Source organism: Cellulomonas soli, from assembly GCF_052036975.1.
Lineage (GTDB): Bacteria > Actinomycetota > Actinomycetes > Actinomycetales > Cellulomonadaceae > Cellulomonas > Cellulomonas soli_A.
Map to the genome: position 1 here is coordinate 56,760 of NZ_JBQIAR010000005.1, position 57,671 is coordinate 114,430.

Genomic DNA, 57,671 nt, shown 5'->3' on the forward strand with positions numbered 1-57,671 from the left:
GTCCTCGTCCGGATCTCGTCGGTCTGCACGGCTGCCTCCACGGGTCGCAGGTTCACCAGGGCTGAACAGGGCTCGCGCGCACGGGTGCGCCGCACGACCTCAGAAGAAGATCCCGCCGATGAGCGCACCGGTGACGATGGTCGTCACCGACAGCACCAGCATCGGCACGAAGAAGCTGTGGTCCAGCAGCTTCGTGCCCAGCTTCGTGGTGCCCGTCAGGTCGAAGTTCGCCGCAGCGATCTGCGTCCCGTTGGCGGGCAGCGTGTACACGCCACCGAGGGCGCCGGCCCACATGCCGGTCACCACACCCGGGGCCAGACCCACGGCCAGGCCGATCGGCACCATCGTCCGCGTCGCCGTCGACTGGCTCGTGGTCAGCGCCGCCACCAGGAACACCGCCACCGCGAACAGGAACCGCCAGTCGGTGACCCACGCCCCGACCGTGTCGATGATGAACGCCTCGTGCGCCGAGATGAACGTGGCCGTCAACCACGCGATCCCGAACAGCGCGATCGCCGAGATCATGCCGGCCTTGAACACCGACATGTCCGGGACGCTCTTCACGTCGGGGCGGCCGATCAGCAGGATCAGCACACCGATGACGAACATCACCATGACGATCGTCGTCGTCATGTCGATCGGCACCGCACCCTCACCGGAGTCGAACGACGGACGCAGGTCCGGGAACAGACCCAGCACCACGATCGCCAGCACCCCGAACAGGAACGCCAACGCCGAGTTGCGCCCCCGAGCGGTGTACGTCAGGTTCGCCGAGCTGTTCGAGGCGTCCGCAGCCGCCGCCTGCCGGGACACCAACGTCCCCGCCTCGATCCTGGCCGCGACCTCCGGGTCGTCGTCCAGCTCCTTGCCCATCCTGTTCGCGACCAGCGCCGTCACCACGATCCCCACCAGGCACGCCGGGATCGTGATCGCCAGGATCTGCGTCAGCCCCAGGTTGTACGGCTCGACGTCCGTCAACGTCAGCATCGCCGCCATCGCCGCCGACACCGGCGAGGCCGCCAGCGCGATGCCCGACTGCACGACCGTGACCGTCAACGGCCGCGAAGGACGGATCCCGTTCTTGTACGACACGTCGTAGATCACCGGCAGGAGGGGATAGATGATGTTGGAGGTCCCGGCCCCCACCGAGAACGCGAACGCCGTCAACGGGGCGATCAACGTGATCTGCTTCGGGTGCTTCTCGATCACCCGCGCCGCCACCGCGACCATCCAGTCGATGCCACCGGCCGCCTGCATCATCGCTGCCGAGGTCACCACGGCCAGGATGATCGCGATCGCCGCCGCCGGCGGCTCACCGGGAGCCTCACCGAAGACGAACACGAGCACGAACGTGCCCAGACCGCCCCACAGACCCACACCGACACCGCCGGCCCGGGTCCCCATGACGATCGCTCCCAGCACCACGAGCGCCTCGAGCACGAACCTCGCGTCCATCTCGGTCCCCTTCCCGTCCCGCTCGCCTGCCGGTCGATCACTGCCTGCGGATCACCGCCGACGGATCACTGCGTGCCGCACGCACCGCCGAGCGAGTCCACCAACGGCGCCCACGCCTCGACCACCGCCGTCATCGCCTCGTCCACCTGCTGCGCGACCTGCTCCGGCGACACCCCGGCCGAGACCGCCAGCGACTGCTCCACGGCGGTCACGGTCGACCGCAGCAACGACACCGCCGCGTCGTACCGCTGCTCCGAGACCGCCTGCAGCTGGTCCAGCTGCACCTGGACCTCACCGGCCGCCGACGCCACCTCGTCCGCGCTCGCGGTCGAGGGGTCCAGCTGCTGCAGGTCGGCCAAGGCATCGGCCACGTCCGCGTACTGCGTGCACGGGTCCTGCTCGGCGGGCGACGGGCCGCCGCAGGCGACCGCACCGCCCGAGCACGCAAGTGCGAGCAGCGCGACGCCGAGGCGTCGGACCCGTCGACCTCGGACTCGGGCACCTCCGGCTGCACCTGGCCGCAGCGCCGGCGTGCTCATCGCACATCCCGGGGATCGGGGTCCTGCGTCGCGATCACGACGAGCACCTGGGCTGCGAGCACCATGTCGTCGATCGCGATGTGCTCGGAGGTCGCGTGCTCGTCGACCATCCCGGTGGGCAGTGCGACGCACGGGATGCCCTTGGCGTTGAGCAGGTTGCCGTCGGTGCCGCCCCCCGACTTGCGCGGTGTGACCGGCAGTCCCACCGAGGCGATCGCCCGGGCGGCCTCCCGGTAGGGGCGGGCGTCCTCCTCGATCCGGTACGTCCGGTAGATCTCGTCCGCGACGACGTCCACGGTGGCACCGGTGGCGTCCGCCGCCTCCTGGCAGGCCCGCCGCATCGCGTCGAGCTGACGGTCCAGCTTGCCCTGGTCGTGGCTGCGCGCCATGCCCTCGAGCACCACCGTGTCGGGCACCACGTTGCGGGCCTCGCCGCCGTGCACCGTGCCGATGTTGGCCACCGTCTCGGAGTCGATGCGTCCCAGCGGCATGGCTGCGACCCCCTGCGCCGCAGCCCGCACCGCGCTGACGCCCTTCTCCGGCTCGACCCCCGCATGGGCCTTGCGACCGTGGAACGTGATCGTCAGGTACACCGACGTGGGCGACCAGTAGGTGATCGACCCCATCGCACCCGCGGTGTCCAGCACGAACCCGTGCGTGGCCTGCAGCCGGCTGACGTCCAGCGCGCGTGAGCCGACCAGACCGCTCTCCTCGCCGACCGTCACGAGCAGCTCGAGCGTCGGGTGCAGCACCCCCGGCGTCTGCCGCAGCACCGTCAGCAGCTCCAGGCAGCCCGCGATGCCCGACTTGTCGTCCGCCCCCAGGATGGTCGAACCGTCCGTGCGCACCACGCCGTCAGGTCCCACGACCGGGACGATGCCCCGGTCGGTGCCCGCGGTGTCCATGTGGGTGGCCACCAGGATCGTGCCCTCCCGTGTCCCGGGCAGCACCGCGACCAGGTTCCCGACCTGGTCCCGCGTGACCGTGCACCCCAGGTCGGCGAACCGCCGCTCGAGCAGCTCACCGACGGCCTCCTCGTGCCCGGTGGGGCTGTCCACCGCCACGAGCTCCAGGAACGTATGCAGCAGCCGTTCCCTGTCGACCGCACCGGCCAGGTCCATCCCCGTGCCCCCGCTCCGCCCGAGTGCCCCGCACGTCCGGGGCGGCGGGGTGTTCTTCGCACGCTCGCACCGCCGCGGTCGACCGGCATCACCCGGCGGCCGATTTCCCCTAGGGGAGGCGAGCGCCGCGCGGACTTCCCCTCGCCGACCGCCCACGCGGGGGATGCCCCGCCGCGTGTCCCGCGGGAGCCTGCGGGGGTGGACGCCGACCGAGCCACGCCACCGGGCGCCGCACGTGCCGGCTCGCACGGGCCGGCCCGCGGCTACCGTGTCGTGCTCCGCGGAGAGCTCGGCGACGCGTTCGCGCCGCTGTTCGACGGCATGCGTCTGCGCCGGCGAGCCGGCCTCACCGAGCTGGTCGGACCCTCGCTCGACCAGGCGCAGCTCGCCCGGGTCCTGGAACTGACGCAGGAGCTCGGCCTGGACCTGATCGAGGTCGCCGCCCTGGAACCATCCGCCGCGCACGACCCCCCACCGCACGACGGCGCGGACCCACCACGACCAGAGCAAGGCCCCCCGGGTGCCGGAGGTCCGCCCCCGGGCTAGCCTCGACGCAGAACGGGACACACCCGTCCCGCACCCTGCGCAGAGCGGCGTCCCATGGCCTCCTCAGCCACCAGGCGGCAGACGACCACGGATCGAGTCCCTCCCACGGCGGGCGAAAGGCACCCCGTGGCCGAAGGTCGACGTCTGCGTCCCACGGACACCCACGAGCACGCTGCCGCCACCGAACCGCCGGTGCTGGTCGCAACCAGGCTGCACCCGCCACGCGTACGCACCGGGTGGGTCGACCGCCCCGCACTGCACCAGCGGCTCGACGCCGGCCTCGACCGTGGCCTCACGCTCGTGGCAGCCCCGGCCGGGTTCGGCAAGACCACCCTCCTGGCCTCCTGGTACGCGCACCGCGCCGAGCAACGGCCGTTGGCCTGGCTGACGCTCGACCCCGCCGACAACGACCCCCTCGTGCTGTGGTCCTACCTGATCGAGGCGCTCGGACGGGTGTGCACCCGCATCGGGCGAACCGTCCCGGCACGCGTCGACGACCACCACGGCGTGGACCAGTCGCACCTGGGACGCCTGGTCAACGCCCTCGCCGACCAGCCCGGGCTCGGCCTGGTGCTCGACGACTTCCACCTGCTCACCGCCGGCCCCGCCCGCGACACCCTCACCTGGCTCGTCGAGCACGCACCACCCACGTTCCAGCTCGTCGTGGCAGCCCGGCGCGACCCCGACCTGCCCCTGGCCAGGCTGCGCGCCCACGACGAGCTGATCGAGCTGCGCGCCGACGACCTGCGGTTCACCGGCGACGAGGCAGAGGCACTGCTCAACCGGCACGAACACCTCGACCTGACCACCGCCGACATCGACCTGCTCGTCGAGCGCACGCAAGGGTGGCCCGCCGGACTGTGGCTCGCGGCCCTCTCCCTGCGACGCGTGCACGACCGGCACGGCTTCGTCGACCGCTTCGGCGCCTCCCACCGGCACGTGCTCGACTTCCTGGAGACCGAGGCCCTGCACGCCCACGACCCCGCCGACCAAGAGCTCATGATCCGCTGCAGCATCCTCGAGGAGCTCTCCGGGCCGCTGTGCGACGCCGTCCTGGGCACCACCGGATCCGACGAGCGCCTGCGCGAGCTCGCGCACCACAACCTCTTCCTGCTGCCGCACGAGGACGAGGGCGGCACCTACCGGTTCCACCCGCTGTTCGCCCAGCTGCTGCGCATGCACCTGCACCGCCGCGGACCCGAGGTCGCCCGAGCCCTGCACCGGCGGGCCTACGCCTGGCACCGCGCGAACGGGCCGACCCGCAGCGCCGTCGAGCACGCCATCGAGGCCGGGCTGTTCCCGCAAGCCGCCACGCTCGTGCTCGGATGCTGGGCCGAACAGGCCAACCTCGGCCGCTGCACCACGGTCCTGGGCTGGCTGGAGCGCTTCCCGCACGACCTGCTCGCCACCGACGTGCGACTCCTGCTCGTGCAGGCCTGGGCCTCCTCCCTCGCCGGACACCGCCCGCAGGCCCAGACCGCCCTGCAGGAGATCGACGCCCTGGGCGTCGACGGTCCCGGACCTCTGCCCGACGGCTTCGACTCCGCCGCCGCCAGCCTGGAGACCCTGCGCGCCGTCTTCGCCTGGGGCGACGTCCCGTCGATGGACACCCACGCCCGCCGGGCCGTGACACTGGTGCCGCCCGGATCACCGTGGCGCACCATGGCGTGCTGGGCCCGCGGCACCGCGCTCTACTACCGCGGAGCCCTCCAGGAGGCCGACACCTGGCTGGCCGAGGCCGTCGAGCACGGCGCCCAGGACGGCCAGTGGCTCGCGCTCACGGGAGCGTTGGGCTACCGCTCGCTGGTGGCCGGACTGACCGGGCGTCCCCGCGAGCAGGCCGATCTCGCGCGACGGGCCAGCGACGTCGCGCACACGCACGGGCTCGAACCGGTGGCAGCCACGGCCCTGCTCGCCACCGGTATCGCGCTCGCCGACGCCGCACGTCCGGCCGAGGCGCTCGCGGTGCTCGAACGTGCCGTGGCCGTGGCACGGTTCTGGGCGCAGCCGCTGCCTCTGGCGTGCGCCCTGCAGCAGCAGGCCGGCGTCCTGCGCGTGCTCGGCCGGGCCGCGCAGGCGCAGCAGGTGCTGGTGCAGGCCCGCACGGTCCTCGCGGACTGCCCCGACCCGGGAGTCCTCACGGCGTCGGGGTCCGCCTCGCTCCACCGAGCCCGTGCCCGGGTGCCGGTCGTGGCGGTGGCGGGCACGTCGTCGGGAGGGGCAGGGGAGGGACGCGCGCGCGCCACCGGTGCGAGCGGCGTGCCTGCGCCGCTCACACCGGGCGAGATGCGCGTGCTCGGTCATCTGGCCGGGCGTTCCTGCGAGGCGCAGATCGCCCGTGAGCTGTTCGTCACGCACGCCACGGTGCACAGCCACACCAAGGCGATCTACCGCAAGCTCGGGGTGAGCTCGCGTGCCCAGGCCGTCGCCACGGCGATCGGCCTGGGCCTGCTCCCCTGAGGCCCCGCTCCGGGCCCGGGTCGGGGGAGGGAACCTCACACGTCCTTCGTGGCCGCGTCCTTGACGGTCTTCGCGCTGGCCGGGTCGACGTGCTCCTTGGTGACCGTGGTCGCGTGCGGCAGTGCCTTCTCGACCTCGTCCGCCCACTGGATCTCGAACAGCGCCACGATGCCCGAGCTGTTCAGCGGCAGGACGTCCTCGACCTGCGCGGTGATCTCCGCCTTCGTGTGGTGCGAGAGCAACCCACCGACACCGAGGCCCGCACCGGCGCCCACCAGGGCCCCGGCCAGGATGCTCGGCGGGAAGATCAGCCCCACGACCGCGCCACCGACCGCACCCCAGGCCGAACCCTTGGCTGCCTGGTGCAGGTCGTCCTCGACGTGGATCTTGCCGTCGGTGCGACGGCTGACGAGGAGCAGCCCGTCGACCGTGATCAGGTCCTGCGACGCCAGCTCCTTGATCGCGTCCCAGTCCGTGCGGGCGGTGTCCGGGTCGGCGTAGGCGGCGACGTACAGGGCGACGATGGCGTCGTCGGTGGTGCTCATGGCGGTGACCTCCTGGTTGTCGGTTCCACCGCATCCTCACCGGCGTCGACCGCGCGATCATCACCTGCGCCCACAGTTCCCCTAGGGGAGCCGTGCCGGCGCGGCCTGCGCACGTGGCGGCTGCCTCAGCGCCCGGCGGGCGCCTCCTGCTCCGGGCCGAACCCGATCGCGAAGCCGCGCGCGTGCGCACGCCCCGCCGCGGGGTCCGCCTCGATCAGGTACGCCGAGCCGAACTCACGTTCCATCGACTGGTACTTGTCGATGGGGGCGGCGATCAGCAGCTGGAACCCGAACGACTTCAGCGCCCGGATGGCGCGTCGGGTCACGTCCGGGTCGGACTTCACGAAACCCTCGTCGACCATGACCGAACCGAACAGCGGCACCTCCTCGATGCCGCCGAGCTGGTAGCGCAGCGCGGCGCCGAGCGTGGCGGCGATGAGCTCCTGACCTTCCCCGCCGGAGGTCGCCCCGACGCCCTCGTAGACGCGGGCGCCGTCCTCACCGCGGCGGTGCTCCTCGGCGGAGATGCGCACGTGCCGCTTGACGTCCAGCACGTCGCGCTGCCACTCACGGTCCGCGGCGTCGGTCGAGTCGAGCCGGTCCACGAGCGCGGCGATGCGCCGGAACCGCCGTTCGAGCTCGTCGTCGTCCAGGTCGGTGCCGGCCGTGTGCTCGAGGATCGCGTCGATCTCGGCCTTGAACGCCCGCGAGGCGGGCGGCTCGACGTCACCGGTGACGATCTGCAGGTAGCCGTCGTGCCCGAACGGCACCGTGCGCAGCACCTCGTTGACGGGGCCGATGCGGTCGTCGATGACCAGGCGCTCGTCGCGCAGGGTCTGGATCAGGGACGTCAGCCCCATGGTGTTGATCGAGTGCATCAGCTGACGCCACTGTGCGAGCGCGGCGGGCAGGTCGTCGGCCTGCAGCCCGGCCAGCAGCTCCAGGTAGGCCGGGGCGGCGTCCACGTCGCGGGTCAGCGTGCCGGCCTCGTCGGGCCAGCTGCGCAGGAAGTCGGCCAGCAGGCCGCTGATCGCCGCACGGGCGGTGCCCCCGGCGCTGTCGGCGCTGGCGACCTGCGCCTCGATGGCTTGCTGCATCGCGGTGCGCAGGCGTGAGACCGACTCCAGGCCCGGGTCGGGGTCGCACCGGTGCGCCAGGGCGGTGAGCGTGGTGAGGCGGTCGCCGTCGGGGGTGGGCACCCGGTCGAGGCGTGCGCCCAGACGGTCCTCCTCGCTGACCCGCTGACCCCAGGCCTTCTCGGCCCGCGCGGCGGCCTCCCGGGCGGTACGGGCCTGGTGGTTGGCCTCGTCGCGCGCCTCGACGAGCGAGGCCAGCTCGTGCTCCAGGCTGTCGAGACCGTCGCCGGACGCGGCCGCCTCGCGGCGCGCCAGGGCAGCGGCGATCTGCGCGTCCACGGCCGTGGTGTCCACGTCGTCCCACGCGGCCGCCAGGATGCCGGCCCAGGCCTCACGGCGGGTGCGGGCGTGCTCCCGGGCCGCGTCGGCGTCGTCGCGGGCACGTTCCAGGTCGACCAGCTCGGCCTCGCGCGCCGAGAGCGCCTCGTGCAGCTCGCGCACCGTGTCGGCGTTGTCGAACCCGATGATCTTGTCGCGGCGGGCGTCGACGCGGTCGTCCTTCTCGTGCAGTCCGGCGCGGTGCTTGACCTGACCGTGCACGGTGACGGCCTCGCGCAGCACGGCCATCTCGGCGGCGTCCTGCACGCAGCGGTGGGAGAACCGGCGCACGAGCTGCTCGCGCAGCCACGGGGCGAACGGGCTGTCGGCGACGACGATCTTGGCCGCCATGGTGCCTGGCGCCGGCGCGGTGGCGTCCACGGGCTCGTCGGTGCGGACCGGGGTGTAGCGCACGCGGGCGCGCAGGTCGTGCTCGTCGACGAACCGGGCGACGGCCGGGTAGTGCTGCTGGTCGACGAGCAGACCCGAGCCGAACCCGCCGAGCAGCCGTTCGGCGGCCGTGCGCCACTGCTCCTCGTCGGCGGCGACGTCGAGCAGCTCACCGACGAACGGCAGGTCGGCCTCGTCGAGCCCGACACCGGCCGCGACGGCCTGCCGCACGGCCAGGGCTGCGGCGGGGATGTTCGAGCGGCGTCCCTCGTAGGAGCGCAGCTCGGCCCGCAGGGCGGCGATCGACCGTTTGGCCTCCTCCGCGGCGGCGATCCGGGTGTGCAGGTCGGCGCGCGCGTCCTGGTCCTGGCCGGTGGGGGCCTGGGCGTGGGTGCGTGCCTGCTCCTGCACGGCGGCCAGAGCGGCCGCGTCGACCGGCATGGGCACCTGGGCGCTCGCGCACCAGCGTTCCAGCCGGGTGCGCTGCTCGGCGAGGCGGCCGCGTTCGCCCTGCGCGGCGCGCAGCTCGGCGTCGATGGCAGCCAGCAGGTCCCCGCCGGTGCTGCGGCGCTGCTCCTCGAGCGTGCGGATGCGGGCGGCGAGCTCCTCGTACCGGCCGCGGGCCTCCTCGAGCACGGCGAGCTGGCGTCGGTGCTCGGCCTGCTCGACGCGCGCACGCTGCGCCAGCAGGTCCTTGTGCACGCCCAGCACGTACGCCTCCAGCGGGCTGGTGCCGTCCTCCTCGCGCAGCAGGTCGCGCAGCTCACGTGCCTGCTCCCCGGCGGCCTGGTACGTCTGCCACAGGTCCGGCAGGCTGCTCAGCAGCGCGATCTGGTCGCGGGCGCGGACCATCTCCTCGTAGCCGTTGCGCAGGCTGAGGAACTGCTCGACCGCCGCGTCGCGGCGCGCGCTGACCTTGGAGTCGTCCAGCACGAACCGCTTGAACGTCTCGTCGATGTTGTGCACGCCCTTGCTCGACTGCGCCTTGTGCAGCAGCCGGATGGCCTTGCCGGTGTCGCCGTCCTGCCCGCGGATGCCCACCAGGGCCGACAGCCGCGCGATGTACCGGCCGTACTCGTTGCCGAACGTGGCCACGTGCGGGACCGCGCGGCGCACGGCGTCCTGGCGCATCGCCTGCGCGGCGGCCGGTTCGAGGTCGCGCACGTCCAGGTCGCCCTCGGCCAGCATCAGCGCGTGCGTGATGTCGGAGTCGGAGGTGGCCGCGCGCGTCAGGTGCATGGCCCGGCACGCGGTGACGGTCTTGGCGGCCTTGTTGCGCCAGGTCAGCGCGACTGCGCTCCACGTGGTGCCCTCGCGCAGGTAGATCGCGCGGCTGCCGCGGGTGGCGTCGCGGCGGGAGCCGGACTTGCCGCGCGCGTAGGAGTAGAAGGTGCGTTCCTTGGAGCCGACGGCCTCGTCGTGCGCGGCCGCGTTGAACGTGACCGAGCGGTCCATCAGCACGCAGATCATGGCGTCCAGCAGCGTCGACTTGCCGGCACCCGACGGGCCGGTGACCAGGGTGCCCTCGCGGTGCACGTCGATCACGTGGTGCCCGTGGAACGGGCCCCAGTTGACCAGCTGGATGCGTTCGAGCCGGAACTGGGCGATCGCCGGGTCGAATCCCTCCATGAGCTCGCTCACGCCTGCTCGTCCTGCCCCTCGTCCTGCGTGTCGCCCTGCGTGTCGGGATCGTCGTCGTGCGGGTCCTCGTCGCCGGCGCTCCCGGCGCCGGAGGCGAGCTCCTCGAACGCCGCGGTCATCGCATCGACCTTCTCGGCGGTCATCAGCGCGTGGATGACCCCGGAGATGCGGTACCGGCCGTCGCTGACGGGCACGAGGATGCCCTTCTCGCGCACGGTCGTGATCGCCGCCTCGCACCGTTTGCGGAACGAGGCGGGGTTCTGGTCGTCGACGTCCTTCCACACCTCGAGGTGGTCGAGCAGCTCCAGGTGCTCCACGACCACGTCGTGCCCCTCGACGGCACCCCGGTCGTACTCCTGGCGCAGGTGCAGCAGCAGCACGGCGGCCGCCAGCGTCAGGGGCTTCTCCTTGCGCAGCAGCACCGGCACCTCGTCGTCGAGCTCGAGCTGCACGGTGAACGCGACCTGCCGGCGCCGGTCGATGACCAGGTCCAGGTAGATGTCGTGCAGACGTGAGCGCAGCACCTGCTCGTGGCGCAGCACCCGCGTCCACAACGAGGGGTTGCGCACGCCGTCGACGAACCGGGTGGCCAGCACGCGCACGAGCGTGCCGCGCACCTCGGCGGGCAGCAGCCCCTCGTCGCCGTCGAACAGCGGCTCGGTGAGCAGCTCGGTGGCGGCCTCGTCCCGTGCCGCACCGGCCCGGCGGGCGGGGTCGGCGACGGCCGGTGCGACGGGGCCGGTGGTCGCAGCAGCGGTGGTGCCGGGTGCGGCGGTGGGGTTCACGCGGTGACCTCCTGCGGGTCCGGTGTGGCGGGTCGGGCCGGGAAGACACCCCACGGCACCGCGCACACCACGCGCGAGCCGTCGGGGCGCACAGCCTCGAGCCGTTCGGTGGTGTCGTCCAGGAACGTGGCGCCGCCGGCGACGGCCACGTGCAGCAGCCCCAGCACGTTCTTCGGGCGGCGGTGCTCGGGGGAGACCCGCGCCCACACGTCGCCCAGGTTCGGTCGCCCCACGTCGTGCTGCGCGGTGGCCACGTCCAGGGCGCGGCGCAGCTCGTCCAGGGCAGGGCCACCCAGCTCGCGCATCTGCTCGGGTGTCAGCACGGCCACCTCGCCCCAGTCGTCCGCCACCAGCTCGGCGGGCCGCTCCCGCAGCCGGGGGTCGGCCAGCTGCAGCTGGGTGATCGACTGGATGTCGGGCAGCTGGGCGCCCAGCTGCACGTCGACGGCCACGGGGCGCCCGCGCCGCCCGAACAGCGCGTGCGCGGCCGCCTGCGCGCGGGCCACCCGGGAGCGGACCTCACGGTCGCCGTCGGACTGGTTCTGCACGAACCGCTCCAGCGACTGGCTCAACCGCCGGTACGTCTCCTGCACGTCCTCGGCGCTGTCGACCAGCATGCGCGGCAGGGCCCGCAGGGCGCGGCGCTGCTCCGCGGTGAGCTCCTCGGCGAACTCCTGACGCAGCAGCTCCTCGATGTCCTTGCGCAGCGCCGCCTGCTCGCGGTGGTTGCCCCACAGGCGCATGAGCCCGCGGAACGCCCGGCCCTCGTCGGAGGCCTCCAGCAGGTCGTGCTCGGCGAAGAACGTCTGCAACGCCTCACCGCGCCCGGTGTCGGCCTCCTGCGCCTCCCCGACGAACCGACGGTGCATCGCGTACACGGAGTCGGCGACACGCTTGAAGTCGGCCGGCAGGTGCCGGGCCAGGTCCATCACCCCCGCCAGCTGCTCGTGCAACCGGGCCGGCGGAGTGACCGGCACGTGCCCGTCCAGCAGTGCCGCACGCTGAGCCTCCAACGCGGCGATCTGCCGGTCGAGGCGCTCCACCCGGCTGCGCGGGTCCGGGTCGGCCTCGTCGGCCAACCGCGCCACCGCGTCCAGGATCTGCTTCAGGCGCGACTCCGAGACGGTCGAGCGTCGGTCCACGAGCCGGTCGGAGAACGCCATCACGTCCAACGTCGCCGCCGTCAGCGAGTACTTCTCCACCTGGTCGACCAGCGCCCGGTTGATCCACTGCCGTGCCACCCACGTGTGGCAGTAGTCACGGGCGCCGAGCGTGCCGTCCAACGACTCGTCACCCACGGCCCGCAACCGCCCCAGCTCGACGTCGACGACCTCGTGGAACTGGGCGACCTCCACCGGCCCGTCGGCCAGGTGCTCGGCGAACACCGCCATCACCCACGAGAACGAGTGCGCCCGCAGCAGAGTCATCTCCGGCCGGGCCTTCGCCTGCTCGAACCGCGCCAGCCGCCCGGCCGCGCGGGAAGAGGGTGGCGTCAACGTGCAGGTCCGCTCTGTGGGGAGGTCCGTCTGGGGCGCTGCCCGGCCCGGACCGCCGGTGCGGGACGACCAGGACGCGCGCCCGCAGACTGTACCGGGCCACTCAGCCCTCGACGATCACCGTCACCTGGTGCCACCCCGTCGCGCCGTCCGGGACGACATCGGCCGGCTCACCCGTCTGCGTCCCCGCCACCGGGTCGCTCGCACGCACCTGCAGCACGTGCGTGCCCGGCACCGCATCCCACCGCCACGACCACTGCCGCCAGGTGTCCACCGAGATCTCCTCCGCGAGCACCGCCGGCGACCACGGACCCTCGTCCACCCGCACCTGCACCCCCGTGATGCCCGTGTGCTGCGCCCACGCCGTCCCACCCACGTCCACCGGCCCCGCCGCGACCCGCGCACCCGCACGGGGCACCTCGATCCGCGAGGACGTCTTCACCGGTCCCCGCTCCGACCACCCACGCCGCGTCCAGTACGCCTGCTGGTCCGCGAACCGCGACACCTCCAGCTCCACCAGCCACTTCGTCGCCGAGACGTACCCGTACAGCCCCGGCACCACCATCCGCACCGGGAACCCGTGCTCGGTCGGCAACGGCTCCCCGTTCATCCCCACCGCCAGCAGGGCGTCGCGCCCGTCCAGCAGCACCGGCAACGGCGTCGACGCCGTGAACCCGTCGGCGCTACGGGAGAGCACCATGTCCGCACCCGCCACCGGTCGGGCCCGAGCCAGCACCTCCCGCACCGGAAGCCCCAACCACCGGGCATTGCCCACCAGGTCACCACCGACAGGGTTCGACACGCACGCCAACGTCACGTACGCCTCGACCAGATCACCACCCAGCAGCTCCTCGAACGGCACCACCACCTCCTGCTCGACCAGGCCGTGCACCCGCAACGACCACGTCGCCGGATCCACCTGCGGCACCGTGAACGCCGTGTCGATCCGGTAGAAGTCACCGTTCGCCGTCACCACGTCCACCACACCCTGCACCGGCGCCTGCGCACCGGCGGGCACCGCCGCAGCCGGCCGCACCGCCCGCGGCAGACGCAGGGCGGCCCGGGCCGCCGCCACCCCCGCCCGCGCACCCCCGGCCACCGCACCCACCGCGGCGCCGACCACCGCCACGACCGACCACCCCGCCACCAGACCCAGGAACCGGCGCCGGTCCGGATCCACCACCACCGGCGTCGCCCCCGTCAGCGCCGCCCGCCGCACCGCCCGCGCCGACCGCGCCACCGCCTCCACCTGCGCGGCCTGCAGGGCACGCGTCAGCGTGACCAACGCCACCGCACCCACCACCGCGCCCACCACGCTCGCCACCCCCGCCGCAGGCGCCGCACCCGGCCGCGACCACGCCACCGCCGCACCCACCGCACCCAGCAGCAGCACAGCCCCGATCCCCGCCGCCACGTTCCGGGCAGCCAGCACCCCGATGCCCGCAGCCAGCACGGCCAGCACCAGCACCATCCCGACCAGCAGCGCCGTCTTGTCGTGCACCCCGAACACCGCGATCGCCGCGTCCTTCAACCACCCCGGCGTCACGTCGATGAACGCATCACCCACCACACCCCACGGCGACGACCCCGGATCCACCAGACCCGCCAGCAGGTGAGACACACCCAGCGTCACCGCCGCCGCCACCCACCCCGCCAGACCCGCCAGCACCCACGCCCACCGCCCACGACGCCCACCACCGCCAGCGGAACCCGTGCCCGTACCCCCGAGTGAAGGCACGGCGGCACCGCCCGCGTCGGACCCAGGAGGAGGAGACATGTCCTGCATCTGCTGAGCCTGAACCCCGCACCGCCCCCACGCACCAGCAACGTCCGACCACCCACCGCACACCGCGCCGCTAAGGTCCAAGGATGACGACGGCGCCCACCGCCCCACCCGCCACCGAACGGAGCCACGCATGAGCGTGCGACTGGGCGTCCTGGGCGCCGCCGCGATCCTCGAGAACGCCGTCGTCGTCCCCGCCCGCAGCGTCCCCGACATCACCGTCACCGCCCTCGCCGCCCGCGACCACGACCGCGCCACAGCCCTCGCCACCCAGCACGGCATCCCCCGGGTCCTGCCCGACTACGACACCCTCCTCACCGACCCCGACATCGACGCCATCTACATCCCCACACCCGCTGCACTCCACGGCCGGTGGACCCGCCGCGCCCTCGCCGCCGGCAAGCACGTCCTGTGCGAGAAGCCCTTCACCGCCAACGCCGACGAAGCCGCGCAGATCGCCGCGCTCGCGGACACCTCCGGCATGGTCGTCATGGAGGCGATGCACGCCCAGCACCACCCGGCGTGGGCGCGTGTCCGCGAGCTGCTCACGCAGGGCGTCATCGGCACGCCCCGCAGCGCGCAGGCCACGTTCCTCGTCGACATCGCCGACCGGTCCGACATCCGCTGGCAGCGCGAGCTGGGCGGCGGGGCGCTCATGGACCTGGGCGTGTACCCGTTGCGGTTCCTGCAGACCCTCTTCGGCACGCCGGTGGTGCGCGAGGCCGTCGCCGTCGAGGAGAGCGGTGTCGACGCCTCCATGACCGTGGGCCTGGACCTGCCCGGCGGGGTCGACGGCACTGTGCACGCCAGCATGACGCACGGCTCGTTCGAGGCGCTCGCCAGGATCGTGGGCACCACAGGAACGATGACCGTGAACCTGCCTTACCACCCGCAGATGGGCGGCAGCATCGTCGTCGCACGCGCCGGCGACGGCGCGGGGGAGAGGACATCCGAGCGCACCGAGGAGCCGCTCGACGCCACCTCGACGTACGTGTCCATGCTGCGCGCCTTCGCCGACGCCGTGCTGCGCGGCGGACCCGTGCTCACCGACGCCCACGAGGCCGTCCGCTCGATGCGCGTTGTCGACGCCGCCTACCTCGCCGCGGGCATGACCCCGCGCGAACCGCTCGGCGACTGAACCGTCAGCAGCTCCCGCGGGGTCGCGGCCGTCAGTCTCCGAGCCCGGTGCCGACCTGCCGGGCGGCCGCGATCCACGCGTGGTCGGTCGGCACGAGCTTGACCTTCCCGGCGACCTCCGCCAGCGGCACGGCCGCCGTGCCCTCGCCGCGTGCCGCGACCATGTAGCCGAACTCCCCACGGGCCACCAGGTCGGCCGCGGCGGCGCCCAAGCGGGTGGCCAGCAGGCGGTCCGCGGCGCACGGCGTGCCACCGCGCTGCACGTAGCCGAGGATCGTCACGCGGGACTCCAGACCGGTGGCGGCCTCGAGCTCGCGGGCCAGCCGGAACGTGTGCTCGCGCTGCTGGTCCTCGACGTGCGCCAGGTGTGCCTTGGCGGCTCGCACCGCCTCGGGCGACTTCGCCGACTTCACCAGCAGCGTCGCCGCCTCGTAGTCGGCGGCGTCGTTGACGTCCCGTGCGCCCTCCGCGACGGCGACCACGCTGAACGTGCTGCCGCGCGCCGTGCGGGCCTTGATCGTGGCCGCGACGGACTCGACGGTGTACGGGATCTCCGGGATCAGGATGATGTCGGCCCCACCGGCGATCCCCGCGGCGAGCGTCAGCCAGCCGGCGCGGTGGCCCATGATCTCGGTGAGGATGATCCGGTGGTGGCTGTGCGCCGTGGAGTGCACGCGGTCGAGGGCGTCCGTGGCGATCTCGGTGGCCGTGGCGAAGCCGAACGTGGTGTCCGTCATCGCGATGTCGTTGTCGATCGTCTTGGGCAGGTGGATCACGTTCAGCCCGGCGTTGACCAGGCGCATCGCGTTCTTCGCGGTGCCTCCGCCGCCGAGCATGATGAGCGCGTCGAGGCCTTCGCGCTCGTAGTTCTCCACCACGGCCGGCACCATGTCGCGGGTCTCGCCGTCGACCTGGTAGCGGTGCACCTTGTCGCGGCTGGTGCCCAGGATCGTGCCGCCGACGGTGAGGATGCCGGACAGGGCCTTGCCGTCCAGCTGCTCGTACCGGTTCTCGACCAGGCCGGTCACGCCGTCGCGGAAGCCGATGAGCTCCATGCCGTAGTGGCCGATGGCCGTCTTGCCGAAGCCGCGGATGGCCGCGTTCAGGCCGGGGCTGTCGCCGCCGGCGGTGAGGATGCCGACCCGCGTGGGCTTGGTGATGTGCGCCATGACCTGCTCGTCTCCTGGTGGTGGACCGTCGGCTCAGTCTGGGGAGCGCGGGGGAGGGGCACAAGGGTGGTGCGCCGTGTGTCGGGGGAGTTCGCGGCGCGCGTGTGCCGCACGTGCCGGCGGGCGCCTACCTCCGACCCCGTCGCGTTCGCCGCCGCGGCGGCGAGCCGCCGGGTGCATCATGAGGCGCGTGATAACGGAAACAAGCGCCGTACACCAGCTCAACGACCCAGAAGACCGCCCGATACCGCAGGGCTGAAGGTCGAGGTGGGTCTGCAGGCCGACGCGGCCGGGCCCTCGGCCTAGAACGCGACGGCACGCCCTCGGCGCTCGAGGTGCAGGCCCGCCGCAGCACGCGGCCGTCTGACCGGTCCGGGCGCGGAGAGGGGGAGACGTCGTCTGTCGCACGGTCCGGCGGTACGCCGCCATCCTCGTCGTCCTGGCGCCCGCTCCGCCGAACCGGAAGCGACCGCCGGGGGCCAGGCGGCCGCGTCAGTCGATGGCCTCGACGCCCGCCTCGTCCAGGGCGCGCAGGTGCTCGCGCATCGCCGCCAGTCGTTCGGGTGCGTGACCGACCCAGCCGGTGATCTCACCGACCACGCGCACGGGCTCCCGCGTGCGGTACGACCGTGTCGGGTTGCCGGGGAACCGCTGATCGGTGAGGTTCGGGTCGTCCTCCAGGGAACCGGCGGGCTCGACCACGTAGATCCGGCCGCGCCCCTCGCCGACCGCCAGCTCCGCGCCCCACGTCGCCGCGTCGAGGGTGGCCGTCACGTACACGTACCCGGCTGCGCGGCCGGTCCCGAAGTTTGACGGGCGCCCCGGACGCAACAGGTCACCGACGTGCAGATCGGCCTTCGTCCCGTGCAGCAACGCGCCGGACTCGTGGACCTCGAACGGTGTCGGCTCCGTCATCGACGACCTCCTGGTGCAGCCGGGGTGGCGCGGGCGCCGACCAACCCGGCCAGTGTGCCGACCGGACGTCCGCGGCGCACGTGCTCGCGCGGCCCACCCGGATCGCCCCGACGAGCCCCCGGGCCAGCCCAGCGCAGCTCTCAGGGTGGCTCGCGCGACGCCGCGCCAGCACCATCAGCACGCCCGCCAGCAGCAGCACCGCCGCCACGGCCGTCGCCGGTGCCACGGACGTGCCGGTCGCCGCGAGCGAACCCGAGGCTCCGAGCACCCGGGTCAGGACGACCCGCGATGTCAGGCCCGCCGTGGTCACCGTGGCCAGCGCCGTGCGCCCGACTCCCGCCTCGATCCGGTACCGACCCGACGGGAGGCCCGCCAAGGTCAGGGCGCCGTCGACCAGCGACACCGGGACGGGGAGGTCGTCGGCCGTGTCGAACACGTCGTCGGGCCCCACCCAGCGCAGTGTCGCCGAACCGCTCAGCCGGGTCCCGTCGGGCGAGGTCACCACGAGGCGTGCCGTGGCGTCGCCGACCAGGCCCACCTGGGCCTGCGCCGACCCCGACTCGGGAAGCAGCACGAGGGCAGCGGCATCCGCGACCCCTTCCGAGTCCCACGTCACCGCGAGCGCGGAGGGCCGTCGGACGACGACGGAGTAGGTCCCTGCGGCCAGCCCACGGAAGGCGAACCCCCCGGAGGCGTCCGTCGTGACGGTGGCGACGAGGGTCGAGCTCGTGGCCCCGTGCAGGCCGGTGCTCATGCCGCTCGCCCGTGCGCCTCGGCCTCCGGCGAGGTCGACGCGGAACAGGTCGACACTCACAAGGCCGAGCCCGACCTCGGTGGCGCCCTGCTGGCGACCGTTGCGGTCGAGGTCGAGCCAGACGGTGCCGGTGACCTCCTGCGTCCCCGTCGGGCTGGCCGGAGTGGGTCGCGCGGTCGCGGTCGCGGAGGCGGTGGAGGTCGGGGTCGGCGTTGCGCTCGGAGTGGTCGTGGGAGTCGGCTGAGCGGTCGGTTCGATCGTCGGTTCCGCGGTCGGCTCGGGCGTCGGGGGCGTGGTGGGTGCGACAGACGGCTCGACCGTGGGCTCGGGCGTCGGGGTGGGCTCGACGGTGGGCGTGGGCGTGGGCGTGGGCGTGGGCGTGTGCTCGGGTGTCGGCGTCGGGCCGGCGCCGGTGGCGACCTGGTCCTCGGTGACGAGAGTGCTGTCCTGGCCGGTGTAGACCAGTGTCGCGAGCTGGGTGACGTCGGGGTCGCCGGTGGCGCCCTGCGCCTGCAGGTCGCCGATGATCTCGTCGCGGGGCACCCCGGCCTCGCGCTGCAGGTTGTAGAACTGCGCGGCGGTCATGTCGGCGGTCGGGCCGGTGCACTGGTCCGGCAGGGTGCCGGTGCTGTTGAGACCCCGGTAGTTGCCGAACGGCGGGATCACGTCGCCCCAATCCTTGGCGTGCGTGCCGTAGTACCCGGTCGTGGTGACGAAGAGGCCGCCGCTGTGGCCGTCGTGCCCGCTGCTGTTGCCGCTGCCGACCCCGTTGTTGCCCGTCACGGCGCTCTGCGCGACGGTGATCCGGCGGTAGGGGTTGGTGACGGCGCGCGTGCGGTGGCAGAGGGTGACCGGGTCGCTCGAGCTGTTGCCGGCAGCCACCGCGGGCAGTCCGGTGGCCACCAGTCCGAGCGTGAGCAGTCCCAGAGCCGCGATCAGCGTGGCGCGTCGTGCGCGCATGGGGTCCCCCCGAGGATCGGCGCGGCACCGGTGTGCCCCGTCGGCGACCGATCGACCGGTGAGCGAGCGGGTGCGAGCATTCGAGAGGGTGATGACACGGTGTCACCTTGTCGGGCAGGTGGTGGCACCTACCGGGAGGAACAGGGCCAGCCAGGGTCGAGTCGCCACTCCGCGCGGGCGCCGCCCGCCCGTCAGCCCAGGCGCCGCACGGCTCTGGCCACGGCCGACGATGACGAGCCCTCGGCGAGCGACCGGAGCTCGGCGGAGACCTGGACGCGGTGACCGGTGCGTTCGCTGAGACCCGCCGCCAGCTCGATGAACGGTCCCGCGTCCTTGCGCCCGTCGAGGGCCGAGGCCAGCAGCACCTCAAGGGCGGCCATCACCGGCAGGACCGCCGCGTCGTCGGCTCGGGCGACGTGGGTGAGGCCGTGGCTGACTCGCTGCGCGACGACGAGGCCGTCGCGCAGGTGGAGGGCGGCCTGCTCGCCGAGTCGTCCGCCGTCGAGCAGGCCGTGCCGGGCGAGGTCCAGCAGCGCGTCCTGAGCGGCGGTCCGCGCACGCGCGTCCTTGGCGGCGAGCCCGAGCACGAGGGCTGACGACTCGGGGGCGCCGTTGGGCGCGCGGGCGTTGGCCAGCGCATCGAGAACGGGGACCGTGACGGCGCGGTCCTTGCGCAGGTCGCGATGGAGGTACGGGTGCGCGTGGGCGGCGAGCACGTCCGGGTCGTGCGGGAGGAGCAGGGCGCCCAGCGCCAGGGTCTGCTCGAAGCGCGCGCTGTACTCGCCGTACTCGACCTCCTCGGCGACGGTGCTCTGAGGCATCGGGCGAGACACGATTCCGTCGAGATCCCCGCACTGACGTCCGGACCCGTCGGCGAAGAGCGGGATGCGCCACAGCGGCCGCCACTCGTGCTGCTGCACCGTCACCACCTGCCGTGCCCACGCGGGAGCGGCTTGGTCGAGCACGTGCGCGACGACGCCGGACCGGCGCAAGGACCACGGGATGCGCACGTGCACTCGTTCGTCCCCGGGCACGCGCAGCAACGCCACGGCGAGCTCGAGCTCAGGCGGGCGATGGCGCCGGCTGGTGGCGGCCAACCGCCGGCTCAGTTCGTCCGCATCGAGTGACCCGTCCCGTCCCGGCAGCGCGACGGATGCGTGCGGGCCTCGGTGGACCGCCTGCGCGATGTGGCTGAGACGCCGTCCGACGGCTCCGACCAGGCTCTCGCGTGCTGCGGGCTGCGCCGGGAACACGGTGCTGCCCAGGACGATGGCCCACGGCCTGCCGGGGGTGAGTTCTCGCGGCGTGAGCCACGCGTCCGCGAGGACCACGGCCGCGAGTCGCGGGTCGTCGGCGGTGAGCCCGCTCTCCGCTCCGCGGGCGAGCAGCAGGGCGGCCGTCGCGGGCCGGTCGTCGGCGAACCTCAGGAGCCCGTCGATCGCGCGCTCCATCTGCACCGGGTCGATCTCCTCGACGAGTCCCAGCAGCACGTCGGCGAGCTCGTCGGGCGACTCGACCGGGTCGACCGGCTCAGCCACCGGGCGCGGTGCCGGCGGGGGCGGCGTGAAGCTCGTGGCCCTGGCGGGAAGTGGCCGGCTCGCGCCCCACCGAGCGAGGATCGTGGCCGCCAGGTCACGCACGTCGCTTCGGGGATGGTCGGTCGCGGTGCGCACGGTCTCGGTCAGCGCTGTGCCGGGATGGGAGGCGCCGAGCGTGTCCAGCAGACGCAGCTGCTCGAGGACGGTGCCCTTGTCCGCCCGTGCGAGGGTGGCGCGGCTCGCGTCGACGAGCGGGGCCGGGTCGAGCCGTGCGTCACCCAGGAGTCGCGCCACCTCGCGCTGCGCGATCTTCACGAACGGTCCGTGCGCCACCGTGAGCAGCCGGACGTAGGTGCCCTGGCGGTCCGCGACCTCGTCGACTCCGGGCGCGAGGGCGTCGTGCATCCCGACGTACCAGCCCAGGTCGATGGCCGCCCAGTCCCGCAACGGCGCCGCGAGGACCGTGTCGATCAGGCGTGCGCGATCCAGCCGACCCTGCTCGGCGAGCTCGCGCAGTGCCGTGCGCCAGGTGCCCGCATCGCTCGGCTGGTGGTATCTGCGATGCGGGTCAGCGCGCTCCTGGAACCTGTCGTGGTACGCCAGGAGCCGTCCGGCACCTTCGGTGGAGAGCAGTGCGATGAGCGGCTCGCCGATGAGCTCAGGGTCGTGCTCAAGAGTCTCGACGATCGGTCGTGCGCCGCTCGGGAACCACTCGGGGATGCCCCGCACCATCCCGAGGTAGTACCCGGGGGCGGAGGGGGTCTCGACGAGACCTGCTCGCACCACGGCGCGGGCCGCGCGCCAGGTCCAGGAGGACCCGTCGTCGAGCGCCGCCTCGACGAACAGCGGGAGCCATGCCGGCGATCGCGCCTCGAGGACCGCCGCGGCGTCCTCGGCGAACTCCGTGGACAGCTGCCAGCCGTACGTGCCGAAGCCCATCGCCTGACGGTGACCCTTCGCGGTGGCGATCAGGGCCACGGCCTCCCGGTCGCGGGAGACCGTGGCCCCGCTCCCGTCGTTCAGCGAGCGCCGCAACGTCGGACCGAGCCTCGTGCGCTCCGTCTCCGTCAGGCTCGACAGGGCGTGCACCACGTCGGACCGGCTGCCTGACTGCAGGATCGTCAGCAGCGACCCGACGTCCGTCACGGGGACCTGCGGACCAGGTCGGCGGCCAGCACGTGCTTGCACGGGCCTCTGCTGGCCTTGTGCTTGCCGAACCACGGGCACGTGCAGCGTTGGCCGTCGGAGGTGCTGCGGACGATGTGCTCGGTGTCGCCGCTGCGCACGTGGGCGACGTCGCCGTCGAGGCGCACCGCACCGGCCTCGACCAGGGCGGTCGCGTCGCGCAGACGAGGGTGCATGGCAGCCAGGCGCGCGGCGTCGTACGGCAGCTCGCGGTGGAAGTAGGCGGCCTCGGCGGCGTCGAAACCCACGCGGCCGGCCGCGCCGAGCCTGCCGAGGGCCCGCACGACGCGTGCCTCGTCGAGGCCGGCCTCGGCCGCGAGACGTGCGACGTCGATGCGCGGTTCGAAGGCCAGAAGCGTGCTGACGAGGTCGGCGTCGTCGGCCGAGTCGTTGTCCGCGAGGTCCCACAGCACGCGACCCTCGCCGGAGAACCCGCGGCTCGACTCGGGGCTGAGCGCCAGCACGAACCGTGCGTCGTCGAGCTCGAGCTCCCAGACACCCGTGGAACCCTGGTCGTCGTGGGGTGCGGCGTACGCGCGCAGGGACCGGGCGAAGCGCAGGAGTGGTTCCAGTGGCTTGAGCCGGTCGAGCCCGGAGAGCGACACGCCATCGGGCGACGGTCTCGTCGTGAGCCGAAGCCCCCGCCCCGCAGGCACGACCCAGACGGGTTTGCGGCTCGCCGAGCGCGGGAGGCCTCGGACGAACCGTCGGGCCTCCGCAGCGGAGACCTCGAGGACCGGTCTGACCGTCGCCGACGCGAGCTGCACCTCCGCGAATCCCTTGAGCCACCGCTCGGGCAGGGGCACCTTCTTCTCGGTGACCTGCGCGTCGAGGGTGCTCACGACCACGTCCTGCCCGACCTGCAGATGGAGCGGGTCGAGGCCACCGACCCGGGCCAAGGCGTCGCGCAGCGGCGGGTTGACGTCCACGTTGGTCGTGCCCGAGGCGATGAGCGTCCCGGCCAGGCTCCCCGGCAGGGCGTCGTAGCGGGCGTAGACGCCGCAGCAGGCCGAGAAGCTCTCGAACCGCAGACGGTCGACGTTGCTGGTGACGACCGGGTCCGCGGCGCGCAGGATCGCAGCCAGCATCCCCGGCGGCGTGTAGAACCGGGTTCGTGCGACCTTGGCGACCGTGAGCAGCGCGGCCGCCGCCTGGTCGGGGTGGCCGAGGAACCCGTCGAAGAAGACGGGGTGCGGGGCGGGGCCGCGCGTCGTCCGCCCACCGCTGGTCGCCAGCGTCAGGTCGGCGCGACCGTCGGCGAAGATCAGCTCGGACGGGCGCGCGTAGCTGTACGTCTGCTCATCTGCTGTCGCGACCACGAGCGCAACCTACCGAAGCAGCTGTCGTGCCGTGCTCGCCGCGGCGGACGAGCCCGTGAGCAGACCCAGCCATTGGCGGAGCCGAGGATCGGCGACTGGTCGTGCGCACCGCAGCGACTCGTCCCGCAGCACACCGAGCAACCCGTGGAGGCCGCGGTGGTTCGCCGGCAGCTGGGGGAGGAGAGCGGTGAGCAGGTCCACGGCGGCCGCCGAACCTCCGGGCCCTTGGCTCACGGCGGTGAGCGACTCGGCCCACCGGACCGCAGGCCACGCGTCGGCGTAGCGCGCGAGCGTGTCGGCGATGTCGCCGGCCGCCAGCCGACCTGTCGGGACGAGGTCGAGGAACGCGTCCACCGCGTGGAGGCGGTGCTCGCGCTGCGCCGCGGAGAGTCCGGCAGCCACCACGTGCACGGCCAGCAGGCCCAGGCGACCGGGGTGCCGTGCAAGCGCGTCGAGCACCCGGGGGACATCGGGCGCGACCTCCGTCGACCCTGTTGCCGAGAGCATCCCCGCGGCGGTCAACGCCAGGAAGTGCTCCGCGTCGTGCGGCCACACACTCGCCAGCGTCGGGATCCAGTCCCCGAGTCCGTAGCCGGCGGCGGATCCGACGGGCTGCTCGACCGGGTGGTCGTCAGGGACGTCGCCGGTGCCGGGAGTCGTGACGGTGAACTCGACGTAGGTGAAACCGCGCTCACGGCCCCCTTCCTGCCACCGGTGAGTCCGCATCTCCCCGTCCACCTGCGGAGTCTCCGCCGGTGCGTACGCCCCACGTGAGCGCCGTGCCGCGACCCACCAGGACTCGGGTCCTGACGGTGAGCGGCCGACGCGTCGCCTCGTCGGCTCGACACCGCGGAACGCATGGACCACGGCGGGGGGCAGCCCATCGATCCCGTGCAGCTCACGACCGTCGGGGTGCAGGCGGAGCAGCGCGGCGATCATGTCGTGGTGGCGCGGCCGCGGGGTGCGAGCAAGACGCTCGACGAGGGCGGCCGGGCTCACCCAGCCACCCGGCAGGTCCGGCGTCGCCAGGAGGGGTGACGTCTGCGCCCGGAGCTCCTGCAGCCGTCGTGCGACGAACCGGGCGGCAGTCGTCTCGACGGTCGTCGGGCGCACGGGCTCGTCGAGGAGCGTCAGGACCAGCCGCGCGACCTGCCCCGGGAGCCAGTCGTCGCCGTCGTTCGTCGCCGAGCCCCGGGCGAGGACCGCCCGCGCCCGCGTGCTCAGCGGCCTGAGGCGGAGCTCGGTCCCAGGTTCCGCGAGCGCGGCCAGGACGGCCTCAAGTTCCAAGGCGTCGGAGGAGTCCTCGAGCAGTGCAGCCGTGCGCTCGGCCAGCTCCCGGGCGGTCACGGGGGCGGGCACCTCCGCCAGCACCTGGTCGGCCGGCGCGTGAGGGGGCCGGGCGGGGGAACGACCGACGATGCCGAGGTCCTGGCGGACGCTCGGTGCGAGCTCATCGCCGGCAGACTCGATGCTCGCCCGGTGGCCGAGCTCGCCAAGGAGCTCGCCTGCGGCGCGCTGGACGTCCGGGTGGCGATGGCCGAGGCCCGCGGTGGCGACCCGCACCACCGCCGGGACGTCGCCCCCGGCGGTGCGCGCCAGGCGGAGCGCCTCGAGTGCGGTGCCCTTGGCCTTGACGGTCGTGGCCGGCGGCAAGGCCGCCAGCGTGTCCCGGGCGTCGAGCAGGCCGGCGCGCTGCACCCTGCCGAGCTGTCTCAGGGCGAACGCGACGGTCGCGGGGACGTCGGCCGAGAGCAGGCGGCGCAGCCCTGACTGCAGCTGAGCCGACTCCTCGCCGCTCGGTTCGAGCGCGAGGAACGTCGCCGCGTACCAGCTCGCCCGGTACGCGGCGAAGTCCCGACCGAGGGCGCCGACGCACGCGGCCAGGACGCGCGCCCGGTCGAGTGTTCCGTCGGACGTGAGCTCGAGGAACGCCTCGCGCCACTGCGAGCCGCCGAATCGATCGATGTTGGTGAGACTGACCTCGCCTCCGCCCTCGACCTCGAACACGCGCCACAGCACCGTCTCGAGGAGTTCCGGGTCCGAGCGGAGCCTGGCGGCCTTGTCCGCACCCAGCGAGCTGACCATCGCCAGCACGTAGACGTCGTCGTGTTCAGGTGTCACCAGGCCCACGCGTTCGAGCAGCCGGGTGCGCGCGAACGTGTCGCGAGACCAGGAGGTCCTCGCCGCCGTCCGGAGCTCGCGGCGGGCCAGCCCGTCGAGCCAGGCGGGTGCGGGTGCGTCATCGGCCTCCCGCCCGTCGATGACGTCGTGGAGCGCCTCGTCGATGGCGTTGATGTACGCCTGGTCTCGCTGCCACGCCGCCTCGTAGGTCGTCGCGGTGACGTCCCGCGCCCTCCGGCTGATCAGGCCGGCGAGCTGACCTGCGCTCACCAGCAGGAGTCGGTCACTGGACAGCGGATCGAATGCCACGGCTTCCCTCGGATGTGCGAGCGCGACTGGTCCCCGGACGGCCTGGTGCCATCAGCGGCCACACTGTCACATCCGGCTGACGCGCCGGGCGCACGACAAAGCCCCAGGTCGGACTGCTCTGACCTGGGGCTTCGATGGTGGGCGATACTGGGATCGAACCAGTGACCTCTTCCGTGTCAGGGAAGCGCGCTACCGCTGCGCCAATCGCCCGGTGTACTACTGGGATGATGCGAGGTGGAGATGGGATTCGAACCCACGTGTACGGCTTTGCAGGCCGCTGCCTCGCCTCTCGGCCACTCCACCCTGAGACCTCAGTCCTCAGCGACGTCTGTGCGACACCGATCAGGAGTCTGCCTCCGAGCGGACGACGGGATTCGAACCCGCGACCCTCACCTTGGCAAGGTGATGCTCTACCACTGAGCCACGTCCGCGCTGCACGTCCTGCCGGTTCTCACCGGCGTTCCGTGTGCGTCCCAGACTCTAATCGGGATTCGCGGCGGAAGTCCAACTGAGGTCCGGTGGCCGCATGATCGTGCGGATCGGGGCCCCGTGACGACCCTCCGGCAAGGCGGCGCCGGGGCGATCGGTCGGGTCGGCGCGTCGCCCGGTCTCGGTAGCGTGGGCTCCGTGCCGCCCCTGATCCCTGCCGAGCGTGCCCGCGCCTGGTTCGCCGGGGTCGAGGCCCAGGGCGTCCTCGAGTGCGTCGACGTCGTGGCCGAGCCCGAGCGGCTGCGCACGCCCGGCTGGTGGGCGCTCGTGGGGGAGTTCGAGGGGCGTGTGCGCGCGTGGAGGTTCGCCGACGTCCGGCCTGCGCCGCACCGAGAGCCCGAGCCGGGCGAGGAGAGCGTGTGGCGCGGGCCGGCGACCGGCGCGTGGACGTCGTCGCTCGACGAGCCCGCCTACGTCGCCGCTGTGCAGCGCGTCCGCGAGCGCGTCCTCGCCGGGGACGTGTACCAGGCGAACCTCTGCCGCGTGCTGTCGGCGCCGCTCGGCGCGGACGGGGTGACGGGCGCCGAGCCGGATGCGCGGGCGTTGGGTCGCCGGTTGGCGGCGGGCAACCCTGCGCCGTTCGCCGGGGGGTTGCACGTGCCGGCTGGTGCGGGTGTGGACCCGGTGTGGGTGGTGTCCGCCTCGCCCGAGCTGTTCCTGCGCGTCGAGGGCGGCGTGGTGTCGTCGGGGCCGATCAAGGGGACTGCGACCTCGGCGGCTGCCCTGACCGACAAGGACCGGGCGGAGAACGTCATGATCACCGACCTGGTGCGCAACGACCTGCAGCGTGTGTGCCTGCCGGGCACCGTCGAGGTGAGCGACCTGCTGGGTGTCGAGCACCATCCGGGGTTGGTGCACCTGGTCTCGACGGTGCGGGGGCGCCTGGACCCGGGCGTGGAGCGGGACCGTGCGGTGTGGGCGAGGCTGCTGGAGGCGACGTACCCGCCCGGGTCGGTGTCGGGGGCGCCCAAGTCGTCCGCGGTCGATCTGATCGGTGCGTTGGAGCCGGTGGCGCGCGGGCCGTACTGCGGGGCGTTCGGCTGGGTGCGTACCGGGCCGGACGGGAGTCTGCGCGCCGAGCTGGCGGTCGCGATCCGGACCTTCTGGTGGGAGCGGGCGGGTGAGGAGCCTGGTGGGGTGCTCCGGTTCGGCACGGGGGCAGGGATCACGTGGGGGAGCGACCCTGTGGCGGAGTGGCACGAGACGCGCCTGAAGGCGGCCCGGCTGGTCGCCCTGGCCTCGTCCGGCGGCTCCGGGGGTCTGCTGCGCGGACGGTGAGGGTGCGGCTCGGCCGCAGGGTGGGCGGGGGAGCAGGCGGTGTCGCGGAGGGTGCCAGACTGGCGCGGTGAGCACGACGAGCACGGTGATCTGGTCCGGCGGGCGGCTGCGCGGCGTGGAGGAGCCGCTGGTCAGCGGTATCGACCACGGCCTGACGGTCGGTGACGGCGTCTTCGAGACGTGCGCGGTGTACGACGGTCAGCCGTTCGCGTTGACCCGGCACCTGCGCCGTCTGGGACGTTCCGCGGCGGGTCTGGGGCTGCCGGAGCCCGACGAGGACGAGATCCGTGCGGCCGCGGCGGCGGTGCTCGATGCGGCCGGTCCCGGGGCGGGTCGGTTGCGCATCACGTACACCGGTGGTCCGGGTCCGCTGGGCTCGTACCGGTTCGCGCCGGCGGACCAGCGGCCCACCCTGGTTGTGCTCGCCGGCCCGGCCACGCGTGCGCCGGCCTCGAGTGCCGTGCGCGTGCCGTGGGTCCGCAACGAGCGGTCGGCCGTGGTGGGCCTGAAGACGACGTCGTACGCGGAGAACGTGGTGGCCCTGGCCGAGGCGAACCGCCGCGGGGCGGACGAGGCCGTGCTGGCGAACACCGTGGGCGACCTGTGCGAGGGCACCGGGTCCAACGTGGTCCTCGAGCGTGACGGTGAGCTGATCACGCCGGCGTTGAGCTCGGGTTGCCTGGCGGGCATCACGCGCGAGCTGCTGCTGGAGTGGGCTGCGGAGGCGGGGACGCCGGTGCGCGAGGCCGGTCCGGGGGAGCTGCCGTACGCGGTGCTCGACGACGTGCTCGCGGGGCGGGCGTACCTGACGCTGTGCGGGTCGATCCGCAACGTCTCGCCCGTGGTCTCACTGGACGGCGTCGAGGTGACGGCCGGACCGTTGTCCTTGGCTGCGCAGGCGTTGTTCCAGGAGCGTGCCGCGGAGCGCCTGGACCCCTGACGTGGACGGCGGGCATGGCGGCACGACGGCGCGACCCGTGCCCGGCAGGTGACGGCAGAAGGACCGGCCCGCCGAGGCGGTGCCGGTCCTTGGTGTGCGACCCGCCGGGCGGGTCGGGTGTCCTCAGGCGGTGAGGAGCGCGGCGATCAGGGCCGTGATCTCGCTCTCCATCCGGTCGCTCTCGGTGCCGTGGGGCACGAGACGCTCGGTGGCGCCGAGGAAGCGGACCAGCGGTTCGGTGGGTGCGGCCAGCAGCGCGCTGCCCTCGACGCCGCTCAGCGAGACGAGCGTGAACTCGGGGTCCTCGTCGCGCCACACCTGCACGTCTCCCGTGCCGGCGGGGGACTCGGCGTCCGCGTGCAGGCCTTGTGCGAGCAGCTCGCGGCCCAGCAGCCACGTGGACATCGTGTGCGGACCCGTGAACACCGCTCGGACCGTGTACGGGTCGGAGGTGCGGAAGGAGAACTCGGTGGTGACCGGGACGACGCTGGCGTCGGAGCCGATCAGCTGCATCGCGACGACCTCAACGACATCGGCAGGTGTCTGCGTCATCGGGTCCTCCAAGTCACGGTGGGCAGGTGTTCACATCATGGCAGGTGACCAGACCGATGTGACCGGTCTGTCTCCGGAGTTCACCCGGTGAGCCCTGTGGTGAATTTCTCTGCGGGCCAAGTGAACACCACCACGCACCCTCGCAGGGCCGGTTTCGGAAACTGGGCTGTCGTTGGGTAGCATCCTCGTACGTCGTCACCCACGGGTGCCGCACGGGCGATTGGCTCAGTGGTAGAGCGCCTCGTTCACACCGAGGAGGTCACTGGTTCGAACCCAGTATCGCCCACCGACACGAAGGGCCGGTCCGAGAGCGGACCGGCCCTTCGTCGTTCCCGGCGGGGGTGGCGGCCACCGCCGCGGGGGTGAGCCCCGGTAGCATCGAGACGCCCGCCGACCGGCGGTTTCCCATGAAGGAGGCAGTTCCTGTGCCCGAGCTCATCACCCTCACCGTCGACGGCGTCGCGACCACGGTGGAGCCGGGGACGACGGGCACCGACCTGTACTCCTCGCGCAAGGACGTCGTGGTGGTCCGTGTCGACGGCGAGCTGCGCGACCTGCACCTGCCGCTCGAGGCCGGGTCCGTCGTCGAGGCCGTGACCATCGACTCGCCCGACGGCCTGGCCGTGCTGCGCCACTCGACGGCCCACGTGCTCGCGCAGGCGGTGCAGGAGGTCAACCCGAAGGCTCGTCTGGGTATCGGCCCGCCCATCACCGACGGGTTCTACTACGACTTCGACGTCGAGACCCCCTTCACGCCCGAGGACCTCAAGGCCGTCGAGAAGGTCATGGGGCGCATCGTCAAGGAGGGGCAGACGTTCCGACGCTGGGACGTCACCGAGGCCGAGGCGCGGGACGTGCTGGCGTCCGAGCCGTACAAGCTCGAGCTCATCGGGCTCAAGGGTGACGCCGGGTCCGAGGACGGCGCATCCGTCGAGGTGGGCCTCGGTGGCCTGTCGATCTACCAGAACGTGCGCGGCGCCGGTCGCGAGAGCGAGCAGGTCGTCTGGCAGGACCTGTGCCGTGGCCCGCACCTGCCCTCCACGCGTCTGATCGGCAACGGCTTCCAGCTGACCCGCTCGGCCGCGGCCTACTGGCGCGGCAGCGAGAAGAACCCGCAGCTGCAGCGTGTCTACGGCACGGCGTGGCCGACCAAGGACGAGCTGAAGGCGTACCTGGAGCGCATCGCGGAGGCCGAGCGTCGCGACCACCGCCGTCTGGGCAACGAGCTCGACCTGTTCTCCTTCCCCGAGGAGATCGGCTCGGGCCTGGCGGTGTTCCACCCCAAGGGCGGCATCATCCGCATGGAGATGGAGCAGTACTCGCGTCAGCGGCACCTGGAGTCGGGGTACTCGTTCGTCAACACCCCGCACATCACCAAGGAGCAGCTGTTCCAGATCTCGGGGCACCTCGACTGGTACGCGGAGGGCATGTACCCCCCGATGCAGCTGGACGAGGAGCGCGACGCCGACGGGCACGTGCGCCGGGTCGGGCAGAACTACTACCTCAAGCCGATGAACTGCCCGATGCACAACCTGATCTTCGCCTCGCGGGGTCGCTCGTACCGTGAGCTGCCGCTGCGGCTGTTCGAGTTCGGGACCGTCTACCGCTACGAGAAGTCGGGCGTGGTGCACGGCATGACCCGCGCTCGGGGGTTCACGCAGGACGACGCGCACATCTACTGCACCCGTGAGCAGATGAAGGACGAGCTGACCGGTCTGCTGACCTTCGTGCTCGACCTGCTCAAGGACTACGGGCTCGACGACTTCTACCTGGAGCTGTCGACCAAGAACCCCGAGAAGTCCGTCGGCTCGGACGAGGTGTGGGAGGAGGCCACCGAGACGCTGCGCCAGGTCGCGGAGGCCTCCGGCCTGGACCTCGTGCCCGACCCGGGTGGTGCCGCGTTCTACGGCCCGAAGATCTCCGTGCAGGCCAAGGACGCCATCGGCCGCACCTGGCAGATGTCGACGATCCAGCTCGACTTCAACCTGCCCGAGCGGTTCGAGCTGGAGTACACCGCGCCTGACGGTTCGCGGCAGCGCCCGGTGATGATCCACCGCGCGCTGTTCGGCTCGATCGAGCGGTTCTTCGCCGTGCTCACCGAGCACTACGCCGGCGCGTTCCCTGCCTGGCTCGCGCCCGTGCAGGTCCTCGCGGTGCCCGTCGCCGAGCCGTTCGAGCCGTACCTGCAGGAGGTCGTCGACCGCTTGCGTGCGCAGGGCATCCGCGCCGAGGTCGACCGGTCGGACGACCGGTTCGGCAAGAAGATCCGCAACGCCAGCACCCAGAAGATCCCGTTCGTGCTGATCGCCGGCGGGGAGGACGCCGAAGCCGGTGCCGTCTCCTTCCGTTACCGCGACGGCCGGCAGGACAACGGTGTGCCCGTGGACGAGGCCGTCGAGCGCATCGTCACCGCCGTGCGCACGCGCGCCCAGGTCTGAGGCGTGGACGGCCACGCGCCGGCCGGCTCCGACGCACCTGACGTCGAGCCGGCCGGCACGTTCGGCGGGGAGCCCGACGGGTTCCAGCGCCTGTGGACCCCTCACCGGATGGCGTACATCGGCGGGGAGAACAAGCCCACGGACACGTCGGCAGGTCCGGGCTGCCCGTTCTGCCGCGCGGTGACCCTGCCCGACGAGGACGCCCTGGTCGTGGCGCGCGGCGCGAGCGCCTTCGTGCTGCTCAACCTGTACCCGTACAACTCCGGTCACCTCATGGTCTGCCCCACCCGTCACGTGGCCGACTACACCGACCTCACCGCCCAGGAGACCGTCGAGGTCGCCGAGCTCACCCAGACCGCCATGCGTGTGCTGCGGGCCACGCACGCACCGCAGGGCTTCAACCTGGGCATGAACCAGGGGCAGGTGGCGGGCGCCGGGATCGCCGCGCACCTGCACCAGCACGTCGTGCCCCGCTGGGGCGGAGACTCGAACTTCCTGCCGATCGTGGCACGGACCCGGGCCCTGCCCGAGCTGCTCGCCGACACGCGCTCACGCCTGGCCGCGGCCTGGCCGGCCACCGGCACCGACTCCACCACCGAAGGGATGCCCCCGCCGTGCTGAACCGTCTGCGCGGGTTCATGACCCGCGTGTTCACCCCGGTCGCCGACAGGCTGCTGCGGGCGGGTGTCTCACCGGACGCGGTGACGATCACCGGGACCCTGGTCGTGGTGATCACCGCCCTGTGGGCCTTCCCGACCGGGCACCTGCTGCTCGGCGCGCTCCTCATCACCGTCTTCGCCCTGACCGACTCCCTCGACGGTGTGATGGCGCGCCGTGCCGGACGTTCCGGTCCGTGGGGTGCCTTCCTCGACTCGACCCTCGACCGGTTCGGCGACGCCGCGATCTTCTCCGGGCTGGTCCTGTGGTTCGTCGGTGACGGCGACGACCGGCTCGCCGCGATCCTCGCGCTGGCCTGCCTGGTGCTCGGGTCCGTGGTGCCGTACGCCCGGGCGCGTGCGGAGGGACTGGGCATGACGGCCTCGGGTGGCATCGCCGAACGCGCCGACCGGTTGTTCGCCGTGCTGGTCGCCACGGCCGTCGTCGGCCTGGGCGCACCCTCGACGGTCCTGACCGTCGTCCTGGCCCTGCTCGCGCTGGCCTCGGCCGTCACGGTCGTGCAGCGCATGGCCATGGTCCGGGCGCAGACCAGGGAACAGGCCTCCTGATGGACGTCGCACGCGCCTACGCGCTGGCCTGGAAGTACGCCGGCCGGGTGCCCGAACCCGTGCTGCGCGGGGTGACGAACCTGGCCGCGGACGTCACCTGGGCGCGGCGGACCGCGGGTGTGCGCCGGCTCGAGGCCAACCTCGCGCGCGTGTGCCCCGAGCTGACGGGGCGTGCGTTGCGGCGCACGAGCCGCGCCGGGATGCGCTCCTACCTGCGCTACTTCGGCGAGACGTTCGCGATGTCGTGCTGGGGCCCGGAGCAGATCGCCGCGCGCGTGCGGGCAACGGGGGTGGAGAACCTGCGCCCCGAGCTCGATGCCGGACGCACCGTCCTGCTCGCCCTGGGGCACACCGGCAACTGGGACCTCGCCGGTGCGTGGGCCACGGTCCACCTGGCGCCCGTCACGACGGTGGCCGAGCGGCTCGAGCCCGAGGAGCTGTTCCAGGAGTTCCTGGCGTTCCGGGAGTCGCTCGGGGTGCGGATCCTGCCGCTCACGGGCGGCGGGGACGTGTTCCGGACGCTGGTGCGCACCGCACGCGGCGGTCCGGGGCTCCTTCCCTTGCTGGCCGACCGTGACCTGACGGCACGGGGCGTCGAGGTCGACATCGCCGGCCGCCGCGCCCGCGTCGCCGCCGGCCCCGCGTCGCTGGCCGTCACCACCGGCGCCCGGCTGGTCCCCACCTTCGTGCACTACGAGCGGCTGCACGGTGCCCGGCGCCGCGCCGCGCGCAGCCCCTGGGGCTTGGTCATCGCGTTCGCCCCGCCGGTGCCCGTCCCTGCAGATCTGCCCCGCCCCGAGCAGGTCGCGGCGGTCACCCAGGCCTGGGTCGACGAGCTCGTGGACGGCATCCGCCGCCATCCGCAGGACTGGCACATGCTGCAGCGCGTGTTCGTCGAGGACCTCGACCCGCAGCGGTACGCGGCGACGCTCGCCGCGCAGGACCCGGCCACCGAGGGGGCCGGGTGAGCGCCCGACCGCCCGAGCGCCCGCTGCGCATCGGCATCGTGTGCCCGTACTCGTTCGACGTGCCCGGGGGCGTCCAGTTCCACGTGCGTGACCTGGCCGAGGCGCTGATGGCCCGCGGCCACACCGTGTCCGTGCTGGCGCCGGCCGACGACGACACGCCGATCCCGCCCTACATGACCGCCGCAGGCCGGGCGGTGCCCGTCAGGTACAACGGATCGGTGGCTCGGCTCACGTTCGGGCCGGTCACGGCCGCGCGCGTACGCAAGTGGCTGACGGCCGGCCGCTTCGACGTGCTGCACCTGCACGAGCCGGTGACCCCGAGCCTGAGCATGCTCGCCCTGTGGATCGCCGACGGTCCGGTCGTGGCGACGTTCCACACCTCGCAGGAGCGCTCCCGTTCGTTGCAGGTGGCCTACCCGCTGGTCCGCCAGTCCCTGGAGAAGATCTCGGCGCGGATCGCGGTGTCCGAGGACGCCCGGCGCACGCTCGTCGAGCACCTGGGCGGTGACGCGGTCGTGATCCCCAACGGCGTCTACGTCGACCAGTTCGCGCAGGCGCAGCCCGACCCGCGGTGGACGGGCACCCCGCAGGCGCCCACGGTGGCGTTCCTGGGGCGCATCGACGAGGCCCGCAAGGGGCTGGGCGTGCTGCTCGGTGCGGTCCGCGAGGTCCTCCAGTGGCACCCCGGCACGCGGTTCCTGGTCGCCGGTCGCGGCGAGACCGGCCCGGACGAGGCGCGCGCCCTGCTCGGTGACGCGGCCGACGCGGTGGAGTTCCTCGGCGGGGTGTCCGACGAGGACAAGGCGCGCCTGCTCGCCTCGGTCGACGTGTACGTGGCCCCGCAGACCGGTGGGGAGAGCTTCGGCATCGTCCTGGTCGAGGCGATGAGCGCCGGTGCGGCCGTCGTGGCCAGCGACCTGGGGGCGTTCTCCCGGGTGCTCGACGACGGCACGGCCGGTGTGCTGTTCCGCACCGCCGACAGCGCCGACCTGGCCCGCACGCTCGTGCGTGTGCTCGGCGACCCGGCGCTGCGTCAGCAGGTCGTGGCCCGTGCGCATCAGGTGGTGCGCCGCTACGACTGGTCCACGGTCACCGACCAGGTACTCACCGTGTACGAGATGGCCGTGGCCGGACGCGACGCCCCCGTGGGCGAGGACCCGTCCTCGCTGCGCGGTGCCCGGCTGCTCGAGCTGCGTCGTGGACGAGGTGAGGACCGATGACCTGGTCGGAGACGAGTGTCCTGGTGGCGGCTGTCGTCACCCTCGCGCTGTGGTCGGTGTGGGTCGCGGCCTCGCGACTGGACCGGTTGCACCGCAAGGTCGGTGCGTCGCGGGCCGTGGTCGACGCCCAGCTGCTGCGGCGTGCGACGGTGTCGGCCGAGCTGGCGGCCTCGGGTCTGCTCGACCCGGCCAGCGCGGTGATCGTGGGCGAGGCGTCCCGGGCTGCGTTGCAGGCGGGCGGTTCGGCTGCGGCCGAGGGGCCGACGGTGCCCGTCGAGCTCGGTGCGCTGCTGGCTGCCGGGTCGACCGTCCCGACAGTGCCGGTCCCGGGTGCGACCGACCCGGCGACCAGTGCGGGGCGCCGGGCGCAGGCGGGGGAGCGGGGGCGGGTCGAGAGCGAGCTCACCGATGCGCTGAGGGCCGTGCTCGACTCCCCGGAGGAGGTCGACGACCTTCGGCTCGACCCCGCGGGGGCCGAGCTGCTCGACGAGCTGAGCGCGGCCTGGTACCGCGTGCAGCTGGCGCGACGGTTCCACAACGAGGCCGTCGCCCAGACCCAGCGGGTGCGCAGGGGCCGACTGGTGCGGCTGCTGCGGCTGGCGGGGCACGCCCCCGAGCCCGCCACGCTCGAGCTGGACGACGAGTGGCCGGACACGCTCGGCCGTCCGGGCAGCGGTCTACGATGAGCCGGTCGACGGTGCCGCGCCCCGTCGTAGCGCGCGTCGGCGACGCACCAGACAGCTCCACCGTGACCTTGACCGAACCCATCGCGATCTGTGAGGCATCGACGTGACCAGCGAGAACAGCCCGTCCACCACCGGCACGCAGCAGGGCGGTGCGGTCGGCACGGCCCGCGTCAAGCGCGGTATGGCGGAGATGCTGAAGGGCGGCGTCATCATGGACGTCGTCACGGCCGAGCAGGCCAAGATCGCCGAGGACGCCGGGGCGGTCGCCGTCATGGCGCTCGAGCGCGTGCCGGCCGACATCCGCGCCCAGGGCGGTGTCGCGCGCATGAGCGACCCCGACCTGATCGACGGCATCATCGAGGCCGTCTCCATCCCGGTGATGGCCAAGGCCCGCATCGGCCACTTCGTCGAGGCCCAGGTGCTGCAGAGCCTCGGTGTGGACTACATCGACGAGTCCGAGGTGCTCACCCCGGCCGACTACGCCCACCACATCGACAAGTGGGCGTTCACCGTCCCGTTCGTGTGCGGTGCGACCAACCTGGGTGAGGCGCTGCGCCGCATCACCGAGGGTGCGGCCATGATCCGGTCCAAGGGCGAGGCCGGCACGGGCGACGTGTCGAACGCGACGACCCACATGCGCACGCTGCGCGACGAGATCCGCCGCCTGACGTCCCTGCCCGAGGACGAGTTGTTCCTCGCGGCCAAGGAGCTGCAGGCGCCGTACGAGCTCGTCAAGGAGGTCGCGACCGCCGGCAAGCTCCCTGTGGTGCTGTTCACCGCCGGGGGCATCGCCACGCCGGCCGACGCGGCCATGATGATGCAGCTCGGTGCCGAAGGCGTGTTCGTCGGCTCGGGCATCTTCAAGTCGGGCAACCCGGCCGAGCGTGCCGCTGCGATCGTCAAGGCCACTACGTTCTTCGACGACGCCGACGTCATCGCGAAGGTCTCCCGTGGTCTGGGCGAGGCGATGGTGGGCATCAACGTCGACGACGTGCCGGTGCCCCACCGCCTGGCTGACCGGGGCTGGTGACCGCAGCGGCAGCCCACGAGGGTGCGGCAGGGATCCCCGCCGCACCCTCGGCCGTGCCCGCGCACGCGGAGGGCCACCGCGGCGGTCCGCCGCCCGCCCCGGCGCAGGCCGAGGGCGGTGGGCCGGTGCACGGCTTGTCGGACGAGTGGCGCATCGGCCCGGACGGTGTGCGGTTCCGTGCCGCGGCCCGGGTGATCCTGCTCGACGAGCGCGACCGTCTGCTGCTGATCCGCGGTCACGACGCCGACCAGCCCAGCCGTTCCTGGTGGTTCACGGTCGGCGGCGGCATCGACGAGGGGGAGACCTCGCTCGAGGCGGCCGTCCGCGAGGTGCGCGAGGAGACGGGCATCGACCTGGCGTCCGAGGCCCTGCAGGGCCCGGTGTTCACCCGGTCGGCGATCTTCGACTTCTGGGCGCAGACGTGCCGGCAGGACGAGGAGATGTTCCTGGCGCGGGTGCACTCCGCCGACGTGGGCGAGTTCAGCCGCGAGGGCTGGACGGCCATCGAGCAGGACCTGCTGGACGAGCTGGGCTGGTGGACGCTGGACGACCTGGAGCGGCTCGAGGCGCAGACGGAGGTGTTCCCTGCCGGGCTGTCCGGGTTGGTCCGCGGTCTGCTGCCCGTGTGGGACGGCACGACCCGCCACCTGGGCCTGGGGCGGGACTGACGGCCCAGGCAGCCCGGCCCCCTCGGTGGGCGGGGCTGCCTGCCGGTCCCGGTGGCATGTGCCCGTGACCTGCGCGTAACACCCACGTCACCGTGGTCGATACGGTCGGGAACATGTCCCTGACGCAGTCCCCGGCCACCCGCATCCCCCGCAGCGGAATCCGCACCCTCATGGAGCTCGCGCTGCGCGACCCGCAGGCGATCCACCTGGAGATCGGCGAGCCGGACGCGGTGACGGCACCCCACATCGTCGAGGCGGCGCACGCCGCGGCGGTCGCCGGACGCACCGGGTACACCTCGAGCACGGGGCTGCCCGCGTTGCGCGCCGCGTTCGCGGAGCGGGTGACCAGCACGCGTGGGCGCCCGACCAGCCCCGACGAGATCGTGGTGACCACCGGTGCGATGCACGGCCTGGCCATGGCGATGGCTGCGCTGCTCGCACCGGGTGACGAGATCCTGGTGCCCGACCCGGAGTTCCCCAACTGGCGCATGCAGGCCGTCGCCGTGGGCGCGGTCGCCCGCACGTACGCCACGCACGCCGAGCACGGCTTCGTGCCGCGACCGGAGGACGTCGAGGCGGCCATCACGGACCGCACCCGTGTGATCCTGCTGTGCTCGCCGAACAACCCCACCGGCGCGGTGTACCCGGCGAGCACGGTGGAGGCGATCCACGACATCGCACGCCGGCACGACCTGTGGCTGTTCTCGGACGAGTGCTACGAGTCGATCACCTTCGACGTGCCGCACGTGAGCCCCGCCGCGCTGGACACCGACGGCCGCGTGCTGACGTTCCTCAGCCTGTCGAAGTCGTACGCGATGACGGGGTGGCGGCTGGGGTGCGTGGTGGTCCCCGACCCGCGGGTCGTCGAGGTGATGAGCCAGATCGCCGAGGCGTCGGTCGCGTGCCCGTCCGCGGTGAGCCAGCACGCGGGGCTGGCTGCGCTGACCGGCCCTCAGGACTGCGTGGCGGAGGCCGTCGACTCCTACCGGGGCCGGCGCGACGCGGCTGTCGAGCTGCTGACGGCTCGAGGCATCGACTGCGTGCGCCCCGACGGGGCGTTCTACCTGATGGTCGACGTGTCGCGGGTGACCGACGACTCCCATGCGTTCGCCCTCGAGCTGCTCGCCGAGCGCCACGTGGCGGTGGCGCCCGGGTCGACGTTCGGCGAGGCGGCGCGCTCGATGGTCCGGGTGTCGCTGGCCGCCGAGCGGGGGCTGCTGCTCGAGGGCCTGGGGCGGCTCGCCGACCACGTGGACGCGCGTGTCGCGGAGCGTGAGCTGCACGCGTTGCCGCAGGCCTGAGCGTGGACGGCCGGATCGCGGACGGTGCGTGCAGGCGCTCGGACGGCGTGCCGTCGGCCCGGGCGGCGACCGTAGGATCGGCGCCGTGAACCCCACGATCGGTGTCCTGGCCCTGCAGGGAGACGTGCGCGAGCACGTCCACGCGCTCGAGGCCGTCGGTGCTCGTGCGGTCGGGGTGCGCCGCGCGAGCGAGCTGGAGGCCGTGGACGCGTTGGTGATCCCCGGCGGGGAGTCGACCACGATCGACAAGCTGCTGCGTGCCTTCGACCTGTTCGAGCCCGTGCAGCAGCGTCTGCGCGCGGGTATGCCGGCGTACGGCTCGTGCGCGGGCATGATCCTGCTCGCCGACCGGGTGATCGGGGCCATCGAGGGGCAGCGCACGTTGGGTGGAGTCGACATCACGGTGCGGCGCAACGCCTTCGGTCGGCAGGTCGACTCGTTCGAGACGGACCTGACGATCGACGGTGTCGACGACAGCGCGCACACCCCGCTGCACGCGGTCTTCATCCGTGCACCGTGGGTCGAGGAGGTCGGTCCGGCGGCCACGGTCCTCGGTCGGGTCGAAGGAGGCCCGGCCGCCGGTAGGATCGTCGCGGTGCGTCAGGGCCCGTTGCTCGTCACCTCGTTCCATCCTGAGGTGACCGGTGACACGCGGGTGCACCGACTGTTCGTGCAGATCGTCCGCGACAGCCTGTGACCGCGCCCCCCCGCGCCATGACGCACGGGGTGGCAGCGAGCGCACGCCGGCGGCGGAGACGGAAGGGTTGCTGAAGCGATGTCGGGTCACTCCAAGTGGGCCACCACCAAGCACAAGAAGGCCGTGGTCGACGCCAAGCGGAGCAAGCTCTTCGCGAAGCTCATCAAGAACATCGAGGTTGCCGCGCGCACCGGTGGCGGTGACATGGCGGGCAACCCCACGTTGTTCGACGCCGTGCAGAAGGCGAAGAAGTCGTCGGTCCCGATCGACAACATCACGCGTGCGGTCAAGCGTGGTTCGGGCCAGGAGGCCGGCGGTGCCGACTACCAGACGATCATGTACGAGGGCTACGGCCCCGGCGGTGTCGCGGTGCTCGTCGAGTGCCTGACCGACAACCGCAACCGTGCCGCCTCGGACGTGCGTGTCGCGTTCACGCGCAACGGCGGGCAGATGGCCGACCCGGGCTCGGTGTCGTACATCTTCTCCCGGAAGGGTGTCGTCATCGTGCCCAAGGAGGGCACCGACGAGGACACCGTGATGGAGGCCGTGCTCGAGGCCGGTGGCGAGGAGGTCACCGACCTGGGTGACCAGTTCGAGGTGCTGAGCGAGGCCACCGACCTGGTGCCCGTGCGCACGGCCCTGCAGGAGGCCGGCATCGACTACGACTCGGCCGACGTCGTGTTCTGGCCGGCCACGCAAATCGAGGTCGACGCCGAGGGCGCCCGCAAGATCCTGCGCCTGATCGACGCGCTCGAGGACTCCGACGACGTGCAGAACGTCTTCGCGAACTTCGACGCGTCCGACGAGGTCATGGCCGAGCTCGAGAACGACTGAGCCAGCGACGTGATCGACGGCCCCGGGTCAGGCGACCCGGGGCCGTCGGCGTCCGTGCGGCGGTCTGCGCCGTCCACCCCTCTTCCGCGCGCCGTGCCCGCACCTCCCGGACGACGCCCCGAGCCCCTGGGAGCATGAGCGCGTGCGCGTCCTCGGAGTCGATCCCGGCCTGACCCGGTGCGGTCTCGGTGTGGTCGACGGCCTGGCGGGTCGTCGGGTGCGGATGGTGGCCGTCGGGGTGGCGCGTTCCGACCCGGCGGCGGACGTGGACCAGCGGCTGCTGGCGATCGAGGCGCAGATCGAGGAGTGGCTCGAGGAGCACGCCCCGGACACGGTCGCGATCGAGCGGGTGTTCGCGCAGCACAACCTGAGCACCGTGATGGGCACCGCGCAGGTGGCGGGCATCGCGATGGTCGCGGCGGCGCGTCGTCGGATCCCCGTGGCGCTGCACACCCCGAGCGAGGTGAAGGCGGCCGTCACCGGCAGCGGGCGGGCCGAGAAGGCGCAGGTGCAGACGATGGTCGCGCGCCTGCTGGGGCTCGACGAGCTGCCCCGGCCTGCCGATGCGGCCGACGCCCTCGCTCTGGCGATCTGTCACCTGTGGCGGCCGGCCGGGGCGTTGGGGGCGCCGCAGCGCCCGCCGGCCTCGGGGCTGACCTCGGCCCAGGCCAGGTGGGCCGCTGCCGAGCAGGCCGCCCGCAGGCGGGGCTGAGCGTGTCGTTCGTACACCTGTTCGCCTCGTGTGGGACAGTGGTGGCCTGCTGCGGTGGCGGACATCGAGCCGCGATCGCCGCGGCAGGGCTCTGAGCAGGTCGGACGAGGGGAGCGCGCGGTGATCGCGTCGGTGCACGGGACGGTGCTGGCGGTCCGGCTGGACGCCGCTGTCGTCGAGGTCGGGGGAGTCGGGCTGCTGGTGCAGGCCACCCCGACGACCTTGGCGGGCCTGCGGGTCGGCTCGAGCGCCAGGCTGGCGACGTCGCTGGTGGTCCGTGAGGACTCGTTGACGTTGTTCGGGTTCGCCGATGCCGACGAGCGTGAGGTGTTCGAGGTCGTGCAGACCGTCAGCGGTGTGGGTCCGCGGCTGGCGCTGGCCATGCTCGCGGTGCACACGCCCGACGGCTTGCGCCGTGCGGTGGCGGCCGAGGACCTGGCCGCACTGCAGCGGGTGCCCGGCATCGGGCGCAAGGGCGCCCAGCGGATCGTGCTCGAGCTCGGTGACCGGCTGGGTGCGCCGCACGGCACGGCCGCCGCCGGGTCTTCGGGTGCCCCGTCGCTGGTGGACCGCCGCGAGCAGGTCGTCGAGGCCCTGGTTGGTCTGGGCTGGCAGGCGCGCGCGGCCCAGGACGCCGTCGCGACCGTCCTGGCCGACTCCGAGGAGCCCGTCGCCGACGACGAGGTCGCGGGCGTCCTGCGCGCGGCCCTGCGCACGTTGGGCGGCGCTCGTGGCTGATCGTGCCGACGACGAGGAGCTCGTGACGGAGCGCTTCGAGGCCGAGTCACTGGTGCGTGCCGGCGCCGACGAGCTCGAGCGCGCGGCCGAGGCGGCGTTGCGTCCGCGGCGGCTCGAGGAGTTCGTCGGGCAGGCCGTCGTGCGCGAGCAGCTCTCGCTCGTGCTGCAGGCCGCGATGGCCCGCGGGAAGGCTCCTGACCACGTGCTCCTGTCGGGCCCGCCGGGGCTCGGCAAGACGACGCTGGCGATGATCATCGCCGCCGAGCTGGGCACCTCGCTGCGGGTCACGAGCGGTCCCGCGATCCAGCACGCCGGTGACCTGGCGGCGGTGCTGTCCTCGCTGGACGAGGGCGAGGTGCTCTTCATCGACGAGATCCACCGTCTGGCGCGTCCCGCGGAGGAGCTGCTGTACGTCGCGATGGAGGACTTCCGCGTGGATGTGGTGGTCGGCAAGGGCGCCGGGGCCAGCGCGATCCCGTTGACGCTGCCGCCGTTCACCGTGGTCGGTGCCACCACGCGTGCGGGTCTTCTGCCTGCACCGCTGCGCGACCGCTTCGGCTTCACCGGGCACCTGGACTTCTACGCCACCGAGGAGCTGGAGCGCGTGCTGGTGCGCTCGGCCGGGCTGCTCGGGGTGCCGCTAGCCGGTGAGGCGGCATCCGAGATCGCCTCCCGGTCGCGGGGGACCCCGCGGATCGCCAACAGGCTGCTGCGCCGCGTGCGTGACTGGGCTGAGGTGCGCGGTGACGGCACGCTCGGCCTGTCCGCGGCCCGCGCAGCCCTCGAGGTCTACGAGGTCGACGGGTTGGGCCTGGACCGGCTGGACCGTGCGGTGCTGACGGCGTTGTGCACGCGGTTCGGTGGCGGTCCTGTCGGGCTGACCACGCTGGCTGTCGCCGTCGGGGAGGAGCCCGAGACCGTGGAGACGGTCGCCGAGCCCTTCCTCGTGCGCGAGGGGCTGGTCGGGCGCACGCCGCGGGGTCGCGTGGCCCTGCCACCCGCGTGGGAGCACCTGGGGCTGGACGTCCCGCGCACCAGCGAGACGTTGTTCGGCTGACCTGCGTGCGGGTCGAGGTCCGCACCGCGGCCTGTGGACCGGCGCGCTCCACGGGCCCGGCAGCAGGTCGGGGAACTGTGCAGGACCGATGGACGTTGGAGCGGCGACGCGCTGCGCCTAGACTGCGGCGGGCCCTGCCTCTCGATCGGAGCAACTCGCTGTGGACTACTCCTTCCTCCTCATCCTCGGTATCGGCGTCGTCGCGCTGTGGCTGATGTCCAGCCGCACGCGCAAGCAGCAGCGTGAGGCCGCGGACTTCCGCGCGAACCTGACCGAGGGTGACGAGGTCATGACGGCCTCGGGCCTGTTCGGCACCGTCGTGGCCGTCGACGACGACGTCATCACGCTGGAGTCGGTCCCCGGCAGCCAGACGCGCTGGCTGCGCGCGGCGATCGCCAAGCGGATCGACGCGCCCGTCGTCGACGAGGACGAGGGTGACGACGAGGCGGACGAGGACCTCGAGGAGCTCGAGGACGAGTCCATCGAGGTGCCGGACGACCTGTCCTCGCTGACCGAGAGCCGCGCGGACGTCGAGGCGGACGGCGACCACGTCGACGACGCGCAGGACGGTCCGACCACCGATCAGGACCAGGACCCCGACACGAAGAAGTAGCCTGCCCCGGTCCGGACCCTGACGTCCGGGCCACGATCCCACCGGCCGCCTGCGTGGTCGGTGCGCGCACGAGAGAAGACTCCGTTGGCACCTCCCACCCGCCGTCAGCGGCCGGTCCGCACGCTCACCGTGCTCGGCCTGCTGATCCTCGCGATCTTCGGCGCCGTGCTCGCCGGGACCAAGTGGTCCGACGCGTCGCTGACGCCGAACCTGGCCCTGGACCTCGAGGGCGGCACCCAGATCATCCTCAAGCCGATCGCGGAAGAGGGCGACGTGTCGTCCGCCTCGATCGACCAGGCGATCGAGGTCATCCGCCAGCGGGTGGACTCCTCGGGTGTGGCGGAGGCGGAGATCCTCAGCCAGGGCGACAACATCGTGGTGTCGCTGCCCGGGCACCCCAGCGAGGAGACCCTCGACCTGGTCCGCACCTCGGCGACCATGCAGTTCCGGCCCGTCCTGGCGATCGGTGCGCCCACACCCGTGGCCACCGACACGGCGACCGATGCTGCGACCGCGGCGCCCACCGCCGCGGCCACGGCTGCGCCGGCCGACGCCGCGACCGCCGCCCCGACCGACGCCGCCACCGAGGCAGCCGCGGACCCGGCCAGCGAGACGCCGACCGCCGAGGCGACCGCCGCTCCGTCGGACGTGCCGACCAAGGCGGCTCCGGACAGCCCCAGCGATGCCGAGTACTACCTCACCGAGGCCGTGCAGGCCCGGTTCAACGAGCTGGACTGCACGGACCCGGCGAACCTCACCGGCGGTGCGCCCGGCGACCCGGACGTCGCCCTGGTCACCTGCGACCCTGAGGGCACGGCCAAGTACGTGCTCGGCCCGGTCGAGCTCGAGGGCTCGGACCTGAAGAACGCCAGCTCGGGCCTGGAGACCAACTCGCAGGGCGTCGTGACCAACACGTGGATCGTCGACCTGGCGTTCAACTCGGCCGGGACCGAGATCTTCGCCGACATCACCGAGCGTCTGCAGGCCCTCACCTCGCCGCAGAACCAGTTCGCGATGGTGCTCGACGGCCTGGTCATCTCCGCCCCGAGCCTGTCGCCGGGCGTGATCATCAACGACGGTCGGGCGCAGATCTCGGGCACGTTCACCCGGGAGTCCGCCGCCACCCTGGCCAACCAGCTGAACTTCGGCGCGCTGCCGCTCACCTTCGAGGTGCAGAGCGAGCAGCAGATCTCCGCGACGCTCGGCAGCGACCAGCTCCAGAAGGGCCTGATCGCCGGGCTCATCGGCCTGATCCTCGTCGTCATCTACTCGCTGCTGCAGTACCGGGCACTGGGTCTGGTGACCGTCGCCTCGCTCGTCGTCGCGGCCCTGGTCACCTACGGCGTCATCGCACTGCTGTCGTGGACGCAGGGCTACCGGCTCTCGCTGCCCGGTGTCGCGGGGCTGATCGTGGCCATCGGCATCACGGCCGACTCGTTCATCGTCTACTTCGAGCGCATCCGTGACGAGCTGCGCGAGGGCCGTCCGCTCGCGGCGGCCGTCGAGCGAGGCTGGGAGCGGGCCCGTCGCACCATCCTGGCCTCCGACGCCGTCAACCTCACGGCAGCGGTCGTGCTGTACCTCCTGGCGGTGGGCGGTGTGCAGGGCTTCGCGTTCACGCTCGGTCTGACGACCCTCATCGACGTCCTCGTGGTCTTCTGCTTCACGCACCCGGTGATGGCGCTGCTCGCGCGCACTCGCTTCTTCGCCGACGGGCACCCCGCCTCGGGTCTCGACCCGCGCCGGCTCGGAGCGCAGGGCCCGCGGTACGTGGGGCGCGGTCGGGTCGCCACGCTGGCGTCCCAGGCCAAGGACGAGGCGACCGGCGCACCGGCTGCGGCGGGTCTCACGATCGCCGAGCGCCGCGCGGCGGCTCGGGCCGCCGCTCCCGACGCCACCGAGGCGGCCCCGGCCACGGCATCAGCTGTCACGACAGCCGACGACGACGCGTCGTCCGGCAGCACGCCGTCCGCGACAACGCCAGCGGCTCGTACCGCGGGTGAGTCCGGTCGCACCGAGGGGAGCGAGCTCTGATGGCCGCCGGTTTCGCCCAGTGGGGCAACGACCTGTACACCGGTCGACGCTCGTACGACATCGTCGGCCGGCGTCGCATCTGGTACTCCATCTCCGCGGTCCTGGTGCTGATCACCGCGGTGCTCCTGATCACCCCGGGGCTCAACCCGGGTATCGAGTTCCGCGGCGGCTCGGAGTTCGTGGTCTCCGGCGTGCCGGACGCCGACCAGCAGAGCGCGATCGACGCCGTCCAGGCGATCGCCCCCGAGGAGTCGCCGCGGGTGGCCACCCTTGGCTCCGACTCGCTGCGGGTCCAGACGGCCGAGCTGACCAACGCCGAGGTCGAGGAGGTCAAGGCGGCCCTCGCCGAGGCCTTCGGCGTCGCGGAGAACCAGGTCACCAGCTCGTTCATCGGGCCGACGTGGGGCAAGGACGTGTCGGCCAAGGCGCTGCGCGGCCTGGCCGTGTTCCTGGTGTTCGTCACGATCGTGATGACCGTCTACTTCCGCAACTGGCGGATGGCGCTGGCGGCGCTGATCGCCCTGTTCCACGACCTGGTCATCACCGTCGGCGTCTACGCGGGTGTCGGCTGGGAGGTCACGCCGGCGACGGTCATCGGCTTCCTGACGATCCTCGGGTACTCGATCTACGACACGGTCGTCGTCTTCGACAAGGTGCGGGAGAACACCGCCGACGCGCTCGAGCAGACGCGGTACACGTACGCCGAGAAGGCCAACCTCGCGGTGAACCAGACCCTGGTGCGGTCGATCAACACCTCGGTCGTCGCGCTGCTGCCCGTCGCGGCGATCCTCTTCGTCGGCACCTTCATCCTCGGTGCGGGCACGCTGCGGGACATCGCCCTCGCGCTGTTCGTCGGCATGGCGATCGGCACCTTCTCCTCGGTCTTCCTGGCCACGCCGCTCGAGGTCACGCTGCGTGAACGGGAGCCCGCCATCCGTGACCACACCCGCAAGGTGCTCGAGGCCCGTGCCCGCGCGGCCGGTGTCGAGGGCGTGGCAGCCGGTGCGGACGCCACGCCGGTGCCCACCGTGCATGTCGGTGCGTTGCGGCCCGGCTCCCACCAGGGGACCGCCGCCCAGCCCAAGCGGAAGCCGAGGCGATGACCGTGAGCCTGCTCGACCCCCGGACCGCCCTCGTGGCGCGGATCGACGCGCTGGTGCGCCAGGTGCCCGACTACCCGCAGCCCGGCGTGCTGTTCCGGGACATCACCCCGCTGCTCGCGGACGCCTCGGCGTTCGCCCAGGTGATCGAGGCGATCGCTGCCGACGTGCCCGGACCCGTCGACCTGGTGGCCGGCATGGAGGCGCGGGGGTTCCTGCTCGCCGCGCCGGTCGCGGTCGCTCTCGGCGCCGGACTGCTGCCGGTGCGCAAGGCCGGCAAGCTGCCCGGCCCGACCGAGGCCGAGACGTACGAGCTCGAGTACGGCACGGCGACGGTGGAGATCCACCCGTCGACCGTGCCCGCGGGCTCGCGGGTGCTCGTCATCGACGACGTGCTGGCGACGGGGGGCACGGCCGCTGCGACGGTCACCCTGCTCGAACGGTGCGGCGCCGAGGTGGTGGGACTGTCGTTCCTGGTCGAGATCGCGGCGCTCGAAGGGCGTGCGCGACTCGCGGGGCGCACCGTCGACGCGCTGGTGCAGGTGCCCTGACCGGACGGTCGTAGACTGCTGCGAATCCGGTCCCCGATCGCGAGCGCACCGCCACGGCAGGTCGTGCAGTCCGTGGCGGGCGACCCTGACGCGGAGGAGGGGGCGCGATGAGCGAGGACGTCCGGCCGTCACGGTCGGCTGAGCCGCGCCCCGACACCCCGGCCTCGGGCACGGACACCGCGTCCGTGTCGTCGGGGCGCGTCCGTGCGCGACTCGCCCGTTTCGGTGCGCGTGGGGGTGTGGCGTTCCCGGCCCTCGAGCCGGTGCTGCAGGCTGCTCGGACGAACCATCCGAAGGCCGACCTGACGGTGGTCGAGCAGGCGTACGTGGTGGCCGAGAAGGCCCACCGCGGGCAGCTGCGCAAGAGCGGCGACCCGTACATCACGCACCCGGTGGCGGTCGCCACGATCCTCGCCGAGCTCGGCATGACGCCCTCGACGCTGGCGGCGGCTCTGCTGCACGACACCGTCGAGGACACCGACTACTCGCTGGAGCAGCTGCGCCGGGAGTTCGGTCCCGAGGTCGCGATGCTGGTCGACGGCGTGACCAAGCTCGACAAGGTCACCTACGGCGACGCCGCGCAGGCCGAGACGGTCCGCAAGATGGTCGTGGCGATGTCGCGCGACATCCGCGTGCTGGTCATCAAGCTCGCAGACCGCCTGCACAACGCCCGCACCTGGAAGTTCGTCTCGTCGGCCTCGGCGGAGAAGAAGGCCCGCGAGACCCTCGAGATCTACGCCCCGCTGGCCCATCGCCTGGGCATGAACACCATCAAGTGGGAGCTGGAGGACCTCTCCTTCGCGACCCTGTACCCGAAGGTGTACGACGAGATCGTGCACCTGGTCGCCGAGCGCGCCCCGGCCCGCGAGGAGTACCTGGCGGTGGTGCGCGAGCAGGTCGGTGCCGACCTGCGCAACGCGAAGATCCGCGCCACGGTCAGCGGCCGCCCGAAGCACTACTACTCGATCTACCAGAAGATGATCGTGCGCGGTCGCGACTTCGCCGACATCTACGACCTGGTGGGTGTCCGCGTGCTGGTCGACTCGGTGCGGGACTGCTACGGCGCGCTCGGCGCGCTGCATGCGCGGTGGAACCCGGTTCCCGGCCGGTTCAAGGACTACATCGCGATGCCGAAGTTCAACCTGTACCAGTCGCTGCACACCACGGTGATCGGACCGGGCGGCAAGCCGGTCGAGATCCAGATCCGCACGCACGACATGCACCGCCGGGCCGAGTACGGCGTGGCGGCGCACTGGAAGTACAAGGAGTCCGCCAAGAACATCGCCGGCCAGGACACGGCCGGGAACGACATGGTGTGGCTGCGCCAGCTCGTCGACTGGCAGAAGGAGACGGCCGACCCGACGGAGTTCCTCGACTCGTTGCGGTTCGAGATCGCCGGTGCCGAGGTGTACGTCTTCACCCCGAAGGGCGACGTCGTCGCACTGCCGGCCGGGTCGACGCCGGTCGACTTCGCGTACGCGGTGCACACGGAGGTCGGCCACCGCACCATGGGCGCCCGAGTCAACGGCCGTCTGGTGCCGTTGGACTCGACCTTGGAGAACGGCGACGTCGTCGACGTCTTCACCTCCAAGTCGGAGACCGCCGGGCCCAGCCGCGACTGGCTCGGGTTCGTCAAGAGCCCCCGCGCGCGCAACAAGATCCGGCAGTGGTTCTCCAAGGAACGCCGCGAAGAGGCGATCGAGCACGGCAAGGACGCCATCGCCAAGGCGATGCGCAAGCAGAACCTACCGATCCAGCGTCTGCTCTCGCACGAGTCGCTCGTGACCCTGGCGCACGAGATGCGGCACGCCGACGTGTCCTCGCTCTACGCCGCGGTCGGCGAGGGGCAGATCTCGGCCGCGACGGTCGTGCAGAAGCTGGTCCACTCGATGGGTGGCGAGCCCGCAGCCGAGGAGGACATCGCCGAGGCTGCCCGCCCGGGGTCCTCCGCCCGCCGGGTGCGCACCGGCGACACCGGTGTGGTGGTCAAGGGCGTCGACGACATCTGGGTCAAGCTCGCCCGGTGCTGCACGCCGGTGCCCGGCGACGAGATCGTCGGCTTCGTGACGCGCGGGGCGGGTGTGAGCGTGCACCGCTCCGACTGCATCAACGTCGAGAGCCTGCGTCGCGAGCCGGAGCGGCTCGTGGACGTCGAGTGGAGCCACACCGGGTCGACCTTGTTCCTCGTGCAGATCCAGGTCGAGGCCTTGGACCGCAGCCGGCTGCTGTCGGACGTGACGCGTGTGCTGTCCGACCACCACGTGAACATCCTGTCGGCGAGCGTGTCGACGTCGCGTGACCGGGTGGCGCTCTCGCGCTTCGTGTTCGAGATGGCGGAGCCCTCGCACCTGGCCTCGGTGCTGTCCGCCGTCCGCAAGGTCGAGGGCGTGTTCGACGTGTACCGGATCACCGGCTCGAAGGCGGCCGAGGAGCCGGTCATCCGCGCCTGACCCTGGCAGGTCTGCGGGCCCAGCCCGAAGGGTCGGTGCCCAGCAGCGCACGCGCCTCGCGCACACCGCGTTGCCCTGCCATCGACGTGAGGCGGTCGAGTGCTGCGTCGGGGTCGAAGCCGACGTCCAGCAGCTCCGCGAGGACGCGTTCGGCGTCCACCCGGGGCAGCAGCCGCGCGACGTCGACGCCCGTGCGCTGCACGCTGGTGACTCGCACGGCGCCGAGCACCGTCACGTCCCCGTCGGCCAGGTCGGCCTCGCAGGCGACCCGCCACGGGTGCGGGTCGGGGCGTCGCGCTCGGGCGGGCACGAGCACGTCGATCCGGGTCGGCGCACCGATGCCCGTATGCACCCAGGCGGCGCTGCCGCGTGCGACGGCACCCCGTTCGGGGACCAACCGGGCCAGTGCCTGTGCCCGTACCTGCGGGGTCTCGGGGGTGTCGCGGGCGATGGCCAGCTCGCCCCAGACGGTGCGGACGACACCGTCACGGTGCAGGGCGTGCCAGGTGGCCGCACCGACGTCGGCCGCGTCGATGGTGGTGGACGGGCTTCGCTCGGGGAGGTGCACCCAGCTCAGGTGGTCGGTGCGGTGCCGCGCGGCTGCGGGTGTGGATGCGACGAGGGCCATGCCCGGCAGCATGCCCGGGCACGGCCCTCGTGCGTGGCGGTGGTCGGACCGCCTGTGGACGACGCGTCAGCCGCGGGCGTCCGCGGCGGCTCGCTGCACCTGCTCCAGCCAGGCCCGGCGGGCCTCGAGCGCGGCGCGGGCGTCGGCGATCTTGCGTGCGTCACCCTTCGCCTCGGCTGCGGCCAGGTCGGCCTCGAGGCCGGCGATGGCCTGCTCCAGCTGAGCGGCTGCACCCTCGGCGCGCGCACGCGTCTCGGGATTGGTGCGGCGCCACTGCGCCTGGTCGGCGTCGCGGACCGCGGTCTCCACGGCACGCAGTCGGCCCTCGACACGCTGCACGTCGCCGCGCGGCACCTTCCCGGCGGTCTCCCACCGGTCCTGGATGGAGCGCAGCGCAGCCTTGGCCGCGTTGAGGTCGCCGATCGGCAGCAGGGCCTCGGCCTCGACCAGCAGCGCCTCCTTGACCTCGAGGTTCGCGCGGAACTCGGTGTCGGTCGCGGCGGAGGCGGCGTCGCGGGCCGCGAAGAACGCGTCCTGCGCGGCGCGGAACCGGGCCCACAGGGCGTCGTCGTCCGAGCGGCTGGCCCGGCCGGACGCCTTCCACTGGGCCATGAGGTCGCGGTAGGCGCCGGCGGTGGCGCCCCAGTCGGTGCTGGTGCGCAGGCGCTCGGCCTCGTCGACCAGCGCGGCCTTGGCGGACTTGGCCGAGGCGTTGCGGGTCTCGAGCTCGGCGAAGAAGTGCCGACGCTCACGGTCGAACGTGGTCCGCGCGTGGCTGAACCGCTTCCAGAGTGCCTCCTCGGACGGGCGGTCCAGACGCGGCCCGGAGCGCTGCGCCTCCTTCCACTGGTCGAGGAGCGTGCGCAGCTGCTCACCGGCCGGACGCCACTGGATGCGCGAGGGGTCGGTGCTGGCGATCTTCTCGGCCTGCTCGACGATCTGCGTCCGGGAGACCAGTGCGGCCTCCCGTGCTGCGGCCCGCTCGGCCTCGGCGACGGCGCGCCGCTCGGCGGCGACCTCACGCAGGGCGTCCAGGCGTGCACGGAGCGCGTCCAGGTCCCCGACGGCAGCGGGTTCGACGACCTCGTCGCCCAGCTTGGCCAACGTCTGGTCGATCTCCTTGACCGACAGGTCGGTGGCCTGCAGACGTGCCTCGAACACGGTCACCTTGGCCTGCAGGTCGAGGAACCGGCGCACGTACAGGGCCAGCGCCTCCTCGGCGCTGGCGCCGGGGAACTGCCCGACGACGCGCTCACCGGCGGCCTCGGTGACGTAGACGGTGCCGTCCTCGTCAACCCGGCCGAACGTCGCGGCTGCGGCCGCCTCGGCGGCGTCCTGCGGGGGTGCGACGGGTGCCGGTGCCGGGGTGGCCGCCGCGGTGGCGGCCGGTGCCACGGGGTGGACCGGAGGCCGGGGGACAGGCCGCGGGCCGGGGCGCACGGCGCTCGGGGTGGGCTTGGCGGGGGCGGCGGGCGCCGGGGCCTCGTCGGTCACGGGCTCGACGGGCGCCGGGGTCTCCTCCGTCACGGACTCGGGGGCCGCAGCCACGTCGGACTCCGCCTCGGCGGCGGGCGCGTCCGGCGGGGCAGGGGTGTCGCCGGCCGTCGGCTCGACGGCTTCCGGTGCGGGAGCAGCCGTGGCGGGCGTCTCGGGCGTGTCGTCCTGGGACGGCGTTGCCGGGGTCTCGGTCACTGGGTCTCCACTCCCTCGATGATGACGTCGGACACCGGGGTCTCGGTCCCCTCGATGGTGCCTGCGTCAGCGATGGCCGTGAGCACGTCCAGGCCGGACGTGATGCGGCCGAACACGGTGTAACCACCCGCCGAGTCGGACGGGATCTGCGAGTCCTCGTAGACGAGGAAGAACTGGCTGCCCATCGAGCTGCCGTCGTTGCCGACACGGGCCATGGCGATGGTGCCGGCCTTGTAGACGTCGTCCGTGGGGGCGTTCTCGATCGGCCCCCACGAGTAGCCGGGACCGCCCTGGCCGGTGCCCTCGGGGTCGCCGCACTGCAGCACGGAGATCCCGGAGGTCGTCAGCCGGTGGCACGCGGTGGAGTCGAAGAACCCCTGGCCTGCGAGCGTCACGAAGTTCGCGACGGCCTGCGGGGCGGCGGCGCCGTCGAGCTCGATGCCGATGTCGCCCTGGGCGAGGTGGATCGTGCCGGTCCAGGTGCGGCCCTCGGCCAGCGAGGCGTCGGGCACCAGGCTCGGGGCGGTCGACGAGGTGGTCGAGGGGCTCGGGGCGGCCGAGGCGTCGGACTGGTCCGTGAGTGCGACTGCCGCGACGACGCCGATGACGAGCACGAGGGCGGCGACGACGCTGCCGGCGATGACGCGCTGGCGACGGCGACGGGCCTCGGCTGCTGCCTGGCGGCGCTGCTGCCACTTCTCGTAGCGGCGGCGTTCGTTGGCGCGCTCGCGCTTGCTGGACACGCACACTCTCCTCGCATCGGTGTGCCGCAGCCGGCGCTCGACCTGCTGCACTGCACGAAGGGACCCGGCACAGTCTAGGCAAGCGTCGGCCGTTCGCGACGAACGTCCAGCCGGGGCTCGTCGCGCGGCGTCGGTGGACGGGGCGTGGCGGCCCTACCGTGGTGCGGTGCAGATCGTCGAGGTGCTCGCTCCCGTGCTCGGTGCCCGCTGCCTGGTCCTGGCGGCCGACGACGGCGTGTGCGTCGTGGTGGACGCCGGGGCGGGGGTCGCTGATCGGGTCGAGGCCCTGGTCCGCGAGCGCGGGTGGCGGCCGCAGGCGGTGCTGGCCACGCACGGGCACCTGGATCACACGTGGGACGCGGGGGTGCTGTCGGCGCGGTGGGGGGTGCCGGTGGTGCTGCACGCGGGTGACGTGTACCGGTTGGCGGACCCGTTCGGGTCGTTGGGCGTGCTGGGTCGGGGCCTGGCGGGTGCGGTGTCGGAGGCGACGAGCCCGCTGGGGCAGGCGTTGGTGGCCTCGGGCATCGACCCGGCGGGGTATGTGGCGCCGGTGCGGGTCGAGCCGTTCGGCGGGGGCGCCGCGTCGGCTTCGGGTCGGTCGGCGGACGTGACCCTGACGTGGGGCGCTCTGCGCATCGTCGCGCGGCACGCTCCGGGTCATACGGAGGGGTCGACGGTGTACCTGCTGGACGACGAGGGCCGCGCGGAGGGTGAGGTGTCGCTCGCGATCACCGGTGACGTGCTGTTCGCGGGCAGTGTGGGTCGCACGGACCTGCCCGGTGGTGACCCGGCGGCCATGGCGCGCACGCTGCGTGAGGTCGTGGCGGTCCTGCCGCGTGGTGCGGTGGTGCTGCCGGGGCACGGGCCGGCGAGCGACGTGGCGAGCGAGCTGACGCACAACCCGTACCTGGGGAACGGGTGAGCGGTCGCCGGGTGCGATCTGGGAGGATGCGTGACCATGGCGCGTCCCACACCTCTGTCCGGTTTCCCTGAGTGGCTCCCTGACGGGCGCATCGTCGAGCAGCATGTGCTGGACGTGCTGCGGCGGACGTTCGAGCTGCACGGGTTCGCGGGCATCGAGACGCGTGCGGTGGAGCCGTTGGACCAGCTGCTGCGCAAGGGGGAGACCTCCAAGGAGGTCTACGTGCTGCGGCGGTTGCAGGAGGACCCGGCGGACGCGCAGGCGGACCGGGCCGGTCAGCTGGGTCTGCACTTCGACCTGACAGTGCCGTTCGCGCGGTACGTGCTGGAGAACGCCGGTCATCTGGCGTTCCCGTTCCGGCGGTACCAGATCCAGAAGGTGTGGCGTGGTGAGCGGCCGCAGGACGGTCGGTTCCGTGAGTTCGTGCAGGCCGACATCGACGTGGTCGGTGCGGGCGCGTTGCCGTACCACTACGAGGTCGAGCTGCCGTTGGTGATGGCCGAGGCCTTGGGGGCGTTGCGGTCGATCGGTGTGCCGCCGGTGCGGATCCTGGTGAACAACCGCAAGGTGGCGGAGGGGTTCTACCGGGGTCTGGGGCTGGTCGACGTCGAGGCGGTGCTGCGCGGGATCGACAAGCTCGACAAGGTCGGGCCGGAGGCGGTGGCCGGTCTGCTCGTGGCTGAGGCAGGGGCCACGCCGGAGCAGGCGCAGGCGTGCCTGGATCTGGCGGCGATCTCGGGGGCGGACCTGGGCGTCGTCGACGAGGTGCGGGCGTTGGCGGGTCGGCTGCAGGTCACCTCGGGGCTGCTGGAGGAGGGTCTGGCCGAGCTCGGGGCGCTCATCGAGGCGGCGTCGGTGCGGGCGCCCGGTGTGGTGGTCGCGGACCTGAAGATCGCTCGTGGTCTGGACTACTACACGGGGTCGGTCTACGAGACGGTGCTGGTGGGTCACGAGCAGCTGGGGTCGATCTGCTCCGGTGGGCGGTACGACACGCTCGCCTCGGACGGGGCGAACACCTACCCGGGTGTGGGGCTGTCCATCGGGGTGTCGCGGCTGGTGTCGCGGCTGCTGTCGGCCGGGTTGGTGCGGGCGTCGCGGTCGGTGCCCAGTGCGGTGCTGGTCGCGGTGACGTCGGAGGAGTCGCGCACGCGTTCGGACGCGGTGGCCTCGGCGTTGCGGGCGCGGGGCATCCCGGTCGAGGTGGCGCCGTCGGCGGCGAAGTTCGGCAAGCAGATCCGGCACGCGGACCGGCGGGGCATCCCGTTCGTGTGGTTCGTGGGGGAGTCGGGTGAGGACGGGGTCGAGCAGGCCGATCAGGTCAAGGACATCCGGTCGGGGGAGCAGGTCGCGGCGGATGCCGTGTCGTGGCAGCCGCCGGCGGAGGACCTGTGGCCGACGGTGCTGCCGGTGACGGCCGCGACGGAGGCCTGAGCCGGGCCTGGGCAGGGCCTGAGCCGGCCTGGGCCCGCGCGACCGGGCGCCTTCGGGCACGATCGGTCCATGACCGTCACCGGCGAGGGTCGCGCGCGACGCGGCACGGAGGCCGACCCGCAGGGCACCGCATGCGACGTGCTCGTGATCGGCTCGGGTTTCGGCGGGTCGGTCACGGCGCTGCGCCTGGTCGAGAAGGGCTACCGGGTCACGGTGCTCGAGGCGGGGCGGCGGTTCGCCGACGAGGAGTTCGCGTCGACGTCGTGGGACCTGCGCCGGTTCCTGTGGGCGCCGCGGCTGGGCTGCTACGGCATCCAGCGCATCCACCGCGTGTCGGACTCGTTGGTGCTGGCCGGTGCCGGGGTCGGTGGCGGGTCGTTGGTGTACGCCAACACCCTGTACCGGCCCCTCGCGCCGTTCTTCACCGACCCGCAGTGGGCGCACCTGACCGACTGGGAGGCCGAGCTGGCGCCGTGGTACGAGCAGGCGTCGCGGATGTTGGGGGTGACGCCCAACCCGACGGTCACGGCGTCCGACGTGCTGTTCCGGCGGGTGGCGGCACGGATGGGGGTCGAGGAGACCGTGCGACCGGCGCCCGTCGGTGTGCTGTTCGGGCAGCCGGGGCGGGACGTGGCGGACCCCTTCTTCGGTGGGGTCGGACCGCGGCGTACGGGGTGCACCGAGTGCGGCGCGTGCATGACGGGGTGCCGGGTCGGGGCGAAGAACACGTTGGTGAAGAACTACCTGCACCTGGCCGAACGGGCCGGTGTGCGGGTGGTGCCGCTGACCACGGTCACCCGGCTGCGACCACCGGCGGGGGCCGGCCGCTGGGTGGTGGAGTCGCGGGGGACCGCCGACGGTGCGCGTCGCACCTGGTCGGCCACGCACGTGGTGCTGGCGGCCGGGACGTACAACACGCAGCTGCTGCTGCACGGGTCCCGGCGGCGCGGGGACCTGCCGCACCTGTCGCCCCGCTTGGGCACGTTGACCCGCACGAACTCCGAGGCGTTGCTGGGGGCGAGCCGTCCGCGGGTCGACCCTGACTCGCGGCTGGACCGGGGTGTGGCGATCACGTCCTCGTTCTTCCCCGACGAGCGCACGCACGTGGAGCCGGTGCGGTACGCGGCCGGGTCGAACGCGATGGCGCTCCTGCAGACGGTGCTGACCACGGGCGCGCCCCGCGGCGTGCGCTGGCTGAAGATCCTGGGCCGGCTCGCCCTGGAGCTCGCGCGCCGACCGGTGACCACGATGCGTGCGCTCGCGCCGTACCGGTGGAGCGAGCGCACCGCTGTGGCCCTGGTCATGCAGGCGCTGGACAACTCCCTGGACACCCGACTCCGTCGCGGGCTGCTCGGGTGGGGGCTGGCCAGCCGGCCGGGACCGGGGGAGCCGAGCCCGACGTGGATCCCGCAGGGGCACCGCGCGGCGACCCTGCTCGCCCAGGAGATGGGTGGCGTGCCCGGCAGCTCGTGGGGTGATGTGGCGAACATGCCGCTGACGGCGCACTTCATCGGCGGGTGCCCGATCGGGGCCACTGCGGCCGACGGCGTGCTCGACCCGTACCAGCGCGTGCACGGGTACCCGACGTTGCACGTGGTCGACGGTGCTGCGGTCACGGCGAACCTGGGTGTCAACCCCTCGCTGACGATCGCCGCGCAGGCCGAGCGGGCGGCGTCGCTGTGGCCCAACGCGGGCGAGCCGGACCCCCGGCCGACCGACCAGGGGCAGTACGTGCGGCTCGCGCGCGTGGTGCCGCACGCTCCGGTCGTGCCCGTGGGTGCGCGCGGCGCGCTGGCACCCGGGTCGGGCGAGCCGCCCGAGGCCGACGCGCCGTCGCCGCCCCCGGGCCCGGGCGGGCACTAGGATCGTGCGGGCGTCCGACCGGGCGCGCGACCCCCACCAGCGAAGGACCACCCGTGCTCCGCACCCACACCGCCGGCTCGCTGCGAGCCGAGCACATCGGCTCCACCGTCACCCTCACGGGCTGGGTGGATCGTCGGCGTGATCACGGTGGCGTGGCGTTCGTGGACCTGCGGGACGCGTCCGGCATCGCCCAGGTCGTCATCCGCGACGAGGCCGTCGCGCACGGCCTGCGCGCGGAGTTCGTGCTGCAGGTCACCGGCGAGGTCGGTCGCCGCCCCGAGGGCAACGAGAACACGCACCTGGCCACCGGTGAGGTCGAGCTGGTCGCCACCGAGGTCGTCGTCCTCAACGAGGCCGCGCCGCTGCCGTTCCAGGTCTCCTCGGCGCTCGACGAGACGATCGGTGAGGAGGCCCGCCTCAAGCACCGCTACCTGGACCTGCGCCGCCCGGCCCCCGCGCGGGCGCTGCGGCTGCGCTCGAAGGCCAACGCCGCTGCCCGGCGGGTGCTCGACGCCCAGGACTTCGTCGAGATCGAGACCCCGACGCTGACGCGGTCCACGCCTGAGGGTGCCCGCGACTTCGTCGTGCCTGCTCGCCTGGCGCCCGGCTCCTGGTACGCGCTGCCGCAGTCGCCCCAGCTGTTCAAGCAGCTGCTCATGGTCGCCGGCATGGAGCGCTACTACCAGATCGCCCGCTGCTACCGCGACGAGGACTTCCGGGCCGACCGGCAGCCGGAGTTCACGCAACTCGACATCGAGATGAGCTTCGTCGAGCAGGACGACGTGATCGCCCTCGGCGAGCAGGTGCTCGTGGCGCTGTGGGACCTGATCGACGTGACGATCCCGACCCCGATCCGCCGGATGACCTTCGCCGACGCGATGGCCCGCTTCGGCACCGACAAGCCGGACCTGCGGTTCGGCCTGGAGCTGGTCGAGCTGACGCAGTTCTTCGCGCAGACCCCGTTCCGGGTGTTCCAGTCGGAGTACGTCGGGGCCGTCGTGCAGCCCGGTGGTGCCTCGACGCCGCGTCGCGGTTTCGACGCGTGGCAGGAGTGGGCCAAGCAGCGCGGCGCGAAGGGCCTGGCCTACGTGACCGTCGGTGAGGACGGCGAGCTCGGTGGCCCCGTGGCCAAGAACATCTCCGAGGAGGAGCGCGCCGGACTGGTCGCCGCCGTCGGGGCGAACCCCG

At 73.0% G+C, this 57,671-nt stretch carries 47 protein-coding genes and 4 tRNA genes (2 of these 51 cut by a window edge); 29 read left to right on the plus strand and 22 right to left on the minus strand.

Annotated features, from left to right (window positions below; all coding sequences use genetic code 11):
* The 4 genes from ACTHAM_RS07025 to ACTHAM_RS07040 all read right to left on the minus strand — a co-directional run.
* On the minus strand, window positions 1–41 hold the start of the coding sequence (locus ACTHAM_RS07025) for a M20/M25/M40 family metallo-hydrolase (RefSeq protein WP_440685769.1). 1,315 nt of this gene lie to the left of the window's left edge; the window shows 41 of its 1,356 coding nt (coding positions 1–41); the start codon lies at window positions 39–41; the stop codon falls past the left edge of the window.
* Window positions 42–99: 58 nt separating this feature from the next.
* A complete protein-coding gene (locus tag ACTHAM_RS07030) occupies window positions 100–1,455 on the minus strand; it encodes an anaerobic C4-dicarboxylate transporter (RefSeq protein WP_440685771.1) in 1,356 nt (451 codons plus the stop codon).
* Window positions 1,456–1,520: 65 nt separating this feature from the next.
* The gene (locus ACTHAM_RS07035) at window positions 1,521–1,994 is read right to left on the minus strand and encodes a hypothetical protein (RefSeq protein ID WP_440685773.1); all 474 of its coding nucleotides are present in this window, start codon (window positions 1,992–1,994) and stop codon (window positions 1,521–1,523) included.
* Window positions 1,991–3,115, minus strand: coding sequence for a M20/M25/M40 family metallo-hydrolase (locus tag ACTHAM_RS07040; protein WP_440685775.1), 1,125 nt, complete (start codon window positions 3,113–3,115; stop codon window positions 1,991–1,993). The genes ACTHAM_RS07035 and ACTHAM_RS07040 overlap by 4 nt, the downstream gene beginning before the upstream one ends.
* A 198-nt stretch (window positions 3,116–3,313) precedes the next feature.
* Between ACTHAM_RS07040 and ACTHAM_RS07045 the strand changes: the two genes are divergently transcribed.
* Window positions 3,314–3,661: a hypothetical protein gene (locus ACTHAM_RS07045; RefSeq protein WP_440685777.1), complete on the plus strand. Its 348-nt coding sequence runs from the start codon at window positions 3,314–3,316 to the stop codon at window positions 3,659–3,661.
* A gap of 126 nt (window positions 3,662–3,787) precedes the next feature.
* On the plus strand, window positions 3,788–6,121 hold the full coding sequence (locus ACTHAM_RS07050) for a LuxR C-terminal-related transcriptional regulator (protein ID WP_440685779.1): 2,334 nt from the start codon (window positions 3,788–3,790) through the stop codon (window positions 6,119–6,121).
* 35 nt (window positions 6,122–6,156) lie between these two features.
* Here ACTHAM_RS07050 and ACTHAM_RS07055 read toward each other — a convergent pair whose 3' ends face one another.
* The 5 genes from ACTHAM_RS07055 to ACTHAM_RS07075 form a co-directional block, all read right to left on the minus strand.
* Window positions 6,157–6,666 (minus strand): DUF1269 domain-containing protein, encoded by a 510-nt coding sequence (locus ACTHAM_RS07055; RefSeq protein WP_440685781.1) that lies wholly within the window; start codon window positions 6,664–6,666, stop codon window positions 6,157–6,159.
* Window positions 6,667–6,791: 125 nt separating this feature from the next.
* Window positions 6,792–10,151, minus strand: coding sequence for an ATP-binding protein (locus tag ACTHAM_RS07060; RefSeq protein WP_440685782.1), 3,360 nt, complete (start codon window positions 10,149–10,151; stop codon window positions 6,792–6,794).
* Window positions 10,148–10,936: a DUF4194 domain-containing protein gene (locus tag ACTHAM_RS07065; protein ID WP_440685784.1), complete on the minus strand. Its 789-nt coding sequence runs from the start codon at window positions 10,934–10,936 to the stop codon at window positions 10,148–10,150. Before ACTHAM_RS07065 ends, ACTHAM_RS07060 begins: the two co-directional genes overlap by 4 nt.
* Window positions 10,933–12,432, minus strand: coding sequence for a DUF3375 family protein (locus ACTHAM_RS07070; RefSeq protein WP_440685786.1), 1,500 nt, complete (start codon window positions 12,430–12,432; stop codon window positions 10,933–10,935). The genes ACTHAM_RS07065 and ACTHAM_RS07070 overlap by 4 nt, the downstream gene beginning before the upstream one ends.
* 103 nt (window positions 12,433–12,535) lie before the next feature.
* A complete protein-coding gene (locus ACTHAM_RS07075) occupies window positions 12,536–14,170 on the minus strand; it encodes a molybdopterin-dependent oxidoreductase (protein WP_440685788.1) in 1,635 nt (544 codons plus the stop codon).
* A gap of 178 nt (window positions 14,171–14,348) precedes the next feature.
* On the opposite strand from ACTHAM_RS07075, the gene ACTHAM_RS07080 reads away from it, so the two are divergent.
* Window positions 14,349–15,353: a Gfo/Idh/MocA family protein gene (locus tag ACTHAM_RS07080; RefSeq protein WP_440685790.1), complete on the plus strand. Its 1,005-nt coding sequence runs from the start codon at window positions 14,349–14,351 to the stop codon at window positions 15,351–15,353.
* A gap of 31 nt (window positions 15,354–15,384) precedes the next feature.
* Here the strand turns inward: ACTHAM_RS07080 and ACTHAM_RS07085 are convergent, their stop codons facing one another.
* The 9 genes from ACTHAM_RS07085 to ACTHAM_RS07125 all read right to left on the minus strand — a co-directional run bounded on the left by ACTHAM_RS07085 (window position 15,385) and on the right by ACTHAM_RS07125 (window position 26,053).
* Entirely contained in the window at window positions 15,385–16,521 is a 1,137-nt protein-coding gene (locus tag ACTHAM_RS07085; RefSeq protein ID WP_440685792.1) for a 6-phosphofructokinase, read from the minus strand.
* A 492-nt stretch (window positions 16,522–17,013) separates the two neighbouring features.
* Entirely contained in the window at window positions 17,014–17,436 is a 423-nt protein-coding gene (arr, locus tag ACTHAM_RS07090; protein ID WP_440685794.1) for an NAD(+)--rifampin ADP-ribosyltransferase, read from the minus strand.
* The gene (locus ACTHAM_RS07095) at window positions 17,357–19,150 is read right to left on the minus strand and encodes an SdrD B-like domain-containing protein (RefSeq protein ID WP_440685796.1); all 1,794 of its coding nucleotides are present in this window, start codon (window positions 19,148–19,150) and stop codon (window positions 17,357–17,359) included. Before ACTHAM_RS07095 ends, arr begins: the two co-directional genes overlap by 80 nt.
* A 191-nt stretch (window positions 19,151–19,341) precedes the next feature.
* Complete coding sequence (locus ACTHAM_RS07100) at window positions 19,342–21,834, minus strand: DUF6493 family protein (RefSeq protein WP_440685798.1); 2,493 nt, start codon at window positions 21,832–21,834, stop codon at window positions 19,342–19,344.
* Complete coding sequence (locus ACTHAM_RS07105; protein WP_440685800.1) at window positions 21,831–23,192, minus strand: SWIM zinc finger family protein; 1,362 nt, start codon at window positions 23,190–23,192, stop codon at window positions 21,831–21,833. The genes ACTHAM_RS07100 and ACTHAM_RS07105 overlap by 4 nt, the downstream gene beginning before the upstream one ends.
* 9 nt (window positions 23,193–23,201) lie before the next feature.
* Window positions 23,202–25,583: a DUF6493 family protein gene (locus tag ACTHAM_RS07110; protein ID WP_440685802.1), complete on the minus strand. Its 2,382-nt coding sequence runs from the start codon at window positions 25,581–25,583 to the stop codon at window positions 23,202–23,204.
* 174 nt (window positions 25,584–25,757) lie between these two features.
* A tRNA-Val gene (locus ACTHAM_RS07115) sits at window positions 25,758–25,832 on the minus strand.
* Window positions 25,833–25,854: 22 nt separating this feature from the next.
* Window positions 25,855–25,925, minus strand: a tRNA-Cys gene (locus ACTHAM_RS07120).
* Between the two features lie 56 nt (window positions 25,926–25,981).
* Window positions 25,982–26,053 (minus strand) — tRNA-Gly (locus ACTHAM_RS07125).
* 196 nt (window positions 26,054–26,249) lie between these two features.
* On the opposite strand from ACTHAM_RS07125, the gene ACTHAM_RS07130 reads away from it, so the two are divergent.
* Window positions 26,250–27,389: a chorismate-binding protein gene (locus ACTHAM_RS07130; protein ID WP_440685804.1), complete on the plus strand. Its 1,140-nt coding sequence runs from the start codon at window positions 26,250–26,252 to the stop codon at window positions 27,387–27,389.
* 67 nt (window positions 27,390–27,456) lie between these two features.
* Window positions 27,457–28,329 carry an aminotransferase class IV gene (locus ACTHAM_RS07135; RefSeq protein WP_440685806.1) on the plus strand — a complete coding sequence of 291 codons (873 nt, stop codon included), beginning with the start codon at window positions 27,457–27,459 and terminating at the stop codon, window positions 28,327–28,329.
* A gap of 123 nt (window positions 28,330–28,452) precedes the next feature.
* Here ACTHAM_RS07135 and ACTHAM_RS07140 read toward each other — a convergent pair whose 3' ends face one another.
* Window positions 28,453–28,881 carry an SsgA family sporulation/cell division regulator gene (locus tag ACTHAM_RS07140; protein ID WP_440685808.1) on the minus strand — a complete coding sequence of 143 codons (429 nt, stop codon included), beginning with the start codon at window positions 28,879–28,881 and terminating at the stop codon, window positions 28,453–28,455.
* A gap of 214 nt (window positions 28,882–29,095) precedes the next feature.
* Here ACTHAM_RS07140 and ACTHAM_RS07145 point away from each other — a divergent pair.
* The 20 genes from ACTHAM_RS07145 to ACTHAM_RS07240 all read left to right on the plus strand — a co-directional run bounded on the left by ACTHAM_RS07145 (window position 29,096) and on the right by ACTHAM_RS07240 (window position 49,204).
* Window positions 29,096–29,167 (plus strand) — tRNA-Val (locus ACTHAM_RS07145).
* 121 nt (window positions 29,168–29,288) lie between these two features.
* On the plus strand, window positions 29,289–31,319 hold the full coding sequence (gene thrS / locus ACTHAM_RS07150; protein WP_440685810.1) for a threonine--tRNA ligase: 2,031 nt from the start codon (window positions 29,289–29,291) through the stop codon (window positions 31,317–31,319).
* Window positions 31,320–31,322: 3 nt separating this feature from the next.
* On the plus strand, window positions 31,323–31,940 hold the full coding sequence (locus ACTHAM_RS07155; protein ID WP_440685812.1) for an HIT family protein: 618 nt from the start codon (window positions 31,323–31,325) through the stop codon (window positions 31,938–31,940).
* Window positions 31,934–32,545, plus strand: a complete 612-nt coding sequence (gene pgsA / locus ACTHAM_RS07160) for a phosphatidylinositol phosphate synthase (RefSeq protein ID WP_440685814.1) — start codon at window positions 31,934–31,936, stop codon at window positions 32,543–32,545. Before ACTHAM_RS07155 ends, pgsA begins: the two co-directional genes overlap by 7 nt.
* Window positions 32,545–33,513, plus strand: a complete 969-nt coding sequence (locus ACTHAM_RS07165; RefSeq protein WP_440685816.1) for a phosphatidylinositol mannoside acyltransferase — start codon at window positions 32,545–32,547, stop codon at window positions 33,511–33,513. Before pgsA ends, ACTHAM_RS07165 begins: the two co-directional genes overlap by 1 nt.
* 23 nt (window positions 33,514–33,536) lie before the next feature.
* The gene (locus ACTHAM_RS07170; protein ID WP_440686143.1) at window positions 33,537–34,733 is read left to right on the plus strand and encodes a glycosyltransferase family 4 protein; all 1,197 of its coding nucleotides are present in this window, start codon (window positions 33,537–33,539) and stop codon (window positions 34,731–34,733) included.
* Entirely contained in the window at window positions 34,730–35,419 is a 690-nt protein-coding gene (locus tag ACTHAM_RS07175; RefSeq protein ID WP_440685818.1) for a hypothetical protein, read from the plus strand. The genes ACTHAM_RS07170 and ACTHAM_RS07175 overlap by 4 nt, the downstream gene beginning before the upstream one ends.
* Window positions 35,420–35,522: 103 nt before the next feature.
* Window positions 35,523–36,449 (plus strand): pyridoxal 5'-phosphate synthase lyase subunit PdxS, encoded by a 927-nt coding sequence (gene pdxS, locus ACTHAM_RS07180; protein ID WP_440685820.1) that lies wholly within the window; start codon window positions 35,523–35,525, stop codon window positions 36,447–36,449.
* Entirely contained in the window at window positions 36,446–37,117 is a 672-nt protein-coding gene (locus ACTHAM_RS07185) for an NUDIX hydrolase (RefSeq protein ID WP_440685822.1), read from the plus strand. The genes pdxS and ACTHAM_RS07185 overlap by 4 nt, the downstream gene beginning before the upstream one ends.
* 113 nt (window positions 37,118–37,230) lie before the next feature.
* Window positions 37,231–38,418, plus strand: coding sequence for a pyridoxal phosphate-dependent aminotransferase (locus tag ACTHAM_RS07190; RefSeq protein WP_440685824.1), 1,188 nt, complete (start codon window positions 37,231–37,233; stop codon window positions 38,416–38,418).
* Between the two features lie 85 nt (window positions 38,419–38,503).
* Window positions 38,504–39,115 (plus strand): pyridoxal 5'-phosphate synthase glutaminase subunit PdxT, encoded by a 612-nt coding sequence (pdxT, locus tag ACTHAM_RS07195; RefSeq protein WP_440685826.1) that lies wholly within the window; start codon window positions 38,504–38,506, stop codon window positions 39,113–39,115.
* A gap of 78 nt (window positions 39,116–39,193) precedes the next feature.
* Window positions 39,194–39,949 carry a YebC/PmpR family DNA-binding transcriptional regulator gene (locus ACTHAM_RS07200; protein WP_440685828.1) on the plus strand — a complete coding sequence of 252 codons (756 nt, stop codon included), beginning with the start codon at window positions 39,194–39,196 and terminating at the stop codon, window positions 39,947–39,949.
* 142 nt (window positions 39,950–40,091) lie between these two features.
* Window positions 40,092–40,661 carry a crossover junction endodeoxyribonuclease RuvC gene (ruvC, locus tag ACTHAM_RS07205; protein ID WP_440685830.1) on the plus strand — a complete coding sequence of 190 codons (570 nt, stop codon included), beginning with the start codon at window positions 40,092–40,094 and terminating at the stop codon, window positions 40,659–40,661.
* Between the two features lie 120 nt (window positions 40,662–40,781).
* The gene (ruvA, locus tag ACTHAM_RS07210; RefSeq protein ID WP_440685832.1) at window positions 40,782–41,399 is read left to right on the plus strand and encodes a Holliday junction branch migration protein RuvA; all 618 of its coding nucleotides are present in this window, start codon (window positions 40,782–40,784) and stop codon (window positions 41,397–41,399) included.
* Window positions 41,392–42,456, plus strand: coding sequence for a Holliday junction branch migration DNA helicase RuvB (ruvB, locus tag ACTHAM_RS07215; RefSeq protein ID WP_440685834.1), 1,065 nt, complete (start codon window positions 41,392–41,394; stop codon window positions 42,454–42,456). The genes ruvA and ruvB overlap by 8 nt, the downstream gene beginning before the upstream one ends.
* A 160-nt stretch (window positions 42,457–42,616) precedes the next feature.
* Complete coding sequence (gene yajC, locus ACTHAM_RS07220; RefSeq protein WP_440685836.1) at window positions 42,617–43,069, plus strand: preprotein translocase subunit YajC; 453 nt, start codon at window positions 42,617–42,619, stop codon at window positions 43,067–43,069.
* Between the two features lie 84 nt (window positions 43,070–43,153).
* Window positions 43,154–45,103 carry a protein translocase subunit SecD gene (gene secD, locus ACTHAM_RS07225; RefSeq protein WP_440685838.1) on the plus strand — a complete coding sequence of 650 codons (1,950 nt, stop codon included), beginning with the start codon at window positions 43,154–43,156 and terminating at the stop codon, window positions 45,101–45,103.
* The gene (gene secF, locus ACTHAM_RS07230; RefSeq protein WP_440685840.1) at window positions 45,103–46,206 is read left to right on the plus strand and encodes a protein translocase subunit SecF; all 1,104 of its coding nucleotides are present in this window, start codon (window positions 45,103–45,105) and stop codon (window positions 46,204–46,206) included. The genes secD and secF overlap by 1 nt, the downstream gene beginning before the upstream one ends.
* Complete coding sequence (locus ACTHAM_RS07235; protein ID WP_440685842.1) at window positions 46,203–46,754, plus strand: adenine phosphoribosyltransferase; 552 nt, start codon at window positions 46,203–46,205, stop codon at window positions 46,752–46,754. The genes secF and ACTHAM_RS07235 overlap by 4 nt, the downstream gene beginning before the upstream one ends.
* A 107-nt stretch (window positions 46,755–46,861) precedes the next feature.
* The gene (locus tag ACTHAM_RS07240; protein WP_440685844.1) at window positions 46,862–49,204 is read left to right on the plus strand and encodes a RelA/SpoT family protein; all 2,343 of its coding nucleotides are present in this window, start codon (window positions 46,862–46,864) and stop codon (window positions 49,202–49,204) included.
* Here the strand turns inward: ACTHAM_RS07240 and ACTHAM_RS07245 are convergent.
* The 3 genes from ACTHAM_RS07245 to ACTHAM_RS07255 all read right to left on the minus strand — a co-directional run bounded on the left by ACTHAM_RS07245 (window position 49,191) and on the right by ACTHAM_RS07255 (window position 52,267).
* The gene (locus ACTHAM_RS07245) at window positions 49,191–49,832 is read right to left on the minus strand and encodes a hypothetical protein (RefSeq protein ID WP_440685846.1); all 642 of its coding nucleotides are present in this window, start codon (window positions 49,830–49,832) and stop codon (window positions 49,191–49,193) included. The two genes, ACTHAM_RS07240 and ACTHAM_RS07245, sit on opposite strands and share 14 nt — an antisense overlap.
* A 66-nt stretch (window positions 49,833–49,898) precedes the next feature.
* Window positions 49,899–51,524, minus strand: a complete 1,626-nt coding sequence (locus tag ACTHAM_RS07250) for a DUF349 domain-containing protein (RefSeq protein ID WP_440685848.1) — start codon at window positions 51,522–51,524, stop codon at window positions 49,899–49,901.
* Window positions 51,521–52,267: a peptidylprolyl isomerase gene (locus ACTHAM_RS07255; RefSeq protein WP_440685850.1), complete on the minus strand. Its 747-nt coding sequence runs from the start codon at window positions 52,265–52,267 to the stop codon at window positions 51,521–51,523. The genes ACTHAM_RS07250 and ACTHAM_RS07255 overlap by 4 nt, the downstream gene beginning before the upstream one ends.
* 166 nt (window positions 52,268–52,433) lie before the next feature.
* Here ACTHAM_RS07255 and ACTHAM_RS07260 point away from each other — a divergent pair, with 166 nt between their 5' ends.
* The 4 genes from ACTHAM_RS07260 to aspS all read left to right on the plus strand — a co-directional run.
* Window positions 52,434–53,189, plus strand: coding sequence for an MBL fold metallo-hydrolase (locus ACTHAM_RS07260; RefSeq protein ID WP_440685852.1), 756 nt, complete (start codon window positions 52,434–52,436; stop codon window positions 53,187–53,189).
* Between the two features lie 36 nt (window positions 53,190–53,225).
* Entirely contained in the window at window positions 53,226–54,620 is a 1,395-nt protein-coding gene (hisS, locus tag ACTHAM_RS07265; protein ID WP_440685854.1) for a histidine--tRNA ligase, read from the plus strand.
* A gap of 69 nt (window positions 54,621–54,689) precedes the next feature.
* Window positions 54,690–56,483 (plus strand): FAD-dependent oxidoreductase, encoded by a 1,794-nt coding sequence (locus tag ACTHAM_RS07270; RefSeq protein WP_440685856.1) that lies wholly within the window; start codon window positions 54,690–54,692, stop codon window positions 56,481–56,483.
* 53 nt (window positions 56,484–56,536) lie between these two features.
* Window positions 56,537–57,671, plus strand: partial view of an aspartate--tRNA ligase gene (gene aspS / locus ACTHAM_RS07275; protein WP_440685858.1) — the 5' portion only. It continues 638 nt past the right edge of the window; 1,135 of the gene's 1,773 nt are visible here — the first part of the coding sequence; it begins with the start codon at window positions 56,537–56,539; the stop codon falls past the right edge of the window.

Coding starts and splice junctions, on each gene's coding strand:
- ACTHAM_RS07240 (WP_440685844.1), top strand. CDS start 46,862: ATGAGCGAGGACGTCCGGCCGTCACGGTCGGCTGAGCCGCGCCCCGAC.
- ACTHAM_RS07040 (WP_440685775.1), bottom strand. CDS start 3,115: ATGGACCTGGCCGGTGCGGTCGACAGGGAACGGCTGCTGCATACGTTC.
- ACTHAM_RS07245 (WP_440685846.1), bottom strand. CDS start 49,832: ATGGCCCTCGTCGCATCCACACCCGCAGCCGCGCGGCACCGCACCGAC.
- ACTHAM_RS07095 (WP_440685796.1), bottom strand. CDS start 19,150: ATGCGCGCACGACGCGCCACGCTGATCGCGGCTCTGGGACTGCTCACG.
- ACTHAM_RS07035 (WP_440685773.1), bottom strand. CDS start 1,994: ATGAGCACGCCGGCGCTGCGGCCAGGTGCAGCCGGAGGTGCCCGAGTC.
- ACTHAM_RS07190 (WP_440685824.1), top strand. CDS start 37,231: ATGTCCCTGACGCAGTCCCCGGCCACCCGCATCCCCCGCAGCGGAATC.
- ACTHAM_RS07200 (WP_440685828.1), top strand. CDS start 39,194: ATGTCGGGTCACTCCAAGTGGGCCACCACCAAGCACAAGAAGGCCGTG.
- hisS (WP_440685854.1), top strand. CDS start 53,226: ATGGCGCGTCCCACACCTCTGTCCGGTTTCCCTGAGTGGCTCCCTGAC.
- ACTHAM_RS07140 (WP_440685808.1), bottom strand. CDS start 28,881: ATGACGCAGACACCTGCCGATGTCGTTGAGGTCGTCGCGATGCAGCTG.
- ACTHAM_RS07165 (WP_440685816.1), top strand. CDS start 32,545: ATGGACGTCGCACGCGCCTACGCGCTGGCCTGGAAGTACGCCGGCCGG.
- secF (WP_440685840.1), top strand. CDS start 45,103: ATGGCCGCCGGTTTCGCCCAGTGGGGCAACGACCTGTACACCGGTCGA.
- ACTHAM_RS07055 (WP_440685781.1), bottom strand. CDS start 6,666: ATGAGCACCACCGACGACGCCATCGTCGCCCTGTACGTCGCCGCCTAC.
- thrS (WP_440685810.1), top strand. CDS start 29,289: ATGAAGGAGGCAGTTCCTGTGCCCGAGCTCATCACCCTCACCGTCGAC.
- ACTHAM_RS07270 (WP_440685856.1), top strand. CDS start 54,690: ATGACCGTCACCGGCGAGGGTCGCGCGCGACGCGGCACGGAGGCCGAC.
- ACTHAM_RS07175 (WP_440685818.1), top strand. CDS start 34,730: ATGACCTGGTCGGAGACGAGTGTCCTGGTGGCGGCTGTCGTCACCCTC.
- ACTHAM_RS07030 (WP_440685771.1), bottom strand. CDS start 1,455: ATGGACGCGAGGTTCGTGCTCGAGGCGCTCGTGGTGCTGGGAGCGATC.
- ACTHAM_RS07085 (WP_440685792.1), bottom strand. CDS start 16,521: ATGGCGCACATCACCAAGCCCACGCGGGTCGGCATCCTCACCGCCGGC.
- ACTHAM_RS07080 (WP_440685790.1), top strand. CDS start 14,349: ATGAGCGTGCGACTGGGCGTCCTGGGCGCCGCCGCGATCCTCGAGAAC.
- arr (WP_440685794.1), bottom strand. CDS start 17,436: ATGACGGAGCCGACACCGTTCGAGGTCCACGAGTCCGGCGCGTTGCTG.
- ACTHAM_RS07235 (WP_440685842.1), top strand. CDS start 46,203: ATGACCGTGAGCCTGCTCGACCCCCGGACCGCCCTCGTGGCGCGGATC.